Here is a 57,671-nt window from a genome sequence, read left to right as displayed (position 1 = left end):
TAGGTAATCGGCAGTAATTGTTTTATAGAAAGGAGAAAGCAGGCCCCGTTTGAGTTTCTCTAAATGGAATAATCTATTTAGCTAGTTACGTAATAGACTGAATCATTCGTTTTTTTCAATGCATTTATTTTTATCCAAAAAAGGACGTGGAAAAATGAAAACATTTAAAAAATGGTTTTTTTTTGCTTGCGGCTATGTTTGTAGGAATGTTTTATGGCATTGCTGTACATGCTGAAGAAGCAATTGACCAAATCGTTGCACCAACAGGATTTAAAGCTATTTTGGTTTTAGTTCCATTGGTCTTGGTTTTAGTTCTTTTATTTAGAAAGGTAGATATGATCATTGCTGGACTAGTTGCTGGTATACTAGCAATGATCATCGGAGGGATCAGTTTAGCAGAAGCCAATACGCAACTGCTGGAAGCTGTGCCAACGATGTTGAGTATCACTGTCCCCATCATCAATTCTGCTGTGGCAATGGCTGTTTTCAAAGCGGGAAGCTATACGGCAGCTTTGACTTTGGCTAAACGAGGAACAAAAGGCAAGGTAGAATATGTTTCTGCATTTATTGTCATTTTGCTTGCAGCAGCTACTTATATGTCTGGAATTGGCGGCGGCAGTGCAATGGTGATCGCACCACTGGCCTTTGCAGCAGTGGGAGTGGTTCCAGAATTGATTGCAGCCATGTCGCTAGCGGCAGCTGTTTCATTTACAACTTCTCCTGCCTCCTTAGAATCAAGTATTGTTTCCAAACTGGGCGGCTTTAGCGTTTCTTCTTATGTTGTTGAGATGCGTCCTTTTTGGTTGTTGTTTGTCGTGTTAGCTATCGCTTTGGCTTTTTGGGGAACGAAGCGCCGTCACATCGGCTTTAAAGCTTCTGCAGAAAATGAATATGAAACAAAAAGTAATGGCGAGTTGTTCAAAATCACATTACCAGCGATTTTCTTGCTTTTTGCAGTTATATTCGGCCCGCTAGTCAATGAGTTGATTGGTTTTGTTTTCTTCACACCGCTTGTTTATATGGTGATCACATTAGCATTGATTTACTTATGTACTGATTTTTCAATGAATCAATCGGTGGAAGCAATGGTAGATGGATCAACGTATATTCTGACTCGTCTTTTTCAAGTGGGAATCTTCTTGGCATTCATCAATATCATTGCGCAAACAGGAACGTTTGCCGTCATTGCTGGGGTAGCTCAAAATGCACCGGAATTTGTTGTAGTACCTGTGGCGATTTTAACCGGAGTCTTGATTGGCATTCCTGCCGGAGCGTATGTGGGCTCAGTGTTGACACTTGTTTTGCCAGTCGCCGTTTCCCTAGGATTCCCACCGATTGCTTTAGGTTTTGTCACAATGGGCGTGGGCTTAGGCAGTCAAATGAGTTTCGTCAACATCACGATGCAAGCATTATCTTCAGGATTCCAAATCCCCATTTTGGATGTGGTCAAAGGAAATGTGAAATGGCTAAGTCTTGCTTCAATTATATTGTTGTTCATTGGTTTGATTTTTGGGTAAGTAAGAGGGAGGAAAAGAAATGGATCTACTAATTAAACAAGCAAGAATCGAGGATGGAGAAGAGTTAAAAGACGTTGGCATTACTGCTGGCAAAATCGTCGAGATCGCACCATCCATCGAAACAGTTACAAATGAGACCATCGAAGCCAATGGACGAGTGCTGATTCCCGGTCTTGTAGAAAGCCATATTCATTTGGATAAAGCATTGATCGCTGACCGTGAACCCAACAATTCCGGCACACTGCAAGAAGCTATCGCGGTTACTGCAAAATTAAAGCCAACTTTCACAGAGGAAGACATATACCAACGGGCAAAACAAGCACTTGAGATGCTGATCGTTCATGGTACGACAGCTGTGCGGACTCATGCAGAGTTTGATCCAGCCCAAGGATTTACGGGTTTTGATACAATCATGCGATTAAAAGAAGAATACAAGGATTTGATTGATATGCAAGTTGTCGCATTTCCCCAAGAAGGAATCTTCAAGGCGCCTGGTACTGATAAGATGATGATCGAAGCAATGGAAAAAGGTGCCGACGTTGTAGGGGGGATTCCTTATAATGACGCACCAGCCAATGAGCATATTGATTTGGTTTTTTCGATTGCCAAATAGTTTGATAAAGACATTGATCTCCATCAAGATTTCGCCGATGAAGCGGATGAGACATCAATTGTTTATCTGTGTGAGAAGACCATTAAAGAAGGCTATCACGGGCGTGTCTCCGTAGGTCATTTGACCGCGTTGCATGCGATGCCGCCTGAAAAATTAGCAGAAGTCATCTCATTGATGGCGGAAGCACAAATCAATGTCATGCCATTGCCTGCCACCGATCTTCATTTAGGGGCGAGAAACGATCCTTATAATGTGCGTCGTGCAGTCACTCCGATTCGCAAATTAAGAGATGGTGGTGTAAATATCTGCTTAGGAAGCAACAACATCCGCAATGCCTTCACACCTTATGGGAATGGGGACTTGATTCAGATTGCGATGCTAGCTGTTCCAGTTGCCCACTTAGGTGGGGCTGCCGACTTGCCGACGGTTTTACCGATGATCACTACCAACACGGCGAAAGCGTTGAAACTAGCTGATTATGGATTAGCTGTTGGTAAAAAAGCCGATCTTGTATTGTTAGATACAAAGTCGAAAAGCAATGCATTGATTGATATTCCCGAACGGGTTTATGTGATCAAGAACGGTCGTGTAACGGTTAAAATCGAGAAAACGATCGAAATCTTACGTTAAGGACCATGGAAAGATATTCTTTAGTGGAAAGAGGCGGAAATCAGTTCACTGACACAAAGGATATACCCTAGCTAGAGTTTGTTTTTTGATTCAAGGGGACAAAAACGACTGATTGCTGATCCATTGAAGTGGAATAGCAACATTTTAAACACAACACCTGCTCTTTTTTCTGATAGGAGAGCAGGTGTTGTGTTTTTTGGGGGAAAAAATGAATAACAAAATCAGCTGCAGTGACTGAATATTTCCTTCCTTTAGATACCATTACTTCACAATATATAGTATTTTTTAATCTTTTTCTTACACTCTGTTCACTATATATTGTATTTACTTTTTTTAAAGATTAGGTAAAATGGATCTTGAAGTTTGGAAGGAGCGCTGTTTTTGTCATAATCGTTTAGCAGGGATTTGTGTCGAAGTGAGGCAAACAAGCATAAAGAATCCGCCATTACGACTCTGAGAAACGCACGAGTTTAGACGACAACCTGTTAGCAGAAGAGTGCCCGTTATTGGAAAAAGGACCTTCAATCTTGTAATACGTGCTGGATTTGATACACTAGAGAGGTTGCCACTGAGACATTAGTCGCGAGAAATCTTTTGTTATCAAAGAGAAATCAGTAAACAAGGTCTTTTATGAGTATTTTGCTGCTAACCAAATGCCATGTAAAGATACGCCTACGTTTTGAATCAGCTTCAGTGTTAGGTTTATCAGTGAGGCAAAAAGCGAGACAAGGATGGCTCAACGATATTTTAGTAAGAAGGATGGATGCATGTGTTATTGATAGCAGGAACGATTGGAGCAGGTAAAAGTAGTTTGACCGATTTTTTATCGAAGGAAATGGCTTCAAAACCATTTTATGAAAATGTTGAGGACAACGATGTGTTACCATTGTTCTACTCAAATCCAGAAAGATATGCTTTTTTGTTGCAAATCTTTTTTTTGAATAAAAGTTTTCTTGCAATGCGGGAAGCCTTGTCTCACGATGACAATGTGATCGACCGTTCGATTTATGAAGACAGCATGATGTTTCATTTGAATGCAGATCTTGGAAGGATCTCACCAATGGAAGTCGAGCAATACGACAATTTATTGAACACGATGCTGCGTGAGTTGGAAGACTCCGCCCCAATGAAACAACCAGACTTGATGATCCACATCAAAGTTTCTTTGGAGACTATGATCGATCGGATCGGTAAGCGAGGACGTTCGTATGAACAGGTGGCAAATGATCCAAGTTTGTATGATTACTACAAATTGTTGAACGAACGGTATGATGCTTGGTATGAAAATTTTGATGTCTGTCCGAAAATGCAGATCGATGGGGATGAACTAGATTTTGTAGCAGACCCTCAAAACTTGAACAAAATTATGAAAATGATCGAAACAAAGCTAGCCGAGATACGTACAGGAAAAGAGAAAGGAATCTATCAAACCCAGCGGGCTGTTGTAAAAGGCGATTTCTCAGAAAAGTGATTGTTCCAAAGAGTCTTCCCCTTCACAAGGGAAAAATAAAATCAAAAGAGGGTGCCTGTTTTCAAAAAAACATGCTAAAATCATATCGGTACTGAATGGCTGCCATTGTTGAAGCAGAGAGGGGAAAGGCAATTGAATGTAGAGAAATTTATTGCAGCACGAAAGGCTGCTGGGATGTCACAAAAAGAACTTTCAGAGGGTATTTGCACACAAGCAACTCTGAGCAGGTTTGAAAATAATGGACAAGTCCCTTCCTTGAAAATATTGATCAAGTTATGCAATCGAATCAATCTGCCTTTAGTGGATCTTTTTTCTTCAATCAATGTGGTGAATTCACAACTAGATGAACAACTAGAAAAAGCTGAATTTTCGCTGATTACCAGTGAATTTGAACAATTGGCTCAAATTTTGGGGAAAATCGATCCCAAAACGATCAAAGACGCCGATTTAAGAGCTCGTTATTATTATCTTAAAGGATTCGAGATGGTTTTTAACCAGGCGCCGTTCACGGATGTCTTGTTCCATTTTGATCAATTGCTGATGTCAAAGACGACCGACACAGTATTTCAACTGCTGGCCTACACGGGGATCGGCATCGCTTATGCGCGTGAAGCTGAGTTGGAAAAAGCGGAAGTATATTTCGATAAAGTATTTAGCGAAATTTATACGTATCCCATCCAAACAACGGAAGACATCTGGCGCGTTTTGAATATCGTTTTCCATTGCGGGGTTTTTTACGCGCAAACGAATGATCTTGAAACCAGCAACGCACTATTAAATTATGCGATCGCCATTTGCTCAGAGAATCATTTGACCTATTATCTGGCCCGTGCAGCTGCACAGTTGGCCAAAAATGCCCAAGCTGCCGGCGAACCAGCTTCTGTCATTCTAGAATTGATACAAGATGCACTTGCGTTTGCAAAAATCAACAAAAATCGGCTGTTGATCAATGAGTTAAATCAGATGAAAAAACAGCTATAATGATGCATGACTAAAGCAAATGAAAATGAGTCGTTATTTTTGATCCGTTTTATAGGGAACAACCTTTGATCTAGCAACGAAAGATCGAAGGTTGTTCTTTTTTTTATATAAGATTAGCGCGGCTTTGTATATAAAAAAATATATAATAATATTGACAAAAATGTTTTAAAGGAGTATTCTCTGATTGTGAAAATAATAACAAAAATGATGGTTCGCTAGCGAGTCGTTTGATTTTTGGAATCAAAGAAGGGATACAAATGGGTGAAGACTTTTTTCGAGAAGAAACAAGGGTCATTCATAGAATGGGTACAACCATCACATTACAAGTTGCCCATAACGATCCAATGTGGTTACTATCAGAATTAGAACGCCTGCTGCATGAATATGAAACACGATTTAGCGCAAACGATCCCCACTCAGAATTGATGGCGGTGAATCACGCAGCTGGTCAACATCCTGTGGTCGTCGATCCAGAACTTTATGAGCTGATCAAAATCGGCAAATATCATAGTTGTGCAGCAGACAGTCACTTGAATATTGCGATTGGTCCTCTTGTCCAAAGATGGCGGATCGGATTTACGGATGCAAAAGTCCTCACACCCTCAGAAGTAACTGCACTATTGCCATTGACAGACCCGCAACAAATTCGTCTGAATGAGGAAGAGCAAAGTGTCTTCTTGGAAAAACAGGGAATGCTGCTAGACCTCGGTTCATTAGCTAAGGGCTACATTGCTGATAAATTACGAATGTACTGTCATCAGAACCATGCTGTTTATGCTTTGATCAATTTAGGCGGTAATATCGTGACCTATGGCGCGTCTCCTAAACATCAGGATGGTTTTTGGCGTATCGGTATCAGAGACCCCCAAGGAACAAGGCAGCAATCATTGGAGATCATCAAAGTCAAGAATGCCTCTCTTGTGACTTCTGGTATCTATGAACGCTATTTACAGCAAGGAGCATCCGTTTATCATCACATCATTGATCCAAAAACAGGCTTTCCAACCAAAAGTGACTTAGCGAGTCTGACCATTGTTTCTAAGTCATCGTTGGAAGGAGAAATCTGGACAACTCGTTTATTTGGTAAACCGATCGTTCAAGTGGTGGATCAATTGAAAGCTCAGACCGGAATCGAAGGAATCCTTGTCACAAGGGAGAATCGGGTCTGCCACACGTCAGGGATCAAAGAAAATTATTTTGGAAAGGAAGAATAAAAAATGAAATTTATAGGCTTAGTAGGAACCAACTCATCACGATCAACGAATCGCGATTTGTTAAACTTCATGAAAAACTTTTTTGCTAGTGAAGCGGAGATCGAACTTGTCGAAATCGCCGGTCTTCCCTTATTCAATAAGCCGGAAGACCATGAGTTGCCGGAAGCAGTCAGAAGGATTGCAGAAAAAATTGAAGCTGCTGATGGCGTGATCATCAGTACCCCAGAATATGACCACGCCGTTCCAGCTTCGCTGATCAATGCCTTGAATTGGCTTTCTTATGGTATTTTTCCTTTTGTTGATAAGCCCGTTATGATCACAGGGGCGTCGTATGGCACACTAGGGTCTTCCAGAGCCCAGGCTCATTTGCGGCAGATTTTAGATTCACCGGAATTAAAAGCACGGATCATGCCAAGTTCAGAATTTCTTTTGGGGCACTCATTACAAGCTTTTGATGAACAAGGACGCCTGAAAGATGAAGAGCAAGTAACAAAATTGCGGGAACTATTCAGTGATTTTCTCTTGTTTGTGACGATCACAAGTCAGTTACAACATGCCCATCAAGCCAATAAACGTGAAGCAGAAAATTTTTCTTGGGAAACCATTTAATTGCGATAGGAGATAGAAAAGATGAAATTAATCGGTATCGTCGGATCAACAGCAGAAGTTTCAACCAATCGAAAATTATTAACATTCATCAAAAAACAATTCACCGAACTTTTTACTTTGGAACTGGTCGAAATCAAAGATTTGCCATTATTCAATCAAGATGATGATCAAACGAACAGTCCAGAGATCCAGCAACTAAATCGAAAAATCATTTTAGCCGATGGCGTAATCATTGCTACACCAGAGCACAATCATACAGTACCAGCAGGCCTGAAAAGTGTCTTGGAATGGCTTTCATTTAAGATTCATCCTCTTGAAAATAAGCCAGTAATGGTCGTGGGTGCTTCGTATTATGATCAAGGAACTTCCAGATCACAGTTGCATTTGCGTCAAATCTTGGATGCCCCAGGAGTCAATGCACTTGTGATGCCGGGGAATGAGTTTTTACTAGGAAAGTCAAAAGAAGCTTTTGATGAAGATGGGAATCTGATCGATCAACGAACAATTGATTTTTTAGGCAGCACGTTAGCAAGCTTCGTCAAATTTATTAACGTAGTCTCTGCATTAGCTGGACCTAAACAATTGCCACCAGAAGATTTACATGCGACTGGGAAGATCGCTACAACGGTGGAAGGCGTTGATATGTCTGATGATCAATGGCTTGAGAAAGCTGCAGAAGCAGTAGGGGCCGTTTCTGGAAATACTTATGTACAGTTAAATCGTGGATTATTGACCGTCGATCAAATCAATTACTTTTTAGATTCAATGCCGATGGAGTTGACCTTTGCGGATAGCAATAATCAATTCTTGTATTATAACTTGCGTCAAGAAGCCCATGAAATGTTGGCAGCTCGTGTTCCCGGTCAGGTGGGCAATCCATTAGCAAACTGTCACCCTGAAAAATCATATAAAAATGTGGAATGGGTGATCCAACAATTGCGCAGCGGCGCTACAGATGCTGTTCGGGTTCATGTACCAAAACAGGTTCCAGAGAAATACATCGTCCACAATTACCAAGCCATGCATGATGAAAATGGCGAATATGCAGGTATCAACGAGTATATTCTAGATTTCAAACCAATCATTGAATGGTATCTGCAACAAACCGGTCAAAAATTGGTGGGAAACGAAGATGCTGTCTCTAGCGCTTCTGTTCACGAGAACTCAGATGCTGTTACCAGTGCTTCTGTCCACGAAGATAACGCAGAGTCAGCTACGACAACTGGTGCGCCAGAGGCTGTCGTAGTCGATGCTGTTTCTAGTGCATCTGTAAAATAAAAGAGGACTAAATTTTTCCTATCCTAAAGGAGATAGAGGAATAAAATAATTCGATCAAAACTAACTGAGTGCAACTTCTTGTTTGCTCCAGAATAGTTTTGATCTTTTTTATATCACTTGAACCGTATAATTGACGGCAATGAGAGAGCACTGTCTTTTCTGATAGATTAACTGAGATCAAGTGATTCACGAAACTTTCTTGAAAAGTTTGCATATTTTGATTTTCATTCCTATAATTGTTAGGGAGGCCGTTGCCTCTCTGCTAGAAAGTCGCTGCTTGTTTTTCCATTGTTAAAAATCTTTCATCTTCTATAGCTTGCTTCATCAGTTATGCCGTGTTTTTCATTGAAGATCTTGTTTTCTTCTGATCATTTACATACTAATTTTTTCCCAAACAACCACTTATAAAAGATGTCGCTCCCAATAGGGGCTAGAGGAGGAATGTCATGAATTTAACTACCAAACTATTACGTCCATTGGGCTCTGGCATCGCAATGGGCGTTCCTTTGATTACTGGGATTCTTTCCAAAGACCCCATGATTTGTTCTGTTGGAGCCATGGGAGCTTTTTCTTATTTGGCTTTTCAGCACCGTTCCTTCAGTTACAATATAAAAGCAATCCTGATCCACGGTTTTGCATTGTTGAGTGCTTTTATTTTAGGGGCGATTACTTCATTGATTCCTTGGAGTGCACCGTTTATTATCGGCTGCTTATCCTTCACGGCTTTTTTACTTTCCAAAATCTACCGCTTGCCAAAACCAGATTATTTCTTTGTACTGATGCTCTACGCAACGGGATTCAATTTTCACCATCAAACACAGAATGTGACAGATGCTTTACTGGCGATTCTTCATCAAAGCTCCTATCTTCTTTATGGAATCGTAGGTTCTCTGGCGGCTGGGTTGCTGATCTCCGCTGCAGAAAGGCTGCCTTTTCATTTACCCAAAGATCGCTTTCAGCAGCTTTCTCTCAAAGATAAGTATTATGTCGCTCTTTACCACCAACCGGAAATGATCCTAAAAGCGATGCATTTTTCGATGATTTTATTTATTGCTACTTATAGTGGATATCTGTTGAGAGCAAGCAATGGTTATTGGATCTTGATTTCTGCAGCCGCGGTACTCGCTGGCGAACATATGGAAAACATCAAAAAAAGAACAATCGGTCGTGTGCTAGGAGGAATAGTTGGGCTCTTATTAGGTTTCTTACTCATGGCACTGGATTTACCATTAGAAGCAAAAGCTGCTATTTTGATTGTATTGAATGTATTGACGGAATATTTCATGCCTGTCAATTATACGATCGCCAACTTTTTTACCAATCCGCAAGTGCTGCTTTTGATGACTATCGGCAGTAGTTTTGTACCACTCCATCTGATTCCTTGGCGTTTCTCGGGAACATTGATCGGTAGTTTATTGGCTATGGGATTGATTTTTCTCATGGATTTTGCGTTAAAGCAAATCCAGCAAAGCATGATCTATCGCAAAGAATGATTGCTTGTTGAATAATGCTAGCTGACTTTAGAAATTAGTGCTGTCTGGCTTTCTATCTGCCAGGATTTGCTTTATCATAAAGAGAGAATGACAGAGCACAAAGCGAGGGGAGCAGATGCAGGAGATTTTTGAGAAGTATCAGCGATTGCTAGCAATCGCTGATGCTGGGATCTATTATGGCAAGGATATTTATGATCAAGAGCGTTATGTCGAAATGAAAGAAATTCTAGTGGAATTGATGAGCCGATCGACGAAAGAAACAACCGATACGCTTAAACTTGTGCTAGATGCCAATGAAGGGTATCCAACACCAAAAGTAGATGTTCGAGCATTGATTCGCCAGGATAACAAAGTCTTATTAGTGGAAGACATTCATACAAAAGAGTGGTCTTTACCGGGTGGCTATGCAGAAGTCGGTTTCTCACCCAAAGAAAACGTTATAAAAGAAGTGTTGGAAGAGACAGGATTAGTTGTTGAAGTTGACAAACTTTGTGCAGTATTTGATACTAATCTGCGCAAAGACATTCCACAATTGTTTCAATATTATAAATTAGTTTTTGCCTGTTCGATCAAAGAAGGTTCTTTTGTGACGAACAGTGAAACCTCTGCCAGTGGCTTCTTTACGTTGGAAGAGTTGCCGCCGTTGTCAATGAAACGAACGACAGCAGAACAATTAAAGATTTTGATTGAGGAAGAGCAAAATTTTGTGGATTGATCATTCACAAAAACAGTTTAACCAATAGGTCAGCAAAAGAAATCCTGATAGGATCTTTCTGTCAGGTAGGATTGGCTTTTCTGCGGAAAAGATGATCGTTCTTTGGCTGCCTATTTTTGTTTCTGACAGTACAGACTTTTTTTTGTTTTTACTATTCAAGTGGTACAATCGAAGCATAACGAGTATGAGGCACTGTGTATGGGAAATAAGCGGTTTTAGCATCTTAAATGAAAATGAAAATAGTTCTGAAATTTTTAGAAAAGTTTATTTACTTAGAGGAAAAGTTGGTATATCATTGATTTCGTTGTTTTAATAAGGATTCAGAGGGAAAATAATCGCGCCTATCTGAATAATGGAGGATTCAAAAAATGAAAAATGTGCTTCACTCTTATTTTGGGCTTGATGAGCTCAACACGACCATCAAGCGGGAACTCTTGGCTGGATTCACGACATTTATTTCAATGGCCTATATTCTTTTTGTCAATCCAACGGTCCTTGGTGCTTCTGGTATGGATGAGGGAGCGGTCTTTACAGCCACAGCATTAGCAAGTGCCCTCGGATGTATTTTGATGGGAGTCTTGGCAAAATACCCGATTGCGACAGCTCCTGCGTTAGGAATCAACGCGTTCTTTTCTTATTCAGTCTGTATCGGGATGGGTGTGCCTTGGCAAACGGCACTAGCCGGTGTTTTTGTCGCTTCGCTGATTTTTATTGCAATCACGATTTTTAAACTTCGTGAAATGATCATTGATGCGATTCCTTCCGACTTGAAATATGCTATTTCTGGTGGGATAGGCTTGTTCATTGCTTTCCTTGGTCTTAGTGAAGGTGGGATCATTGTTTCCGACGATTCAACGTTAGTTGCCTTAGGATCATTGAGTGTAGGTACGACATGGTTAACGATCTTTGGCTTGGTCATTACGGCTGTGTTGATGGTTCGTCGAGTACCTGGCGGGATTTTCATTGGGATGGCAGCGACGACCATTCTTGGTTTAGTGACAGGTTTGATCCACGCACCAAGTTCGATCGTTTCGGCAGCACCTAGTATGTCGTCGACTTTTTTAGTCGCATTGAAGCATGTCGGTGACATCAACACATTGCAAATGTGGGTCGTTGTCCTAACATTCTTACTAGTCACTTTCTTTGATACTGCCGGTACGTTAGTTGGTTTAGCCAATCAAGCAGGTTTCATGAAAGACAATAAGATGCCTCGAGTGGGGAAAGCATTAGCGTCAGATTCGACAGCAATGTTGGCAGGATCATTACTAGGAACTTCTCCAGTAGGCGCATATGTGGAATCTTCAGCAGGGATCGCTGTCGGCGGTCGTTCTGGACTAACAGCTGTGACCACAGGTATTTTCTTTTTATTTGGTCTATTCTTTTCTCCGCTTTTATCAGTAGTAACCTCTCAGGTTACAGCACCAGCATTGATTGTTGTCGGAGTACTGATGGCACAATCACTAAAAGAAATTAAATGGCATGAAATGGAAATCGCGATTCCTTCTTTTCTGATTTTATTAGGCATGCCTTTGACTTATAGTATTTCTGACGGGATCGCGCTAGGTTTCATTTTCTATCCAATCACAATGATTGCGGCCAAACGTGGTAAAGAAGTTTCACCGATCATGTATGTGTTATTCTTTGTCTTTATTGGTTTTATGTGGATCTTGAACGTTTGATCACGAGAAATAAACGGATGCTTGCTACTCATGAAAGAGCTAGCAAGCATCTTTTTTTGTGGCTTCCTATCTTTTGATGAAGTGAATGGCATCCGAAAGAGAATCAGTGCTTATTTTTGTTTCAGTTCTTGGTATAATAAAAGAAAAAGCAAAGTAGGGTGACTATGGTAACGGTAACGATTAAAGATATCGCTGAAAAAGCAGGCGTTGCGAAAAGCACCGTTTCCCGCTATTTGAATAATGGCTATGTTAGCGAGCAAACACGTAAAAAAATTGATGCAATTATTGAAGAGACCGGCTATCGGCCCAATACGTTTGCCCGCAGTTTAAAAGCACAAGACACAAAACTGTTGGGAGTGATCATTCCTAGGCTGGATTCTCCTTCCACCAACAGTGTGTTAGAAGGGATCGATGAAACAGCTCGAAAGAATGGGTATCAATTGTTAATCACGAATTCTAATCAAAATGAACAACGCGAATTAGAAAATATTGAGATGCTGGTCAAGCAAAAGGTTGCTGGTATCATTATGCTTGCTAGAGAGATCACGAGTGAGCTAGCACAAGTCTTGCAGCAATTGACCGTTCCTGTACTGATGTTGGGTCAACACTTACAAGGAGTCCATTCGATTGTCCATGATGATTATCGTGCGGGAGAGAAACTGGCAGAGTATGCAATTGAACTCGGCCATCGGTCTTTTTTGTTTATCGGAGTGACTGAAAAAGACGAAGCAGTAGGGATCTTGAGAAAAAAAGGCTTTACGGATGTGGTCGCTCAAATGGAAGGGACCAAATTATCTTTCATCGAAACGTCTTTTTCCAGAAGTGAAACCTATCAAAAAGCTCGCTTATTTCTAAAAGAGAATCAAGCGACCTACTTAGCCTGTGCCACAGACAACATTGCTGTTGCCGTATTGAAAGCCGCACATGAGTTAGGCTTGCGAGTGCCGGAGGATTTCTCCCTTAGCGGCTTCGGTGGATATGATTCGACGGATTATGTCTTTCCGACGATCACGACCACTCACTATCCTTACCACCAGTTAGGTGTCGATGCGGTGGAAACGATCCAGAAGTTGATCCAAAAAGTTCAAGTGCCAGAATTGATCAAGTTACCGAATCAACTGGTGATCAAACAATCAACGATTCCCATAGAACAAATACCATAATGATTCGTGAAAGGGACTGTGCCATAAGTCTCCGACAAGTAACACTATCCGAACCTTAACTATTATTGCTCCTGCGGTGCAGTGGCTCCTCGTCGCAAAAGTCCGAGGAATCTATCGTAATAGCATATGATTCGGTTTAACTTGTTGGATGATGACTTTGTCACAGTCTCTATTATTGCTCCTGCGGTGCAGTGGCTCCTCGTCGCAAAAGTCCGAGGAATCTATCGCAACAGCATATGATTTGGTTTAACTTGTTGGATGATGACTTTGTCGCAGTCTTTTTTTGATAAAACGGGTTGATTTTGCAAACGGTTTCTGTTATCCTTTTTGTAGAACCGGTTCCATAAAATAAGGTGAGTTGAAATGGAGGAAAATTAAAATGAAAGATCAGAAAATCATTGATCAGTTGCTCCAAGCAGTGGGTGGTAAGGAAAACGTTAAAAATTATGAGCATTGTGCCACTCGACTACGCATTATTTTGAAAAATGATGTTTTGCTAGACAAAAAGAAGGCAGAAAACATTTCTGAAAGCAAAGGTTATTTCTTTAATACAGGACAGCATCAGTTTATTTTTGGGACTGGAAAAGTAAATGAAGTTTATGAGGCTTTTGCTCAAACAATGGGTAAAGATGGTGAGCAGCAGACAGCCTTTAAAGAAGATGTTTATTCCAATCTGACGCCTGTTCAGAAAGTTGTTCGTACTCTTTCTGATGTGTTGGTGCCATTGATTCCGGCATTAGTTACAACTGGACTTTTGATGGGGATCCGTGGTCTGCTAGTTGAATTAGGGGTTCCTTTTAGTGCGGACTGGTATGCGCTCTTTGAAATGCTGACAGATACAGCCTTTGCTTTCTTACCTGTATTGATTGCTTATAGTGCCACCAAAAAATTTGGCGGTAATCCGATCATCGGGATCGTTGTTGGTTTGATGATGGTAGCACCTCAGTTACCCAATGCTTGGGCAGTTGCTAGTGGCGATGCACAGCCGCTACATTTATTCGGTCTTTCTATTTCAGGGTACCAAGGTTCGATTTTCCCCGCAATTATTGTTGGTTGGCTTGTTTCCAAATTAGAAAAAGGATTTAGAAAATTTGTTCCACAAATGATGGATTTAGTCGTCACCCCATTTCTGACTATCGTAGTGACGCTGACATTAGTTTTATTTGCATTAGGTCCCATTTTGCAAGTTGCAGAAAAAGCAGTGATCAACGGCATTGTTTACCTCGTACAAGCGCCTTTTGGTATTGGCTATATCTTATATGCAGCGGTTCAGCAATTGATTGTTATCACCGGTTTGCATCATTCATTGAGCATCATCGAACTTGGTTTATTAAATACTTCAGGAGAGAATGTCTTGCAAGTTCTAGGAACAGCGAGTATGGCAGGACAATTTGGGGCAGCAATCGCAGCTGCTTTTCTTTACCGAAACAAAGTCAAACGCTCGAATGCCATTAGTGCGGCTGTACCAACCTTGTTTGGGATCACGGAACCATTATTGTTTGGGATCAATCTTCGGTCCTTGCGTATTTTTGCTTCTGGCATGGTTGGGGGGGCCATCGGCGGCTTGATGACGTATGTTTTTCAATTGGCAGCAACAGGAATGGGCATTACATTTATTCCTGGTTTGTTGTTGTATACAGGAGATTTCGGCGCCATGTTGAAATACATTGCAGTGATCCTCATTGCGTTTAGTGTGGGCTTTGCCTGCGTCCAACTGCAGCGGAGAAAGATTTCCGATGAATTGAATGAAGAAACAACGATTGAGGATGACCTTCAAACGTTAAGCGCAACCGAGAATTAATGGAAAAATTGTAGAGAAGAAAGTGGTGGATGGATTTGTGTGCAAAAGAAGCCTGGCAAGAGCTGGAACAACAATCGGAACTAAAAGCAAAGATCGCTCAGGATAACTGGCGACTGTACTTTCATTTAATGCCGGAAACTGGGTGGATGAATGATCCCAATGGGCTTTGTCAGTTTAATGGGGTTTATCATTTCTACCATCAATATGTTCCTCAAAATCCTGCAGGAAAAGAAGCACCCCATTGGGGACATAAAACGTCAACCAATTTGGTAGACTTCAAAGAAGAAGCAATTTTTCTCTCACCAGAACATTCGTATGATCGAAATGGTGTATTTTCTGGCAGTGCGATTGTAAAGGATGATCAGATCCATTTCTTTTATACAGGAAATGTGAAAAACGAAGGGGACCATGATTATACTTTTAGTGGCAGAGAACAAAATACGGTCCATGTGATTAGTGATGGTTATTCGATTGAAAAACAAGAAGTAGTGATCCCGCATGAAGCATATCCTGCAGGGTTTACCGATCATATCCGTGATCCAAAAGTATTTGAAAAAGAGGGCCGTTACTATATGATCTTAGGGGCTCGAACTCGGGAAAGTGAAGGAAAGATTTTGATTTATCAGTCAGAGGATCTTTCACAATGGACCTATCAAGGGATATTTTTAGGGGATGATTATTCCCTTGGTTATATGTGGGAATGTCCCGATTTCTTTCAACTTGACGGACAAGATATTTTACTTTTTTCACCACAGGGAGTAGATCCGCAAGCTTATGCTTTCAATAATTTATACCAGTCTGGCTACTTATTAGGGGAAGTAGATTGGAAAAATTTGAAATTTAAGCCAACATCGGATTTCGTGGAATTGGATCGAGGGTTTGATTTTTATGCTCCGCAAACGTTCTTGGATCAAAAAGGGCGCAGATTGTTATGGGGCTGGATGGGATTAGGGGACACAAGTCCTGAATACTCGAATCCCACTGTTACTCGAGGATGGCAGCATGCGGCGACATTGCCGCGAGAACTGAGCTTCAATGGGCAACGATTGATCCAACAACCATTGCCAGAATATCAAAAATTACGTGGAAAGCCTTTCTTCTGGAACGTCGAGTTAAAGGATAGCGTTACTGCTCCAAAATTAGCTGGAGAGGTCTACGAACTGCAGGTAGAGCTAACCCAACAGACAAAAAAACTGCAGCTTCTCTTGCGCCAAGACACGATTCTCTCTTATGATGGTCATATTTTTACTCTTTCTCATGGGCCTTCCGGCTATGGACGCAAAAAAAGAAGCATTCAACTATCAGAATTACGACAGATCCAACTGTTTATGGACACTTCATCGATGGAAGTGTTCATAAACAATGGGGAGTATACCTTTACTTCCAGACTTTATCCGCAAAAAGAGCAAGACCAAATCGTCTTCTCAGGGACTGGCAGTTTGGCTATTCAACTGTGGCCATTCTCAAATTAGCAAATAGCATGCGCAATCAGCAAAGAAGCGTGATAGAAGGAAAAGAGCGTGTCTATTCGCGTTGCATCGATCGAATCAATTGCTTAAGGTTTGCTTCATTGATGCGATAACCCCTAGATTCACGATAGACACAATCGTTTTCTTTGAATGTTTTTAACGTGTAGGTCAAGTGCCGATAACTGACACCAAGGTATTCTGCTGTTTCTGTGAGTTTTTCTTGATAAATTCCCGCTACAGCTACTTCCAAGAGCAACAGCGCCAAGCGATAATTCAATTGGTAAGTCTGATTGATGGAGAAATGTTCCATCCGTCTAATTAATTTATCGCCGATATATTGACTGATCATTTTGACAAAATCAATGTCTTGCATCAATACTTGCTTGGCATGATCGATAGGAAGCGCTAAGCAAACAGTTGGACCGATCGCTAAAACTTCTTTGGTCGTTTTTTCAGCGGACACTAAGGTCAGATCTCCAATGAAATCACCGGAATGCAAAAATTGTAAAATCGATCGCTTGCCATTGGCTTGAGACTTGATAATCTTTGCTTTTCCTTCAAGGATCACGTACAAGTGAGTCAGTGTCCCGGCTTCTTCTTGTATGATCTCGTTGTGAGAAAACTCGTAAACAGAGGACTGTTCTAATGTTCCAGTGGAAAAAGGCAAGTCGAATTGATGAAACTTTTTGGCAACAGGATAAAGGGTTCGTTTCATTTTTTCTCTCTTTCTAGGAGAAATCTCCTACTTGTTTTTCTTAGCATACCACATAATGGAGGAGGAGCAAATGAAAGGAGATCTTATATGAAACGAACCCTCTTTTGGTCACTGTTTTTCTATGGTATCAGCGCATTAGGGATCAGCTTGACAATCAAAGCAGCTGTTGGTATAAGCAGCTTTAATTCATTGAATGTCTCACTATCCACAATCACAGGTATCAAGGTCGGAACCATTACGACAGCCATCAATCTGCTTTTCTTAGTCACTTGTTGGTTTCTGGACCACAGTCAAAAAAGCCGTTATCGGAAATGGATCAACTATTTGATTATGATGGCAGCATTGCTTTTCTTTGGCAATTTAGTCAATGGTATTTTATATGGCTTACTGCCAAAACTGACAGTGCCAAACTATTTGGCACAAGTCACATGTTTTATCATTGGGACATTGATTTCAGGACTCGCTACGGGACAAGTGTTGCGACTCAATCACTTGAAATTTCCTATTGAAAATTTTTGTCAGCTGATGGCTGATAGAAGTCGCTTTTCCTTCAAACAATATCGGTATAGTGTTGATGTGCTGTGTGTCATAATTTCAATCGGCCTTTCTACAGCTTTTTCATTTCCTTTGGTTGTGAGGGAAGGAACGGCCATTAGCTTATTCTTGTTATCTGGTGCTATCTCTTGGTCGCGAGAACGGTCATTTCTGTTCTTCCTAAAAAACCAATCAGTCAATGACATTGTTCAGTAAAAAAATGTCTGATTAACATTCATTCTTTCGGATGAATGTTTTTTTGATTCCTTTTTATAGTGTATAATTGTAGTGTGAATAAAAAAATGCTGAGAATAATCTAAAAACTACCCAAAGAGAATCATGAGAAAGAACGGAACGAGAAGAATCCTGATAGAGGTTAATTGTGAAGCGAAGCACCATGCAATTCTAGTGAAACTACTCAAAAAGGGGTGAAGACTTGAAGAAACTGCTTTTTCTTTTGGCTTTTGTTATCTGGAAAGGAATAGCCATACATGGAATTCCTTCTTCCTATGCGAAATTTTTAATGGGCTATCATGAGTTGGGCGCCAAGCTAGTGTTGCTTTGTTTCTTTGTTATCCTTTTTTATAGGGATTTGTTGGATCGTTTAAAAGAACTGAAGGTTCTCTCATTGATAAAAATAGGCTTACTGACATTTGTAGCGATTCTTTTAACAACGGTTATCTTCAACCAGATTATCTTTCCAGGTGAACAATCAATGACTTTTTATTATCCATCGTCTCAGAGAACCGTTCCTTTACTATTGGGGGCATTAGTAGTAGGCCCATTGTTCGAAGAAATGTTCTATCGCTATACGCTAATTTATACTGGTAGAAAAAGATGGCTGAGAATTGTTACGACATTGTGCAGTCTTTTGTTGTTTTCGTGGGCCCATATTGTTAATGCTAATGGTAATATTTTTTTGTTATACCCTTACTTTATTATTGGATTTTGGCTGACAATCGTCTATTTGCGCAACAAAAATCCATGGGAGTCTGTGTTTGCTCATATCGCTTATAATTCCTTGGTTGTCTTGCTAGCGATAATCGGATGATCTGCTAGCGTTGATTTTGCTGATTAAATGCGGCTACGCGTTCTGCGTTGATCCGCATGATCTCTTCTCCAGAGATATTTTGGTCATTGATGATAAGATCGAAGTCGGGATTTTTTGGTTTGTACTGATTGACGCCAAAGGCTACACTATTGGCAGGAATGTCTTTGGTAATAATGGCGCCTGCTCCAATCACAGTATTTTCACCGATGATGACTGGGCCAAGAATTTTGGCACCATCTGCAACGACTACATTTTCTGCTAAAATAGGTGTGCCCAGATTTTCCCAGGCATTCTTTTTCCGGTTAAACCGCTGATTTGAACCAATCGTTACATTCTGGAAAATCACAACATTGGCGCAAAGTTTCGCAGCAATGATCGTACAGCCGCGAGCATGGTGAGCAAAGCGGACACTTTTGTCCATCTCACCACAACGAATCTCGCAGCCATAACGATATTCTAATAATTCAGCTGCTTTCTTTCGTTCTTCTTTTTCTTCAGAAAAACAGTTGATTTGGATTAATTCTTCAAAAGTCATCGTTTCCATAATTTCACTCTCATTCATAGTTGTTTTTTATAGCTATAAAGACCGAATCTTTCATCAGGAGAAGGCTTACCAACGACAGTTTAGCGGATAGTTTTCCCCATCATATAAGATCATGATAGACCGCTGTTTTCGTGGCGCTCGGTGATTCATCTAATTCCTGAATCGAAATACCAACGTGTGTCAATTCTTCCCATTCGGTGAGCGTAGGAAGACGCCCCTTACAATAAAGGTTGTTTTCTGCAAAAACTAAAGGCAAGCACGCGAGATCTTCTTGCTCTAGAAGTTCCAATACAAGTGGGTGAGTAATGAAAGGCAGAATGCTTTCAGTCAAAACAGAAGAATGAATCACCAAGGATTCACCATGAAGTTGTTTATAGGCGCTGTGCCAAGACTCCGATTGAGGTAAATAGTCATAAAATTGTGTCTCTTCTGGCTTTTGCAGTAAATAAAGATCAATTTTGGGCATGGTATATTTTCTCCCTTTCTTATGTAGTGAAACGAACAGATAAAGTAGTTTTCATCGCTCACAACCCTTTAGTGAATGATACTCGGTGACCGAGCATCCGTCAAATAATGGCTGGATAAAAAACACTCGAATCTATCACAGCACTGGCTTTGATGGATTCGAGTATTGGTTTTGTGTAATAAGTGATCAGGAATTAGTTCGCTAAGAAACTAAAATCAGTCAATTCATCATAAGTGTAAGCTTGATCAATTTGTCCTTTGTCTTTAGTCCAAGCCACGATTTTGTCTAGTTGGTCCTGTGGGACTTTGGCAGCATAAGGATAGTCTTCTTTTTGGCTATCTAAGTAAGTACTCATGGCATCTGGGAACTGATAGTCGGCTAAGATATCAGCATATTCAGAAGCTTTGTGGCTGTTCATATAATCGATGGCTTGATCGTAAGCTTGATAAAATGCGGCAACATCTTGTGGTCGATCTTTTACCACATCAGTCATAAATTGCAAGGTACCACCTTTGATGCCAGCTTCTTTGGAACTGCCCAAAACAATTGCACCTTGAGCGGCTAACATACTCGCTTGCGGTTCTGTGTAGACAGCACCATCAACTTGATCGCTTAATAGTGCCTCAGAACGAGCCGCAAAAGAAGCAATGTCAACGATTTGATAAGTAAAATCATTTTCAGCAGCAAACTGGTCCATGATGTATTCTAAAATGAAGTTCGGTACAAGGGTAATCTTTTTATCAGCCAATCTTTTCATTTCAGAGATGCCTGAATTTGGCGAAGCTAAGACTTTAAAGTCTTCTAGAATGTCCGAAGTGATTGTCATGTCAATGCCATTTTGCTTAAACGTCGCTTCTGTCATCACATCACTGATAGTTGCGTCCAATTCTTTGGCTTGTACGGCAACATTGCGATCATTTGGAGAAGTAAAAGATTTGATTTCTACATTTAGACCTAAATCTTTAAAATAGCCTTCTTCTTTGGCCAGAATAATTGGAATCGCAGATTCTGCTGGTAAAATCCCCACATTCAACGTTTGATCGGTCACTTCAGCAGTTGTCGCAGAGGTGTCAGTTGTCTTAGTTTCTGAAGTGGAATCTGAATTGTTTCCGCAAGCAGCAACTCCTAAAGCCAATAATGATAAGCAAGTAAATAAAATCGTTTTTTTCATTTTTCGTTCCTCTTTCTTATTTATTCCTTGAAGGGATGTTCTTAATGGGTCTTTTTGAATAATTGTTCAAAAGATGTCTTATCCAATGAGAAGGGAATAATGTCTCTTCGTAGTTCCATGCGTGGGGTTTCTAGGGTGTTGAACCCTGGAATCGTCGTGAATGACAAGACAAAACCTTTCGCTTCTAGTGTTTTGATCGTCTGTTGATCATAGAAACCAAAGGGATAAGCAAAAACATCTTGTATCGCTACAGTTTGATTGCAGCAATCTAAATCAGCCGCAAATTTTTCAGCCGGTTCCCACATTGAGCGGCCCATCATTCCTTTTCGTTCATGGAAGTGAGTCGTATGATTGGCGTATTCAAAAACATCACTCATTTCGTTCAATTCCGAGCGACTGAGTGTTTTGGAAACAGCCGGCTTATAAGGGCTCGGTTCAGCAAACAACCAACCGCTGACAACAAAAGCGGTCGCTTTGAAGCCGGCCTCTTTCAATAACGGGTAGGCATATTCCCTCATGGATTGGTAGCAATCATCAAACGTCAACAAAACCGCTTTTTCTGGTAAAGCTTTCTTTTGAAGATAGTAGTCTTTGACTTCCTCCAAAGTAAGGGTATGATATTTTTCTGCTTTCAAAAAGTCGATTTGTTGTTTAAAATGAGAACAGCTATTGAATAACGGCAGTGGAAGAGCATCTTGATAGCCATCGGCAACTTCGATTGGTCGTGGTTGCTCACTTAACTCATTGTCTGGTCGTATTTCATGAAACACAAGTGTGCGGAACATCAAATGCATCCCTTTCTATTTTTTTTCGCAACAATCAGTATAGCATAGAATGTGAAAGAGGGAACAACTATTTTTTAGAAAGAAGGAGCCAATTTATGGCGATTCATTTAGAATCAGTCGCATTTTCATTTCAAGATCGCTTAATCTTTAACAATCTAGATTTAACCTTAGATAAGGGCCATACATACGTCGTCTTGGGAAAATCAGGGGTTGGTAAAAGCACACTGCTCTCATTGTTGAAAGGGTGGCAGCTGCCGCAATCAGGTCATATCGATTATGGCGATAACCATCCTTCTGAGATCGAATTGGTTTTTCAAGACTTACGTCTGTTTCCGTGGCAGACAGTTTATCAAGCGGTAGAAATGCCTCTTCAAATCAAAAAAGTCCCCAAAAACCAAAGAGAAAAGTTAGTCGAAACGTGCTTACAAGCGTTAGAACTAGATTCTTTCAAAGCGCGTTTCCCTAGTCAACTGAGTGGCGGCCAAAGACAGCGAGTGGCAATGGCAAGAGGATTAGTGACCAGTCCAGCATTTTTACTGTTAGATGAGCCGACATCGTCTTTGGATCAGGAAACCAAAGAACGTACGCAAAATCTGATTTTATCTGAGCAACAACGACTTGCGAACGGTTTAGTCGTAGTGACCCATGATACAGAAGAAGCTGCTTACCTTGGCGAGACGATCCTATTGGTTCAAGAACATCGAATACATCAGATCAAAAACCCAGTTTTCCACCAAGCTAACCGCCGTGAGACGATGGACTTTTATGCTTTTTCATTGGCATTGAAAAAGAAGATGAGAGGAGAAGTCAGATGAAAGCCGGACGTTCTTTTTTGTGGGGGGCAATGTCGTTTTTATTGTTATGGTGGGGAATCAGCTTGTTAGCGGATAACCGTTCGCTGCCGGACCCTTATCAAACTTTCCAACGATTTTGGCAATTGCGTGCAGAATTAGGGTTACATGCAGGGGCCAGTATGATTCGTGTCCTGATCTCACTGTTTTTTGCGTTGCTGATCGGTATACCTTTAGGGATTTTTCTCGGAAGAACAAAAATAGCAGCAATCGTTGATCCTCTGCTCTATTTCTTATATCCGATTCCAAAGGTCGCTTTTCTACCAGTTTTCATGATCTTTTTTGGTTTAGGGAATGTTTCAAAGGTGATCCTGATTTTTTCGGTGATCGTGATTCAAGTTGTGGTTTCGATTCGAGATGGGGTAAAAGAAATCCCAGCAACTTACTTTCAAGTGATGCAAAATTACACGCAAAACCCGCTGCATCAGATCCGTTTCTTGATTTTGCCAGCAATCCTGCCGGCATTGTTTGCCAGCATGCGGGTAAGTATTGGTATCTCGCTTGCCTCCTTGTTCTTTGCGGAAAACTATAATACGACTTATGGCGTCGGGTACTTGATTTTGAGTGCTTGGTCTAAAATGGATTATGAGCAAATGCTGTCAGGCATTGTTGTGATTGCATTGATGGGCTTTTTCTTCTTTGGTGTGGTGGATGGATTAGAAAAATGGGTGTGTCGCTATCGCAGCTGATTATTTTCCATCACTAAATCAAGAGTTTCATCTTGCTATTAAAGAATCATTCGCTCGCAGAGGTCGAGAAGTGGTTCTTTTCTTTTTGTGCCAAGTGAGGGGAGATAAATTTGGAAATGATCGTGTAATTGTGAGCAATTTCGTATATAATATATGCAGTTGATTGAGAATTATTCTCAGTAGAAGGAAGGATAAGAATGAAAGAAGCAGATTTCTCAAAAAATCTCTTTGATTTAGTGTCGGAACATCCGGAAATCAAAGATATTATGAGCAAACTTGGCTTTACTGCCATCAATAAACCCGGCATGCTCCAAACTGCCGGTCGCTATATGACGATTCCTAAAGGCGCACAAATGAAAAAGATACCTTTGGAAAAAATCATTCAATCTTTTGAAAATCAAGGTTTTCTTGTGAAAGGAGTCGACAAATGAGAACGAAGGAACAACGGCAAGAACGAATCGTCGAAATTTTGAGCTTGCTTCATCAAGGCGGTTCTTTTGAAGAAGCCAAACGCTTATTCAATGAAGAATTTGACGGCGTAGATGTCACTGAGATCACCTCGGCAGAAAAAGCATTGATTCAAAGCGGTTTAGACCCTTCGGAGATCCAACGTCTATGCAATATTCATGCGGCTGTATTTAAGGGATCGATCAACGAGATCCATCATTCAAATGAAGAATATGGACAACCTGGTCATCCAGTCCATACCCTCAAGCTAGAAAACCAAGTCCTGCAATCGTTATTGACGGACGAAATCGACGGATTGCTCAAGAAAATCAAAAGGGGGGACTGGTCACAAAAAGGACGTCTGCAATCAGCACTGCAGGATCTGTTACAGATCGACAAACATTATGCAAGAAAAGAAACGCTGATCTTTTCATATATGGAGAAGTATGGCATCTCTGCTCCGCCGAAAGTCATGTGGGGAGTCGACGATGATATTCGCGAGATGATCAAAGAGTTGAACCAGTATTTGGCAACTGACAAAGCAGCATATAATCCTCTAGCTGAAAAATGGCAGGCAGTAAAATCTGAAATTGAAGAAATGATTTTTAAAGAAGAAGAAATCATGGTTCCTATGACATTGGATGTCTTCAGTTTAGCGGATTGGCAACGGATCGCGGAAGATAGCTTTGACATTGGGTTTGCTTATATTCCTGAACCATTGCCTTGGAAACCAAGCCAAGAGTCACTGGAGAAAGAATTGGAACGGGAGCCAGCTCGTCAATTGGCCATCAAACAGGCCCAAGAAACCACAGCTGGTATTGCCGCGGGACTTGGGTTTGAAGAATTTGCTGAACCGCCAGTGACAACGACTGCTCCCACGAACCAAACCGTTGAATTTCCCACCGGTTCCTTGCAGCTGGAACAGTTGATTGCTATGTTCCAAACATTGCCAGTCGATTTGACGTTTGTGGACAATGAAGATCGGGTACGTTTTTATTCTGAAGGGAAGAGTCGAGTCTTCCCCCGGACAAATTCAGTGATTGGTCGAGAAGTAGTGAATTGCCACCCACCTAAAAGTATGCACATCGTTCAAAAAATCTTAGACGATTTTCGGTCAGACAAAAGAGAAACAGCTGATTTCTGGATTGACATGCGGGGACGAAAAATCTATATTCGCTATTTTGCGTTGAAAAATCCAACGGGGAAATATCTAGGCTGTCTGGAAGTCACGCAAGACATCACAGAGATCCAAAAGATCGAAGGACAAAGTCGGTTACTGGATGAGGAGTAGGAATGGAGTATTTACTCAACAAAACACATGCAAGCAGAAAAAAATGATAAAAACGCTTGCACGAAAATCAAATAAATAGTATAGTATAAACAATCAAATGGGTAGTTACTGATAATGCAGGCTATACCTTCGTACGTGTGTATGGATCCTACACATGTATTGAGGTATAGTCTTTTTTCATTTTAAGGAGGTGAGAAACGTCTTGAAGATCAAAAAGATTCTAAATAATAATGCGGTTTTGGTCGGAAAAGATGGCAAAGATTTTATTTGGATCGGCACCGGGCTGGGCTTTAAAATGAAACCGGGACAAGCAGCAGACGAGACGAAAATAGAGAAAGTATTTGTATTGCATAAAAACAAAGCTTCTGAACGTTTTTTGACATTAATGGAATCAATCCCGGCAAAGTACGTTTCCTTAGCTGATGATATTATTCGATTAGCTAAAAATGATCTAGAGCATGAGTTAAGTGAAACATTATATGTATCCTTAACCGATCATTTATATCATTTGATTAAATTACACAAACAGGGAATGAGTATTTATAACCGCCTTTCATGGGAAATTAAGAAGTTTTATCCCAAAGAATTTGAGATAGGGAAAAAAGCACTATTTTTAATTAATGAAAAAACGGGTATCCAGTTCGAAGAAGAAGAAGCAGGGAATATTGCAATGCATTTGATCAATGCTCAGCTGACAGATGAGATCGATCAACCTGAAGATGTCCAGCTAATTGCAAAGAAAATTAGAGATATTATTTCACTTATTCGTCTATCTAATAAAATTCAAATCAATGAAGATTCGCTTGCGTTTGATCGCTTTATCACTCATTTGCGCTTTTTCTTCCAACGATTGACTACCCGGACTAAGATGAATAAGCAAAATCCATTGCTGGAGCACATTCAGAGTCAATACCCAGCAGCTTACAAAACGATGATTTTGGTTGAGCAGTATCTGAAAGTCTCTCTAAGTGATGATGAAAAGTTATACTTATCGCTACACATTCAAAAATTAATAGAGAACGAATAGAGGTTGTTACTGGTAAAGCAGGCAAGACTGATAATTATTCCTTTGTTGGGAATAATTATTTGTCTTGCCTTTTTGATTATGAATAAGGGGATGAATAAAATGGCATACAAAGATTTAGTTGAGGAAATATTGAAAAATGTGGGTGGAAAAGAAAATATTGCCGGTCTCACTCACTGTATTACTCGTTTACGTTTCAATTTAAAAGATGAATCAATTGCAGATACTGGAGCATTGAAAAAAACGAAAGGTGTAGTTACAGTAGTACAAAGTGGTGGACAATATCAAGTAGTCATCGGAAACCACGTACCAGAAGTTTATCAAGAGTTTATTGACTATGCTGGGTTATCAAACGAAGCCTCGGAAGAAAAAAAGGAGAAGAAAGGACCTTTGGATGCTTTTATAGATATTATTTCTGGTATTTTCACACCTGTATTAGGGTTACTGGCAGCTACTGGAATGATCAAAGGATTAAACGTTCTCTTTGTTTCTCTTGGTTGGATTGAAAATACTTCTGGAACCTATGCCATCTTGCAAGCCGCTGGTGACTGCTTCTTCTATTTCTTTCCAATTTTTCTTGGTTATACCGCAGCAAAGAAATTTGGTCTGAAGCAATTTGTTGGTATGGCTATCGGTGCGGCAATGGTCTATCCGGCCTTGTCAGGGTTAACTGCTAATACAGAACCTCTTTATACCTTATTTAATGGTACGATTTTTGAGTCACCTGTTTATGTAACTTTTTTGGGTATACCAGTTATTCTGATGAGTTATAGTTCTAGCGTTATCCCAATTGTGATTGCAACTTTCTTTGGAGCGAAATTGGAGAAAGTGATTACCAAATTAATTCCGAGCGTTTTACGTAGCTTTTTAGTGCCATTTCTAACAGTTTTATTGATGGTTCCTTTAACATTTATCGTGATTGGCCCAATAGCCACATGGATTGGAAATATTTTAGGGGCTGCTGTGTTAAGTATTTATCAGTTTAGCCCGATTGTTGCTGGTATAGCGGTGGGTGCAATCTGGCAAGTTCTTGTCATGTTTGGTCTTCACTGGGGGATTATCCCGATTGCTATCAACAATATTGGTGTATTAGGATACGATCCTGTAATGGTTTTAGGACAAGCAACTCCATTTGCTACTGCTGGAGCAGTATTAGCGGTTATCATTAAATCCAAAAATAATTCTGTTCGTGCGATCGGTATACCCGCTTTTATTTCTAGTCTTTTCGGTGTCTCTGAACCCTCCCTTTACGGGGTAACGTTACCCCGTAAGAAACCATTCATTGCAACTTTGATTTCTTCTTCCATAGGTGGTCTGATCATGGGGTTCTTTGGGACAAAATCATTTATCATGGGAGGAATGGGCGTTTTTAGTCTTCCAAATTATATTAGTCCTAGTGATGGAATTGGCAGTGGTTTTTATGGCTATGCACTTGCAATTAGTGTGGCATTTGCACTATCGTTTGTTTTAACTATTACATTCATGTATGATCCTACTGAAGATCGAGAAGAAGCTGAATCAGAGGAAGAGCAAGAGATAGCAATAGATAATTATTTAATGACGGAAACAAAGATTGAGATGCCTATTAAAGGAGATTTACTGACATTGGCTGATGTTGAAGATGAAGCTTTTTCTTCTGGGTTATTAGGAAAAGGTGTAGCGATTGTTCCAAGCAATGGAGAGATCTATGCGCCATTCGATGCTACTGTAGAAACATTGTTCCCAACGAATCATGCGATCGGTTTAAAATCTACGAATGGCATTGAATTGTTGATTCATGTCGGAATGGATACTGTTAACTTAAAAGGCGATTTCTTTACTTCCTACGTAAAACAAGGACAGCAAGTAAGGAAAGGCGAGCTGTTGATTCGATTTGATAAAGAAAAAATTCAATCCAAAGGCTACTCGATCATCACACCGGTTGTTGTAACAAATACTGATACTTATTTGGATGTTATCCCAGATATTGTTAATGAAGTCATTCAAGTGATTCATTAAGTTGTGTTCTATATGATACGATAGTAAAGAAGGGAAGGGAAAATATGCGCGCTATCATGCTAATGTTTGATACGTTGTCAAAAGATTTTCTGTCAAATTATGGAAATGATTGGATCCAAACACCAAATTTCGATCGCTTAAGGGAAAAAACGGTTACTTTCGATAATTTTTATGGGGGAAGTATGCCTTGTATGCCAGCACGTCGTGAACTTCATACAGGAAGATATAACTTTATGCATCGCATGTGGGGGCAATTGGAGCCTTTTGATCATTCCATTTTTGATGTGCTACAACAAAATGGCATCTACTGTCACCTAGTGACCGACCATTCTCACTATTTTGAGGATGGAGGGGCAACCTATCATAATCGCTATTCTACTTGGGAGGGGTTTCGCGGGCAGGAAGGTGATCGCTGGGTACCTAGGAAATTTGCTGAAGGCCATGCAGAAATAAATCCTTTGAATAAGCAAGGCATTTCAGTTGAACAGCATTTTGCGAACCGCACAAGACAAGTTGATGAAAATGAGATGTCGAGTGTTCAAACAATTCAAGCTGGACTTGATTTCTTGGAAGAATATAAAAAAGAAGATAATTGGTTTTTGCAAATAGAATGCTTTGACCCTCATGAACCCTTTTTTGTTCCAGAAAAATATCGTAAACTTTATGAGGACTGTCCAAATGAGTCACCTTATTTTTGGCCAAAGTATGGTCGGGTTACAGATGACATTTCTTCCGATGATTTAATTGAATTACAAAACGAATATGCTGCATTGATAGCAATGTGTGACCATCATCTCGGAAAAGTCATTGATTTTCTAGAGACGAATCAAATGTGGCAGGATACGTTGGTGATTATTAATACGGATCATGGTTTTCTTCTTGGTGAGCATGATTGGTTAGGAAAGAATGTTGCTCCTATGTATGAAGAAATTATCCATTTGCCATTTTTTATCAGTTACCCAAATGCTGAAGTGGATACCCATACTTCTGTTTTAAGCCAAACGATCGATATTCCTGCAACTTTATTAGATTATTTTGGTATTGCGAATGAATTGGATATGGATGGTAAATCATTATTGCCAGCTCTAAAGTCTAAGGAGACTGTTTTACATGATGAAATCATTTTTGGAACAAATGGCGGTCATGTCAATATTTATGATGGGAAGTACGTGTATATGCGTGCGTCTGTTGATCCTTCCAACGGCCCAATCACTATCCAAACATTGAATTACGCCATGTTAAGGGGGTTCATCAATAAGGAAGCATTAGATACCATGAAGCAAAGAAAGGGAAATCGCTTCACAAATCAGTATCCTTATACAGAAATTGAAGTCTCCACATACATTGATTCTTATTCAGTTGGCCATTTGCTATTTGACTTGGAGGAGGATCCGCAACAGTTGACTCCACTGGATAATCCTGACGTTGAAGAAAGGATGATCCAGAAATTAATAAAAATCATGGATCGAATTGAAGTGCCAGAAAGTGAATATATTCGTTTGGGATTAAGAAATTAAATAAATTAGCAACTTCAAAAAGTTATTTAGAATCGAGGCTTCTACCATGAAACATATTTCAGTATTGATTAAACCCGCATCTTCCCTCTGCAATCTTCGCTGCAGCTACTGCTTTTATGCCAATGTCAGTTCCTTGAGGGAAGTCCGTTCGTTTGGCAAAATGAAAGAAGAAGTGACAGAGAAAATGATCAAAAATATTTATGCAGACTTAGAAGACGGTGATCAATTGACATTAGCGTTTCAAGGTGGAGAGCCAACGATGGCGGGCCTCAATTATTTTCGAAAAGTGACCCAACTAGTGGATCAACAGCAAAAGCAGGTACAGGTCCATTATGCGATTCAAACGAACGGGACCATGATCAATGAAAAATGGTGTGCTTTTTTGAAAGAACATGATTTTTTGGTCGGTCTCTCGATCGATGGCCATCCGCTCTACCATGATCTGCACCGGGTCGATCCGAAAGGAAGAGGAACTTTTCAGCGAGTGCTGCAAACAAAACAGCTGTTTGACCACTTTGAGATTGACTACAATGTGCTTTGTGTCCTGACCAATCCATTGGCTAAAGAGGCTAAGAAAGTCTTTCGCTTTCTAAAAGAACAAAAAATCGATTTTGTCCAGTTTATTCCTTGTTTAGATGATTTAGATGCGAAAGAAAGAAATAGTTATGCCCTCACACCAAAACGTTTTGCGGGATTTTACCACCAGCTTTTGCAGTTATGGCTGCAAGAATTAGCGGAGGGGCATTATGTGAGTATCAAGCTTTTTGATGATCTTTTGAATCTATTGGTCAAGCAACAAGTCACCGCCTGCGGGATCTTAGGAAACTGTCAAGTGCAATATGTCATTGAAGCAGATGGCAGTGTTTATCCTTGTGATTTCTATGTGTTAGATGACTATCGAATGGGGTATGTTCAAGAACAGACCTTGCGTCAGTTATTTGAACAGGACATTGCAAAAACGTTTGTGTGTCAACGGCCCGAAATGCCAAAGAAATGTCTGAGTTGCCCGTTTCAAAAAATGTGTCGTGGCGGCTGCAAACGCATGAAAGATGCCATCTATGTGGATGGGGACTATTGCGGTCATCAGCAACTCTTGCAGGAATTTGTGCCGCAGATCAATCGGATTTTAGGTTTGTTACAGGGGGTAAGTGTGTGATTGGGTTCATTTATTTTATAGTGATCGTGTTGGCGAATACGGTTGGTGCCGTTTCAGGCATGGGGGGCGGCGTTCTGATCAAACCCATTTTTGATTTTATCGGCGCCCATTCTGTTGCGGCCATCTCGTTTTATTCTGCCGTAGCAGTCTTTACTATGTCGCTGGTTTCTACCGCAAGACAGTTGGCTAGCGGACATAAGATCAATTGGCAAATCGTCCTTTGGGTTTCAGGAGGCGCCATCTTAGGCGGTATCTTGGGCAATGTCGCTTTTGATCAGCTGTTGCTGTTTTTCCAGAATGAAGACCAAGTACAGATGGTGCAGATCTTTTTGACCGTCGTGACGTTGTTGTTTGCATTCTTTTATACCAAATATGACTGGCCCGGATTCCAACTGAAAAAAAACTTCTGGTATTGCTTCTGTGGTTTAGTCCTTGGTTTTCTAGCCAGTCTTCTAGGAATCGGCGGCGGACCGATCAATGTTTCTTTGCTGATGCTGATGTTTGCTTTGCCAATCAAAGAAGCGACAGTCTATTCGATTTGTACGATTTTTTTCTCTCAATTGGCGAAAATCGTGACGATTGCTGGGACCACTGGATTTGGCCTCTATGACTTAAAGATTTTGTGGTTTGTGATCCCAGCCGCGATTGTTGGTGGTTTGTTAGGGGCAAAAGTCAGCACTGTCCTCTCACCACAAAAAGTGACGCTGGTCTTCCAGACAGTCATCCTCTTGGTGCTAACCATCAATCTTTATAACGGCTATCAATTATTATAGAAAGAAGGCAGATGGGATGATCAAGATTCCTGCTGGAACGTATCGAATTGGCACGGATACAAAAGCTGGCTTTGAAGAGGACCAAGAAGGTCCCAAGATCCAAGTTGAGATGGCCTCTTTTGAAATCGATGAAACAACTGTTACCAATCAGATGTTTGAAGCATTTATTGCGGCAACAGGCTATGTGACGGAAGCAGAACAGTTTGGCTGGTCGTTTGTCTTTCATTATTTTCTTTCCGAAAAGACGAAACAGAGGAGCCAACTGATCCCCAATATGAGTTGGTGGTATGCGGTTGCGAGAGCAGACTGGCGACATCCTGAAGGTCCGGACTCATCGATTGAGCAACGGATGGATCATCCAGTCGTCCAAGTCTCGCGAAATGATGCGTTGGCATTTTGCCGCTGGGCAGATAAGCGGCTGCCAACAGAAGCTGAATGGGAGATTGCCGCGAAAGGTGGTACAGAGAATGACTTTTATCCATGGGGGACAGATTTTTTAGCTGGAGAAGACTATCACTGCAACATCTGGCAAGGCGCGTTTCCCAAAGCAAATACGAAGGCAGACGGCTTTGCGAGTACTGCACCTGCTCGGTTTTATGAGCCGAATGGCTATGGACTTTATCAAGTCATTGGCAATGTGTGGGAATGGTGCAGCAATCCCGCAAGGATACCATTGGAACAATTTCGTTCATGGGACAGCCATTTTTTTGAGCAACGATTTCAGCAGGTGGATGATGCCATGTATGCGACACGGGGAGGGTCGTTCTTGTGTCATGAATCTTACTGCAAACGTTATCGGATCGCAGCCCGCAATGGAAACTCCGGGATGTCTGCGGCCAATAATTTAGGCTTTCGCTGTGCCAAAAGCTAGGCGTATCTGTGAATAATAATAAAAAAACTATCTAAAAAATCTTGATTGTCTCATTGCTTTTTTTAGCAAGTCGTCCTTTGATAGGAACAATCAGTGATCGCTTAGATAGTTTTTTGTTTAATTGCTGTCTTAATAAATGATGGAAGTAGGGCCTGTGTTGACCGATTAATCCCATTGAGAAAGATAATTTCCTGAAAGATCATAAACCAGATTCAGTGCAGTATGTCCCCGAATATCATCGACACCGACCGTCCAAGTCCATTTGCCTTGAGAACCATTTAAGATCACGATACTAACTCCGGGATAATAATGGTCTAATTTCGCAACCCGTTTTTCCGTTTCTTTGATAACCTTGGGAATAACGCCCCAATCGATTTCATTATAAGCAATGGTCTCTTGAATAGGTAACTCGATCGTATCACTGTCTTTCTGCCATTTTTGTAAAAGATTTGTCGAATAATACCAGTATTCATCTTGTAGTTTAGTGGTAGGGTTGATGATTCGCGCGACTGCATAGACGCCGCTTTTCAAAGGAATGTTCCGAATGTGATAGCTATAACTGATGAGCTGAACCTCTTGATCATTCAGCGCTTTTTTGTCGGTTAATTCAGCCATGATCGCGGAAGCAGAGGCTTCTTCTCTAAAAAAATTTCGGTCGAAGGGTAGCAAGGTTGTTAAAGCACCAAATGCTAACAAGATGCTAGGGAGAATGACCAATGTGCCGATCCAATAGAACAAAGCCCTTTTTCTTTTTCTGATACCAAAAAATAATGCCAAGACTATCATTAGTGCTATAACGAAGTACCAGAGTAGCGGAAGATAGCCGATCACTTGGTCGCGAGTTTCTACAACTGTGTACTCATCCAGTCCAAACCAGTTTTCGGCAATATTGATGTTCGTCAGTACAACGATCCCTAAGATTCCTGCAATGATGAGCAGGAGGATGAAATAAAAAAGCAGAGAAGGGAGAAGCTTGGAGTTACGTTTTTTATCAGTCATGGGTCACTTCCTTTGTCGGTTCATTGTGAATGAGCTGCTATTCCTAGTCCAGCCAAAATCTATTTATCTAAATTATTTTATTCGCTGTTGACACTAATTATACAACAAATAAAAAAAGAGACAAAAGGCAATGCAAACAAAAAGATCTGATCCATAGAAAGTAGAGCAACTATGGATCAGATCATTCGTTTCTTGCTTTTTATTTATCAATGATTATCGGTTCACATTGTCTTGACGAGCAATACCAACAAAGAACTTCAAGCAATAAATCGCGCAGATACCGACAATTACGTAAATGATTTTAGCGAATAATGTAGTTGATCCGCCCGCAATTGTTGCAACCAAGTCAAATTCAAATAGTCCAACCAATAACCAGTTTAGGCCGCCAACGATAAGTAGCGCTAAAGCTATACTGTCTAATACTTTCATTTTAGAATTCTCCTTTCTTTGTGCATATTTATAGTATATAGCATGTGTTTTGTTTTGGGAAAAATACTGCTTGAAGAAAATCGTCACTGTTTATTCGCCATCATCGGATACTTCGATATTCTTTTCTTTCTCTCCATTTTGTTTCCGTTCATTGTAAATAAATACATGACGGACGATCTTCAACAATGGTCGGATCGTTAAGAAGATTGCTCCTATCAGATAGGCGATAGTTCCATAGATCGCAGGCAGATCTGTCAAGGACACGATACTTCCGAAAATATAAAATAAACCAGTCAAAATATCATTCGTTAGGGAAATCAGCAGATACCGGTTTTTGAAATAGACATGAAAACGGCGTCCTTTAATAATGACGTCTTCGTCTTTACCAAGTTCGATCTGATGTTCATTTCGTTTGATTTTTGGCACTGAGGGCGATCATCCTTTCTTTGCGTTAATTTGGCTTTAATACCACTTTGATGTTGTTATCTTCTTTTTTGTCAAAAATGTCATAAGCCGCAGCGGCTTCTTCTAAAGGCATGGTATGAGTGATGATCGGTGTTGGGTCGATCTCCTCTTTTTGGATCATTTCATAAATTTTTGGCATTAAGTGGATAACGGGTGCTTGTCCATGTTTCACTGCCACATTGCGCATGAAAAACTCTTGTAAAGGGTAGGACGATGCTGGAGTCATATAGACACCAGTAATTTGCACGGTACCAAATTTTTTGACCGCTTTCGCCGCCATTTGGATCGGTGAAATCGTACCACTTTGCAAGCTGACCAAATTTTTGGCTTTTTCTTTGACGGGTTCTAAACCATCCATACCGACGCAATCGATGATGACATCGGCGCCGCCTTTTGTTAATTCATACAAATCATCAGCGCTTGTCGCAAGGTCATCCAATTGGAAGGTCTCTACCTGATTGTAGCTTTGCGCCTTTTCCAGTCGATGGGCAACTGGATCGACCGCAATCACTCGTTTCGCACCAGCCATAACGGCGAACTTTTGGGCAAAAAGTCCTACAGGTCCTGAGCCAAGAATAATGACGGTATCGCCTTGTTTGACACCCGCATTTTGGACACTCCAGTAGGCAGTTGGCAAAATGTCTGATAGAAAAAGCACTTTTTCATCCGGGATCGCGGTATCTGGAACGACAAACGAAGTGAAATCAGCAAAGGGAACCCGTAAGAATTCTGCTTGTCCACCCCAATGATTGCCATTCAGCTTACCAAAGCCAAAGAGGCCACCATAAAGTTGATCAGAAGAGTTATCACATTGGCTCTCCATCTCATTTTGACAAAAATGACAATGTCCACAGCCAATATTAAAAGGGATGACAACACGGTCCCCTTTCTTCAATTTTTGAACTTGACTGCCGACTTCTTCAACGATCCCCATTGGTTCATGACCAACAACGTACCCTTCTTCTAGTACTGCACCACCGTGATGATACAAATGAAGATCAGAGCCGCAGATCGCTGTTGCTGTAATTCGAATAATCGCATCTGTTGGTTCAATGATCGTCGGATCACTCACATTTCGAACTTCCATTTTTTCTTTTCCTTGCCATGTTACTGCACGCATACTTGTTCCTCCTTTTATGAGATGTGACGGGAAAGGTTCCTGGTCGTGTGATTGACTGCCATTTCTTCTTTTGGGATGACAAAAAATTCGTGTTCTTAATAATTGTGCCGGGAAAAAATGCTTTTGACAAAAGAAACGCTCATGGTTTACCAGCCGAATTTTTTGCGATCGGCAAGACAGTTGAAAACAGAATAGTTGATTTAACTAAACAAGCGTGACACTATAAAGGTGGATCGAAAACAGGATCGATGGGCTCACCCATCGAAGCGTATCCCCAATGAGGACTCACATAAAAGTAGAAAAGAGGAGAAAAACATGGATATTACGATTCGTGGAAAAGCATCTTGTGTGAATTGCAAGGAAAATTATGATGGCAAATTGATTGTTCATCTGCAAGAAGATGTAGATGGGAAGCTGAAAACAGTTCCGCCTCTAGAAGAAAACGAGTTACACTCAGATGAAATCGCTATTCATTATGATTATGGTGAAGTAAAAGATGCGATCGAAGGCACCTTTGTCTGTCCTGCATGTCAGACAACAAATGATGTCCGCATCGAGATACCGCAAGAATTACTGCATAATAACTAAAAAAGAAACGCCAGTGGTTGGCGTTTCTTTTTTAGTTATCTGTCCGATCAACCACTTCGACATTGAAGTCTTGCAAGATTTTCAATCCAGAAGACTCATGGTTTCTACCTGAAACTAGCTGTTGATTAATGAGAAAATCGGCTTCTGGAAAAGCACTCTGAATCTCGATCGTATTAGACAACACGCAGATGTTGGTTTCTACTCCGGTCACTTCGATATGTTTTTGTTCATTTTTATCATTGAAAAGTTGCTCCTTGATTTCCAAGAGAACTTCAGGTGGGATACTAAAGTAATATTTTTTTATTACTTTTTCATTCGGCAACGGTTGCAGTTCAGGAACGATCTGTAACGCTTCTTGTTCTTCATCAGGAGTATCTTTACAATCAATCGGGATATCTCTTGTAAAAAGGATATATTCACCTTCTGCACGAGCTTGTTGAAGCCGTTTTGCGATTCGCGTGATCAAAGCAGGGCTGTCAGAAATAAATGATTGACTATTTTCATCACGAATCTGATTCTGCATATCAATAACAACTAACATTGACGATTCCTTCTTTCTTTTTTTCATAAAACGTAGTTTTATTTTCATTGTTCTTTCTTAAGTGATAAAAAAATGAAAAAAGAGAACAATAGCTTAAGAAAAATCCTCTAAAACTATCATGCCTGAAAATAAATAAGATTTCAAAGAAAACGCTCCAAAAAATCTCCGGCTATGAAATTCGTTATTTTTTTTGATAAAAAAACAATGCTTATTGTTTGCTCATTACTAAGAGTCATGATACTTTAAAATTACAACATTATAAAATAATGATAAAAATGAAAGCAGGGATAAAAGATGAAAAAGGCACTATCAATAGGGTTGTTGCTGTTTTCGACCGCATTGGTGACAGCGGCTTGCGGCAGTAATTCGGAAGACAAAAATACTGACGCATCGGGAAAACAGACAAGTGATGGGAAAATAACATTAGATTTTTGGTCTTTTTGGGGATCGGGGGCTCGCCAAGAAGTCATCGAAGAGATCATCGACGATTTTAATCAGTCACAAGATGAAATCGAAGTGAAATATAGTTACCAGCCTTGGGGAGATATTTGGACGAAGTCTCTCTCGGCAATCACTGCAGGAAATCCACCGGATGTTATTGTTCAAGACATCAATTCAGTCGCGCAGCGTGCAGAAGCACAGCAAGCAACGAACTTGAGCGAGTACGTTAAAGATGGCATGTCTGATGAATTTTATCCTCAATTATGGGATACGGTAGAATATGAAGGAGACCCTTATGCAATTCCTTTCAATACCGATACCCAAGTGATTTTTTATAACAAACAAATTTTCAAAGAAGCAGGGATCAGTGAAGATCAGTTACCCCAAACATGGGACGAACTTGAAACTGTTGCACACAAATTAGATGTCAAAAAAGGCGATGATTTTGAGCGTATCGGATTCTATCCTTTGTGGAACCTTGGCGCGGATGTTTGGGCATTGAACGCTGATAACGGTGTTAGTTGGTTTGACAAAGATGAAAAGGTTTCGATTGACACAGAAAATAAAGTGGAGGCTCTGGATTGGATTCTTGATTGGCAAGATTATTATGGGCAAGATACGATCAATCGTTTAGAAGCTGAGTTTGGCTCCGGTGTAGCTGATCCATTTATTTCTGGTTTGGTGGCCATGCGGGCACAGAATATCAATTATTACTCTAGCTTGATGGAAAATGCGCCAGATGACTTTGATTTTGGCGTCATCCAGATTCCAGAAAAAGAAAAAGGTTCTGGTCACTGGTCATGGGGAGGCGGCTTTGTCTTAGAAGTTCCTCAAGGAGCCAAAAATCCCGAAGCGTCCTACAAGTTTATCGAGTATCTTTCAACCCCAGAAGTTCAAGAAAAATTTGGTGAAAAGAGCTTTGATATTATGGCTAACCGAACAGCAAATGAAAATCTTGTCAAAAATGATCATTTAGATGAAAAAGGTCAAATGATCTATCAAATGGCGGATGAGAATTTTGCTAATACAGTAATCACTCCGGTACCATTGGATGCACCAGATTTCAGCAGTTTAGTCAATGAACAAATTGATCAAATTCTGCTAGGGAATAAAAAACCAGCAGAAGGATTAGCAGATGCTCAAAAAGCAGTGGAAGATCTTGTAGAACAAAATAAATAATAGATTGAGATAGGGAGTTGCGGCTAGCCGCATTCCCTTTTCTATCGTTACTGTTCTCATTGCATCATTGCTATTTTGCTGAAAAAAGATGGCAGAAAACACTTTACTAAAGGAGGGGAATTATGAAAAAGAAACGATCGAGAAGCAAAAGACAAGATGCCCTCTGGGGATATTTGTTTGTAGCGCCGTTTTTGATTGGTTTCATGGTGTTCATGCTGGGCCCTATGTTATTCTCGTTTATCGGCAGCTTTACGGATTATAATCTAACGTCAAAAATGAATTTTATTGGTTTTGGAAACTTCAAACGAATGTTTACGCAAGATGCACTTTTTTGGAAATCACTTTATAATACAATTTATTTTGTACTCTTTAATGTCCCACTGACGACCTTGTTCAGTGTCTTTCTAGCTACATTATTGAATCAAAAGATTAGAGGAATCAGCTTTTTTCGGACGACTTTTTATTTGCCGGCGATTTTATCCGGTGTGGCAGTATATGTGTTATGGATGCAACTGCTGTCGCCTTCCGCTGGTTTGATTAATACTTTTTTAAGCTGGTTCAACATCAAAGGTCCGGCCTGGCTGTTTGATCCTGAATGGACCAAACCGGCATTGATCCTAATGAAAATTTGGAGCTCTGGGGGGGCGATGCTGCTGTACTTGGCGACATTGCAGAACATCCCCGGAACGCTTTATGAATCAGCAGAGATCGATGGTGCTGGTATGTGGGCTAAGTTTAAACATATTACGATTCCATTGATTACACCAATTATTTTTTATGATGTCATTACGTCGACAATCGGTTCTTTCCAAATCTTCCAAGAAGCCTATGTTATGACGAAAAACGGCACTGGTGGACCTGCCAATTCGCTCTTGTTCTATAATCTCCATATGTGGAACAAAGCGTTTGTAGCTTTTGATATGGGGTATGCAATGGCGATGTCGATGATCCTTTTCTTAATCGTATTAGTCTTAACATTTATCAATCTGAAATTAGCTCCTCGTTGGGTCCACTATGCAGGAGGACAAAACTGATGGCTTCAACAAAGTACACTATCTCAGGAGGGCTGACTGTATGCAGATGTACAAAATAAAGAGCAATTCTCAACAGCAGCGGATCAAAAAGTTAACGAGTTATTTAGTGATGACTGTAATTGGCATCGTTCTGATTATTCCGTTGCTGTGGATGGTATTCACCTCATTAAAGCCAATGGAAGAGATCGTCCGTTATCCACCAACGTTTTTTCCAGAAGAAATCAATTTCTCAAATTATCTTGATACGATCAATGCGTTTCCTTTTTGGCAATATGCAAAGAACACCTTGTTTATCACGGTGTTAGTTGTGTTCGGCAACGTGCTTTCAAACTCATTTATCGCTTATGGATTTGCCAAGTTAGATTTTCCAGGGAAAAACCTGATTTTTTCTCTGGTCCTTTCAACAATGATGATTCCAGGATTTGTGACAATGATTCCACAATACGTGCTGTTTTCTAAAATCGGCTGGGTAGGGACGTATCTGCCGCTGATCATTCCCTCATTTTTTGGGAATGCCTTCAATATCTTTCTGATGCGGCAATTTTACTTGTCAATCAACAATGAACTGATTGAAGCGGCAAAAATGGATGGCGCCAATCATCTATATATCTGGAGCCATCTGATGATTCCTTTAACCAAACCTGCACTGATCACGATTGCCATCAATTCATTCAATGGTGCTTGGAATGACTTCTTAGGACCATTGCTGTATATTCAAAATCAAGAAAAATATACACTCCAAATCGGTTTGCAAGTTTTCCAAAATCAATCAACGACACAGTGGAACTATTTGATGGCGGGTGCAACACTGGTCTTATTACCAACGATCCTATTATTCTTTTTTGCACAACGCTACTTTATTGAGGGAATGGATCTGACGGGAGGAACCAAAGGATGAGAAAGATAGAGCCGCAGCGTTTATTCAATGGTCTGATTACTTGGATCAATTGGATGCCCAAATTGATTCTTCTACAATTTTTGTGGTTGGTTTGCTCAATGCCTTTTTTTACAGTGGCAACAGCGACAAGAAGTATGATTGCGGCGATTAAGCAGATCAAAGACACTCAAGAGAGGGCAGAACAAGAGAAAACGACGACGATTTTCTTTACGAAATTTTCTGAGCTGTGGCAACTGAATAAAAAGAAAGATATTGTATTCAGCTTTTATAGTCTTTTTCTTTTGATTGATCATTCCATTCTTAGTCGATTTCCACAACCGCTTTTTCAAGTCATGGCCACGATGCTGATCGTGATCTTCATGATCTGTAGCTTGATTTTTTTCTATCAGACGCTTTTAATGGGCGAAAAGAAGCAGCAAGTCAGCTTCTTTTATGCTTTTTATCAAGCCGGTCGCTCACCTAAACGAGTGTTGCTCCATCTTTTTTGGACGATTACGCTATTGTTGTTTTTTGGCTTCTTCGGTCCGGCGTACCTATTTTTGGTGGGAATGAGTGGTTGTTGTTTGATTCAGTTAATTATCTGTCCTGCTTCGATTACTTCAATCCAGATCTCTCATTAAAAAGAGTAGACATAAGTTGAGACAAAACGATACGATACCCTGCATGATGGGGACCGCCGTTTTGGGAACTTATGACTACTCTTTTTAACTGCATTGATTAGGAGCTAATCCATTAAATAAGCAATTGTAGCGGTACCGACCGCTTTGGCTGCAATCAAGAGACAGTCTTCATTCATCATGAAATCAGGACTGTGGTGAGGATGATTGAGATGATCTTCTGTCATACAACCGATATAAAAGAAAAGACTAGGTCGTTCTTGTGCATAGTAGGCGAAGTCTTCAGAGGGATCTTGAGGACCGCAATCAAAGATCTCCTTCACTTCAGGTAAGTGAGCTTCTTTGAGGGAATCAATCACTTGTATTGTAAAAGCTGGATCATTATAAAGAACCGGATAATTGTCATCATATTCAAGACTGGTTTCGACCGCAAAAGTTTGTGCTAGACCATCTGCCATTCGCTGGATCTGTTGGTGAATCGTTTGACGTGTGGTTTCTTTCATCACACGAACATCTCCCTTTAGGGTCACAGTCTCTTTGATTGCATTAAAGGAACCACTCCCGTCAAAAGAACCGATCGTTAGACTTGCTGTGTCAAAAGGATCGATCCGACGAGAAACGATCGTCTGTAGTTGAGTAACGAAATAACTGCCTGCTACGATGGCATCATTTGCTAGTTGCGGCATGGAAGCATGACCACCTTTGCCACGAATGGTCAAAGTGAAATTTGCCCGTCCAGTTTGGGTTTCGCCAGAGTGGTAGCCAATCTTGCCTGTTTCCATTGAAGACATCACGTGGACGCCAAGTACATGATCAATATCTGTTAAACAACCGTCGGCAATCATGCCTTTGGCACCGCCAGGAGATACTTCTTCAGCTGGTTGGTGGATGATGCGGATGCTTCCTTTTAACTGGTCTTTTAAGGTAATCAAATTCTTAGCCAAAACCATTAAATAGGCTGTATGCCCATCATGACCACAAGCATGCATCACACCAGGAACCTGAGATCGAAAAGGCAGCTGATTGTCTTCTTCTACAGCCAGAGCATCAAAGTCGGCCCGTAAAGCCAGCCGTTTTCCAGGTTGTTCACCGATGATATCAACGATCAGTCCATAGCCGTCGCCACATTCTGTGATTTGGCAGTCTAGTTTTTCATAGTAGGCTTTGATATAAGCGGCGGTTGCTTTTTCCTGAAATGAAAGCTCTGGGTGTTGATGTAAGTGCCGCCGAATCGCAATCATTTCCCCTTCGTCTTTTTCCAATTGCTGCATAAGTGTTGTTGTGATATTCATCTGAATCCCTCCTATTTCTACTTTTATCATACACGAAGCAACTATTTTTCTGCACGCGATAACCTAACCTGTTTTCTTGCGTAACAAGTAGGGATTGACAAAATCGCTGTTTCTCTCTATTCTTAAAAAGAGATTTAGTAAACAGTAAACAACGGGGTGGCAGAATGGCAAGTATGAGGGATATTGCAAAATTGGCAGGGGTTTCCGTCGCAAGTGTGTCGCGAATCTTAAACAATGATGAAACATTTAGTATCAACGAAAATACCCGCAAACGGGTGATCGAGATCGCCAACCAGCTAAATTATTCAAAAGACAAGAGCTTGTCGAGTTCGCGAGAAGCTGGCGATAAAAATACGATAGCAATCATTACACGTCATAACAGTGAATCGGAGCGTAATGATCCTTATTTTATGATGATTCGTAATGGAATAGAGAAAGAGGCAGCCAAATGGCGTTTAAAAACGGTTCGTGTCTTCTCGATGCGAGACCAAGACAAAGATCTGACTCAACTGGCAAAGTATGGTGCTGTCATCATCATTGGGGAAATGACGCAAGAGGCATTGCAAGAAATCAGCCGGTACAATCAACATATTATTTTGGTAGATAATTATAGTGAAAACGACGCCTATGATTGCATACAAACTGATTTTGCTCGAAAGACCCATCAAATTTTGGATATCTTAAAAGCAAAAGGACATGAGAACATAGCATTTATTGGTGGTGTTTCCAGTCGGGTAACGATCACAGGAGAAGTCGTTTATGATGAACAAGAAATTCGTGCAGAGAATTACAAAAATTGGATGCTGATGAACAAGCTGGAAGAATACAGTCATGTTTTTCAAGGAAAATGGTCTCCAGAGACTGGATTAGCTTTTGGCAGAAAAATCGCCGAGATGACCCCGCGGCCGACAGCCATCATCGTTGCTAGTGATCCCATGGCAGTGGGGGTCTATAAAGCATTAAATGAACACGGATTGAAGATCCCAGAAGATATATCAGTGGTTAGTTTTGATGATATTCAAATGGCCCAGTTTATGACACCAGCGCTTTCTTCAGTCAAAATGAAAGCGGAAGAAATGGGGCAAATGAGTGTAGAGCTGGCGAAAAACAAATTATTGGGCGTTCGAACAATGCCAGTCCGAGTGATTTGTAAAAGTGAATTGATATTAAGAGAATCGATTGCCGATAAAAAAAGATCATGAAAAATGATCTTTTTTTATTTTAGAGTTGTGTAAACATTAACTAAACGATTATACTGATTGTAGTAAACGTTTACAGACAAATTAAAGGAGATTAGTTATGAAATTTATTGATAAATTAGCAGAGAAGATGGTTCCTTTTGCCCAAATCATTGCCAATAATAAGTATTTATTGAGTCTGCGTGATGGCTTTATGGTTGCTTTTCCCGCGACAATGTTTGCTTCAATCATGATCATTATTCAAAATTTACCCGCTACCTTTGGCTTATCTGAGAAACTGCCCGCAGGACTGATGACCTTTTTGAATGATTTCTTTGGTCCTATCGGGAACGCAACCATGAGTATCACAGCGATTTTTGTTGTTTTCGGGATCGGCTATCAATTGGCAGGAAAATATGGCCAGCCAAAACTTTTTGCCGGAGCAATCTCATTGTCCTCTTTCTTAATGCTTTTGCCCTACGGTTCTTCCGATGACCTGGGAACAGTGATTCCCCTTTCAAAATTAGGTGCGGAAGGGATGTTCGTTGGGATCATCACAGCGATTATCGCTACACAAATTTATTGCAAGATCAGTGCTTCTGGGTTAACGATCAAAATGCCTGAATCGGTTCCGCCGATGATCGCTGAGTCTTTCCTTGCTATCATTCCAGGTGCTGCGCCATTGTTTTTATTTAATTTGATCCGTTACTTGTTTACATTCACGTCATGGGGCAATGCGGTCGACTTTGTCTACGAAATCTTACAGAAACCATTAATGGGCTTGGGGGGCACGTTGCCTGCAGTCTTGATTGCCGTTTTATTTACTCAATTCTTCTGGTGGTTTGGGATCCATGGCACACTGGTTGTTAACGCCGTGATTGATCCGATCATGAATGCATTGGCGATTGAAAACTACGAAGCCTATAAAGCAGGTGCAGAACAACTGCCTCATATCATCAATACAACCTTCATGGGCGTTTTTGTAAACCAAGGAATGCAATTAGGGATCTCGATTACGATGGCATTTTTTATTGCTCGTTCGATTCGGATGAAGAAGCTGATGAAGACAGTCATTGCACCATCTGTTTTCAATGTGTCAGAGCCAATGACATTTGGGTTGCCGATCGTATTGAACCCGATTGCTTTTGTTCCGTGGATTTTGGCCCCGCTTGCTAGTACGACGATTTCTTATTTTGCAATCGCTGCTGGTCTTGTGCCTCGCCCAATCGGAGCAACGGTAGTCTGGACGACACCGGTCTTCTTATCTGGCTGGCTGGGAACTGGCTCTGTAGCAGGTGCCATTCTACAATTGGTAACTGTTGCTGTGATGACATTGATTTGGGTGCCATTCCTAATCGTGATGGACCGTGGCTATTTGAAAGAAGAAAAAGAAGAGCTAGCCAAAGAAGCGCTCGCACAAACTGGCCCTGCCATCGACGAAAGAATCAAAGAAAGCTAAGCTTAGTATTCCGTTCTGTCAGCATGGCAACAGAAAAAATGGAGGATCGAAGATGCGAACAGATACATTGACCTATACTTATCAGATGCGTACAACGCCGGAACGATTCTATCAAGTGATGATCGTGCAACAAGCGGCATTCTTTCGCTCAAAAGGAGCAGAAGAACCTTTCGGCGAGAACAGTCAAATTGATTTGATGATTCGCACAAAATCAGCGGCCACGCTGGTGCCAGCGGTGATGAAAGTCAAAAAAATCGCGCAAGATGAGGTTGCTTTGATAACAGCCTATGAACAAGGGGAAATCTGTCAAAGGTATCGCTTTGTTCCTAGTGGAGCAGAAAAGATTGAGGTTACGTATTCGGAACAGAATTCTTTTGATCGTTCCCGCAATACGTATAGTTTCATGCTGGCAGCATTATTCTATAAGTTCTTTTTTAACAAAGGGGTCAAAAAACGCATGCAGTATTTGGAAACTGCATGCCAGAAATATAATGAAATAGACGAGAATAAAGTTGAAATTAGAGGAAAAAAATGATTGAGATAATAACCGATACGATTTTTCATTTATACAATGAAAAGATTAGTTATGTGATGCATGTTTTACCAAATCGACAATTAGGTCATCTGTACTTTGGTCCATCTTTGGGGCATTTGAGTGCCAATGACATGGACTATTTAACCAAAAAAGAAAATAAATCTGCCGGCACGGTCAAATTTTTTGAAAATGATGGCCTGTTTACGTTAGCAGATCGCTTTCAAGAGTTGCCAACCTATGGTTCTTCTGACTTTCGAGAAGGAGCCGTTACTATTTTTGCAGAAGACGTGCCTTTGTATGTGGATTTTAAAGTCGCAGAAGTCGAAACTTTCGCAGGAAAGGAACGAGAGCTGGCCAAACCGGCGAGTTTTGCCGAAAAAACAGAAAGCCAAAGCCTGCGAATAATGTTGATCGATGAGCAGCGGCAATTGAAAATGGAAATCACCTACACTATTTTTGCTGGTTTAGGTACGATTGCGCGCAATCAGCGGATCACCAATCTTGGCGCTGAGAAAAAACAACTTTCTTCGTTGATGAGCGGGGTACTGGAATTAAGAAATCAGCAATTTGAATTTGTTCACCTTTCTGGTGCTTGGCTAAAGGAACGCCAAATCAAAGCCACACCATTGACGCAAGGAACCTTTCGAGTGGGGTCTTTAAAAGGGGCCTCTGGGCATCAGCACAATCCCTTCGTGGCACTGAAGGCTGCTAATGCCACCAATGATCAGGGACGTGTCTATGGAGCAAACCTGATTTATTCAGGGAATTTTCTCGCTCAAGTCGAGATGGATGAGTGGGACAATGTCCGCTTAATGCTGGGGATTCATCCCGAACAGTTTTCTTGGACATTGCAGCAAGATGCAGTCTTTGAAGCCCCAGAATGCATTTTGACATTTACCGATGAAGGGTTGAATGGGTTAGGGCAAGAGTCTGCTGCGTTTATTGAAAAGCACGTGATTGCCCCTTATTGGCAAAAACGGCCGCGGCCGATTGTCTTCAATAATTGGGAAGCAACTTATTTTGATTTTGACCAAGAGAAATTAGTAGCATTAGCAGCAGAAAGTCAGGCATTAGGAATGGAATGCTTCGTCTTAGATGATGGCTGGTTTGGTAAAAGAGACAACGATCGCAGTTCTTTAGGAGATTGGGTGCCAGATCCAGCGAAATTTCCTAATGGCATCGGTCATTTTGCAAAACAAATACACGATCTAGGGTTGCAGTTAGGCGTTTGGTTTGAACCGGAAATGGTCTCTCCTGACAGCCAGCTTTATCAAAAACATCCCGATTGGGTGGTCCGACATCCTTATGAACGCATCTCTGTGGGACGCGGCCAGTATGTCTTAGATTTTGCCAATCCGGCAGTCGTGGAGGCGATCTTTGCTGCGATCAAAAAAGTCATCGTCGAAACGGATCTTGATTATATCAAGTGGGACATGAATCGGAATATCACAGAAGCTTATTCACCTTATTTAGCAGATGAAGGGATTCCCCAAACAGAATTCTTTCATCGCTATATTTTAGGGGTCTATGCCCTTTATCAGAAAATATTAACAGAATTTCCGGAGATTTTGATCGAAGGCTGTGCTGGCGGCGGCGGTCGTTATGATTTAGGGATCTTGTTTTACAGTCCTCAGATTTGGCCGAGTGACGACAGCGATGCCGTGGAACGACTACAAATTCAAACCGGCACATTACTTGGCTATCCGATGTCTTCATTCAGCAATCATGTCTCCGCTTGTCCCAATCATCAAGTGGGGCGCAATACGTCACTGGCATTTCGGCAATCGGTGGCTATGTTTGGCCCATTAGGCTACGAGCTGGATCTTTTCAGTTTATCAGCAGCTGAAAAACAAGCAATCAAAGAACAAATCATTTTCTATAAAGCTCATCGACAACTTCTGACTTATGGCGCCTTCTATCGGATGACCGATTTGAGCCAAAAAAATGAAATTGTATGGGGAGTCTCTCATCAAGAGGAAGCACTGATTGCCTATTTTCGGATTCTTGCTGAAGCAAATCCTGCAGCGGAAGCTTTTATACCGGTACCGTTCATTGATCCGGATCGAAGCTATCTGCTGGAGAATGAGCAGTTGTCTGGCAAGGTTCTGAAGCAAATTGGACTGCGCAAACCGTACTTATTCAATGCTGCCAATCACCAAACGGCGCAAGTAACAGGAGATTTCCAGTCATTTGTTTATCAAATCAAAGCAATCAAAAAGGAGTAAAAAGATGACGAATTATTTCTTTGATCAGCGGTTCCTGCATGGTGGGGACTATAATCCCGATCAGTGGCTTGATTATCCGGAAATCCTAAAGAAGGATTTGGCGTATATGCAAAAAGCCCACGTCAATACGGTCACACTTGGGGTGTTTGCTTGGAGTGCTTTGGAGCCAACAGAAGGGGTCTATCAGTTTGACTGGCTTGATGAACAGTTTGATGCGATCCATGCTATGGGGGGCAATGTCATTTTGGCTACCCCCAGCGGTGGTCGTCCCCAGTGGTTGAGTCAGAAATATCCGGAAGTCAATCGCACCAATGCGTATGGACAAAAACATACTCATGGCTTTCGCCATAATCATTGCTATTCTTCACCAATCTATCGCGAAAAAGTGCGGCAGATCAACACAAAATTAGCTGAACGCTATGGCGACCATCCGGCACTAGCCATGTGGCACATTTCCAATGAGTATTCAGGGGAATGTTTTTGCGAATACTGCCAAGAAAAATGGCGTGACTGGTTAAAGAAAAAGTACAAAAACCTAGAAGCATTGAATCATGCGTGGTGGATGAGTTTCTGGGGCAATCGCTATTCCGATTGGGAACAAGTCTTGCCACCATCACCTTTAGGAGAACATAAAGTTCATGGGATGGATCTGGATTGGAAACGATTCGTCACTGATCAGACCATTGATTTTTATTTGAATGAGATTGTCCCTATTCGGGAACGAACCCCTGATATCCCGGTAACGACGAATTTTATGGCGGAAGGACATGCCACACAGGATTTTATTCCTCTGGAAGGAATCGACTATGGCAAGTTTTCTCAGTATGTGGATGTGGTTAGTTGGGATAGTTATCCCGATTGGAACAATCGCTTTGAAGCAATCGCTACAACCGCTATGAAGTCTGCCTATGTCCATGATCAGTATTGGTCTTTGAAGAAACAACCCTTTTTAGTTATGGAATGTACCCCAAGTTATGTCAATTGGCACCAATACAACAAATCGAAGCGCCCCGGGGTCCATGTTTTAAGTAGTATGCAGCAGTTAGCTCATGGGTCAGATAGTACCTTGTATTTCCAGTGGCGCCAATCTCGTGGCAATTCGGAGAAATTTCATGGCGCCGTTGTCAGTCATGATGATTCCACAAACAATCGAGTGTTTAAAGAAGTTGCTGAATATGGCGCTCGTCTCGAAAAAATCAGTGAAATCAAAGGAACCACTCGCAAGAAAGAAGTGGCGATTCTCTTTGACTGGGAAAGCAATTGGGCGTTGAAGCGCGGGGGAGGATTCGGCCGTCCTACGAGACGTTATCCCCAAACGTTGCAAGAGCATTATCAGGTTTTCTGGGAACAAGACATTCCGGTTGATATTCTGACTCCTGAGCAGGATTTTTCTGATTATCAATTAGTCATTGCGCCAATGCTATATATGATGACAGAAAAAACGATGCTAAAATTAACGAGCTATGTTGAAAAGGGTGGAATACTAGTATCCAGCTATTTCACAGGAATGGTCAATGAAACAGATTTGCTTTATATTGGCGGATTGCCTCAACCATTAAAGGCGCTCTTTGGCATTGAGGTATTAGAGCTTGAAACACTTTTAGAAGACGAACACAATCAGATTGATTTTCAAGATCAGCGATTTGTCACCAAAGACTATTCAGCAATCATTGACGTGTTGGATGCAGAAGTTTTAAGCCGTTATCAGACAGATTTCTATCAAGGCACGCCTGCGGTTACGAAGAAGCCATTCGGTGCAGGGTCTTCGTATTATTTGGCTGCCCGAACGAACAGTGATTTCTTAGCTGCTTTTTATCAAAAGTTGATTGAAAAATTGGGATTGAGAAGAACAGCGATTGCTGAAGCACTTCCTGAGGTGTCGATTCAAACGCGAGTTGGGACGCAACGAGACTATTCATTTATTATGAATTTTTCAGAGGAAGAACAGCAACTAGTATTGAAGCAGCCAGTAACCGATCTGGAAACCAATGAACATCTAGTGGGGGCAATCACGTTGGCACCCTATGAAGTCAGGATCGTATATCACCCCTCTGAAGTACACTAAGAAAAAAGGACCATTCGTTACGCCAATCAGCGCAACGAATGGTCCTTCATAAATTTAGGCAATGCTTCACTGATCTGTGTCGGCAAGACAACATAGTTCTCGGCAGCTAAATGTTCGCCAATCAAACTGTGGAGATAAACCGCTGCGTGGACCGTTTCTTCGGTTCGATCAAATTGTGCCAAAAAACTGGTAATGATCCCGGCTAAGGTATCCCCGGTGCCGCCAGTGGCCATAGCTGGCGTTCCTAATGGGTTTTCGACGATTTCTGTGCCATAAATCTGGGTGCGATGGCTTTTTAAGACCACGATACTGGCTAATTTTTTTTGGAAGGCTGCGTTTTTCTCCGGTGTTTGCTCACTGATCTCAATGCCGCTTAATCGTTGCCACTCCATTTGATGAGGGGTAAATACGACTTGACTGGGGTAAGGAAAAGTCAATGGGTATTTCGCAGCTAAATTGATCGCTGACCCATCAACAACTAGCCATTGATGGCTTTTTTGTGCAGCGACGACTGTTTGCAATAGATTGAAACTGGTTTTGCCTTCCCCCATGCCTGGGCCAATCAATAGGACATCCGCAGATTCAGTGACCGTGCTGATAAGCTCAGTCTGGTCCCAGGAGACGAACATCGCTTCTGGCAGTCGCGCATGTAGCGCCGTACGATTGACAGGATCGGAGATCACCGTGGTTAGTCCAGTTCCGCCATAAACACTGGCTTGTGCCGCCATCAAGATTGCGCCTCCGTACTGCTGGTTACCGCCAATCACTACGGCACGGCCAAAGGTCCCTTTGTGACTTTCGACGGGGCGTTTGCGAATCACTGCTGCTAAAATAGTTTGCTCCAGTTGCTTCATACAATGACTCCTTTTCTGCTTCTTTCACTGGGCTCATTTTCTAGAATAAACCTATTGCTTTTATTATACTCGTTTTATGAAAGATATCGTCTGAAAATACACAATTTTTTTTCCTTTTTTCAGCTAAGAGTGTTATCATAAAAGGCGAGAAAAGAATTGGAGGGAATCGTATGACAATCGATTGGAAAAAAGAAGTCGAAGCGCGTAAAGACGATTTGCTAAATGACTTGATTGATCTTTTGAAAGTAAAAAGTGAACGAGAAGATGACAAGGTAACGGCAGATGCTCCGTTTGGACCTGGACCTCGTGATGCCTTGCTGCACATGTTGGCTTATGGGGAACGTGATGGTTTCGCTGTGAAAAATGTCGATAACTATGCTGGACATATCGAATTTGGTGAAGGAGACGAAACATTAGGGATCTTCGGCCACATGGATGTTGTCCCTGCTGGTGACGGTTGGGCGACAGATCCCTACGATCCTGTGATCAAAGACAATAAAATTTATGCTCGCGGATCTTCCGATGATAAAGGTCCTTCAATGGCTGCTTATTACGGAATGAAGATCATTAAAGAGTTGGGCTTGCCATTATCTAAAAAAATCCGCTTTGTCGTAGGATCTGATGAAGAAAGCGGCTGGGGTGATATGGATTACTATTTCGAGCATGAAGAAAAACCTGATTTTGGTTTCTCTCCCGATGCGGAATTCCCAATCATCAATGGCGAAAAAGGGAATGTAACATTAGGGCTTCATTTCCAAGGAAATAACGAAGGTGCTTATCAACTGCAACAATTCACTGCTGGTTTGCGGGAAAACATGGTACCAGGAACTGCGGTTGCAAAATTGACTGCCCCGTCTACAGAAGCTGCATTAGAAATGGAAAAAGCTTTTTTTGATTATGTCGAAGGTCAACCAGTGACTGGCACCATCGAAACAGAAAATGAAGAAGTTACCATTGAACTAGTCGGTAAAGGCGCCCATGGTGCAAGTCCTCAGTCTGGGATCAATGCGGGAACTTTCTTGGCAGTCTTTTTAGACAACTTTGCCTTTGGCGGCGGCGCAAGACAATTTATCCATACGGCGGCAGCTTATGTCCATGAAGATTTTTATGGTGAAAAATTAGGCGTGGCGCATGAAGATGAAAAAATGGGTAAACTAACCATGAATGCTGGTTTGTTTGCTTTTAAAGCTAATCAATCAGGTGTTCAAGCAGACAACTTTATTGCCTTGAATTTCCGCTACCCTCAAGGGGTAACTGCAGAAGGTCTGGAAATCGGCATTGAAAAAACCGTTGGCATGGAAGGCGCAACAGTGACTCGGAACGAGCGCAACATGGAGCCTCACTATGTGCCAATTGATGATCCATTGGTGAAAACATTGCTTGAAGTTTATGAAGAACATACTGGTCAAAAAGGCTATGAACAAATCATTGGCGGTGGCACTTATGGCCGTTTATTAAAACGTGGTGTCGCATATGGGGCAATGTTCCCAGGCTACACAGATACGATGCACCAAGCAAACGAATTTATGAGCTTGGATGATCTATTCAACGCGGCAGTGATTTATGCAGATGCCATCTACCGTTTGGCAAAATAAAACAACTCGAAACACCTCATGAAGAACTTCTTCATGAGGTGTTTTTTTGATGGAGATAGTCTAGCGACCGGTAACAAGGAGCAGGTGCTTGTTTTCGTAGTTACTGTGTCAAAAAGCCTTGCCTTTTCAAAAATTTTTCTACGTCCGGACGGCGAGATTCTTGGAAAAAGCCAGTCATTTTGGTTTGCCAATCCGTTTTTTGTTGATTGCTTCCCCGATGGGCATAGTAGTCCGCGGTAGTTTCATTGTAGCGAGCAACGAGGTCTTCGGTCAGTGGCTGATAGTGGTCGACACTTAACACAGCGGATTGCGGTAAGCGAACTTTCGGCTCATTTTTCGTTGCGGGATAACCGATAGTCAACCCAAACAATGGCAGTGTATACGGGGGCAGCTCCGTGAGTTCAGCGATACGGAACAAGTCATTCCGGATTCCGCCAATGTAACAGATTCCCAGACCTTGGGTTTCTGCAAAGGCTGCCATATTTTGAGCAGCAATCGTGGTATCTACCACAGCAACTAGAAGGGCTTCCATATTCGACAACCCATCACTAGGCAAATTTGCTTGCTGCAACAATTGATGGTGTTTATATAAATCTGCTACGAACAGATAAAAGACACCCGTCTGTGTGATATAGTGGGGAGCACCGGCGATTTTCTCGATTTCTGCCAATCTTTTAGGATCTTTGATCTCGATGATTGAATAGGCTTGAACGAAATTTGAACTTGAACCGCTTTGTGCTACTTTGACAAGTTGTTGCTTCATTTCTGCTGATAAAGACTTTTTTTGGAAGTCTCTAACCGATGTGTGACTTGTAAAAAAATCAATGGTTTCCATTATTGTTCCTCCTCTGTCACGCTTGTTACGCTGTAGATTAGTGTAACAGAAAAAAGAAGCTTTTTTCAAAAAAATATATCTGAGAAAAGACAAATTTGTGCATAAAGGTTGCTATCTTCAAAAAATTTCGTTATGATGATTCTACATTCTGATAAACCCTTAGGGGAGTAACCAGTGGCTTCGGCTGCGATAATATCAACAGTAAGTAAACTGGCGACAGTTTTCTGGTATTATATGAAATGGTGAGACCTAAGACAAGCATCCACTTGTCTTAGGTCTCTTTTTTTCTAAAAAAGGACTCATGCAAGGGATAGCAACTATGAAGGAGAGAAATCATTGGCAAAAGAAATGTATCAAAAAGAAATCACAGAGGTTATGAACGAGGTAAACAGCAGTCCATCTGGATTGTCCCAGCAAGAAGCGGCAAAGCGCTTAGAAAATGGCTTGAATCAGCTGAAAGAAGCTCCCAAAAAATCAAGTTTGATACTCTTTTTAGAAACCTTCAAAGATGCGATGGTGATCGTTTTGCTGATCGTGGCTATCGTTCAGATGATCATGGGCGCCCATGTTGAATCGATTGTCATTTTTGCTGTTTTGCTACTGAATTCGGTTGTTAGTGTCATCCAAACGAAAAAAGCAGAAGGATCGTTAGATGCATTGAAAAGCCTCTCGGCACCCAATGCAAATGTTATCCGAGATGGAAAGGAACAAACGGTACCGGCAAAAGAATTGGTAGTGGGTGATATCGTTATTCTAGAAGCAGGGGACTATGTACCTGCTGATGGCCGTCTGATTGAAGAAGGGGCATTGAAAGTCGATGAAGGAATGCTGACCGGTGAATCGACACCTGCTGAAAAAGAACTTGGGGTTATTGACCGCACAGCGCCTATTGGAGACCGCGATAACATGGTCTTTAGTGGAACGATCGTGACTTACGGCCGTGGCCGTTTCATTGTGACTGCCACAGGAAATGTGACAGAAATCGGGCAAGTCGCTGGTTTATTAGAAAACACAGTGGAACACAAGACGCCATTACAACGCGGGCTGGATCGCTTCAGCAAAAAATTGAGCTTGGCGATCCTCGTTCTTTCCTTGATTATTTTAGGTGTCCAAGTTGCTCGGCTATTTTTAGGTGATGGGTCTGGCGATATGACCGCCGATCTAGTCAACGCTTTTATGTTTGCAGTCGCTGTTGCGGTGGCTGCTATTCCTGAAGCACTCCAATCGATCGTTACGATTGTTTTATCGATCGGTACCAAACAAATGGCTCGTCAACATGCGATCATTCGTAAGTTGCCGGCAGTTGAAACACTAGGTTCTACTAGTATCGTTTGTACAGATAAAACAGGAACATTGACCCAAAATAAAATGACGGTCGTTGATTTTTATTTGCCCAATGGACAGACGGGTGAATTTTCTGAGAATCCTGCTGAATGGACATTGCCTGAACGTCGCTTGATCGAGATCAGTGTGCTTGCAAATGATGCGGCAATCAGTCCCGAAGGAGCTAAACTAGGAGATCCCACAGAGATTGCCTTTCTTGATTATACAGAAAAATTGAATCAACCGTATCGTGAGATTCGTCAACAATACCCGCGATTACAAGAATTGCCTTTTGATTCCGATCGGAAATTGATGTCCACATTGCATACCATTGATTCGGAACAACTCCTTTTGACAAAAGGGGGACCGGATATTGTGATCGGAAGAAGTACAAAGGTTCTTATCAATGACGAAATCGTTCCACTGACTGAGGAAATCAAACATCAGTTGCAGCATCAAAATGAAGAATTCTCTAAACGCGCGCTGCGGGTTTTGGCTTTTGCTTATCGACCGCTGACAGTGTCTGAAGACGAAGAACTGCATTTAGGTCTCGAAGAAGAGCTGATCTTTGTTGGTTTGATGGCGATGATTGATCCCCCTCGAAAGGAAGTCAAGCAAGCCGTGGCAGACGCGAAATCGGCTGGCATCAAAACAGTGATGATCACTGGTGACCACAAAACGACGGCTGTGGCCATTGCGCAGGAGATCGGGATTGCGCAAGAAGGTGACTTAGCATTGACCGGTACAGAGCTTGATGCACTGTCGGAAGAAGAACTGACGAATCAATTGGAGAAAATCACTGTCTACGCCCGCGTCTCTCCTGAGAATAAAATCCGCATTGTGCGAGCATGGCAAGATAAAGGGAAAATCTCTGCTATGACCGGTGATGGCGTAAATGATGCACCAGCATTGAAGCAAGCGGATATCGGGATTGCGATGGGGACCGGAACGGACGTTGCAAAAGATGCAGCAGCAATGGTCTTGACAGATGACAACTTTGCTTCAATTATTCGAGCGGTAGAAGTTGGCCGCAATGTGTTTGATAATATCAAAAAGGCGATTTCTTATCTTTTTGCTGGTAACCTCGGCGCGATTATCGCCATTGTGTTTGCTTTAGTAATGGGCTGGGACAATCCATTTACAGCCTTGCAATTGCTGTTTATCAACTTAGTGAATGATTCGCTTCCTGCTATCGCTTTAGGGATGGAAAAAGCGGAACCAACTATCATGCAAAGAGAACCTAGAAATCCTGATGCTGGCATCTTTTCTGGTAAAACGCTGATCTCAGTTACTTATCGTGGGATCTTGATTGCGGCAGTGGTGATTATAGCGCAATGGATCGGGATGAATCAATCGCCGGAGTTAGGTGTTGCAATGGCATTCTCAACTTTGATCTGGAGCCGTACATTACAAACATTGCCTGCTCGTTCCAATACAGAGACTGCTTGGCAAGCTGGATTGTTTGCGAATAAAATGGTTTGGCTGGCGATCGTGGTTTGTGGTCTGCTTTATAGTGTGACATTGCTACCTGGAATTCGGGAAGTCTTTGCGATTCCAGAAACCTTTACAATGAACCATGTTGGGTTAAGCATAGCTATGGCAACTGGTGCTGTCTTGATGATGGAAATCACAAAACTGATTATTTTAGCGGTACAATCTCGAGGGAACAACACGAACTCATGATACTCGCGGGAGTGTTTTCGCTAATCAGATGAACAAAATAAGAACCGAAGGCGCAGCATGCAGCACTGCGTATTCGGTTCTTTTTCTTGCTTTCATTTAATGGACTTGATTGATTTTCTTTAATTGACTGATTTGCTGGGCGACATGAAGAATCAGCTGTTGTTGGCCGTCTATTGGTTTCCCACCGTAAAGATAATCTTCATAGGTTGCCGTCAGTTGGATAAAACTCCCGTGGAAAATAGGATAAACAGCTTCCAATCGGCTGGCATACTCACTAAGAGGTTCCGAATCAGCATGGAAAAGAACTTTTGCTGCTTGTTTCATCAAGACAGGATAGGCGGTTGGTAATGGTTCGGAGCGAAAGCGAGCAATCAACCAGATGCGAATTCGGAAAAAGTAGCGGCGCAAAAGATACAGTAATCCCAAGAAAACAAAGCATGCGATACCTTGCAGAAAATAACGGATCCATTGCCATGTTTCAGGTGAGAAAAGGTGTTCTTCTGCTGGCGCAACAGTTGCCGTCATTGTTGTGGAACTGCTGGTCTCACTACTGCTGCTGGTAGAAGACTCGCGACTAGAACTGCTCGTTTCAGGTAATACTTCAGAAGAGACAGTTGTTGTTTGCAATTCGGGACGATCAGGATTTTGAAAGTTCGGCGTCGGCTCAAACGGTACCCAGCCAAAACCGGCAAAATAGACTTCCGCCCACGAATGCGCGTTGCGGTTTCTCACGGTAAATGTTGTCAGACCATTTTCAGTTTGAGCATCTCCTGGCGAAAAACCCTTGACCCAGCGCGCCGGAATATCGAGCGTTCGTAATAATACCACCATCGCAGTCGAGAAATTATCACAATAGCCAACTTTTGATTCAAACAAAAATTGATCGACATAGTCTTGTTCTTCTGCTGGATAGACGGCATCCGTTTTTGAATAACGGAATTCAATTGAATTTTTCAAGTGATTTTCAATGGCTGTGACTTGTTCAAAGATGGTACTTTGATCTTCTGTGATTGAGCGCGCAAGCTGCCGAATCCGTGCAGGAAGGTTCTCTGGTAATTGTGTATAGTCAACAGGAGTATCTGGCTGTTGCAGCGGCAAGGATTGCAATGTTTCAGCGGCATAGTCCGCTGGCTGCCAAGCCAGTGAAACTTCAATCTGTTGTTGCGGCTCAATTAGATCGACTCGTTGAACCGCATCATCCACAATAAAACCAGAGGCTCCTTCTTCAATAGTGAGGTGATTGCTTCCATAAGGTAATGGCAAATAATCTCCCTGATTCTGCAAATAAAGCTGGACTGTTTCTTCTTTAAGATAATCTTGTTGATAATTATCATCTGCAATCCGCAGGGAATCAGGCACTGTTCGCAGATCTTCTTCCCGTATCGTGTTGATCCAACCCTTGCCAGAATAAAAATCTTTGCTTTCTACTCGCCAATAATGGCGGGTATCTTGTTGGGCTGTAAATAACACGGTATCATCGTCTAATAAGGGACCGCCTAATTGCCGATCATTTTCGCTAAAGCCTGTACGGGACCCGCTAGGTGCACCATGTTCTTCGATAAACTGATAAAAGCCGCGTTGATTCGCTTGTGTGCGTATACCAGTGGTAGCTGCTACCAAGCGATCGCGAATCGCGGTTCTTGGCAGCAGTGTTGCTCCAACCAACAGCAACGAACATAGCAGGGTGAGCCCCAGCCAGAACGACCATTCTCGTACTGTTTTCAGCTGTTGGGTTTTGATCAGGCTGCAAAGAACTCCGCAAAAACACACCCCCAACAAATGCCACGTTAGATTGAAATC

The 57,671-nt window shown here is 41.4% G+C and carries 50 protein-coding genes and 1 pseudogene (1 of these 51 only partly in view); 37 read left to right on the top strand and 14 right to left on the bottom strand.

From position 1 onward, the window contains the following. Positions 1-194 precede the first annotated feature (194 nt). The 13 genes and pseudogenes from HED61_RS13965 (at position 195) to HED61_RS13905 (ending at position 16,636) form a co-directional block, all read left to right on the top strand. Complete coding sequence (locus HED61_RS13965) at positions 195-1,517, top strand: citrate transporter (protein ID WP_219644891.1); 1,323 nt, start codon at positions 195-197, stop codon at positions 1,515-1,517. Between the two features lie 19 nt (positions 1,518-1,536). Beyond that, positions 1,537-2,760, top strand: a pseudogene (locus HED61_RS13960) (amidohydrolase family protein). A 763-nt stretch (positions 2,761-3,523) separates the two neighbouring features. Next, positions 3,524-4,231 (top strand): deoxynucleoside kinase, encoded by a 708-nt coding sequence (locus HED61_RS13955; RefSeq protein ID WP_060814549.1) that lies wholly within the window; start codon positions 3,524-3,526, stop codon positions 4,229-4,231. A 132-nt stretch (positions 4,232-4,363) separates the two neighbouring features. After that, positions 4,364-5,212 carry a helix-turn-helix domain-containing protein gene (locus HED61_RS13950; protein WP_156247973.1) on the top strand — a complete coding sequence of 283 codons (849 nt, stop codon included), beginning with the start codon at positions 4,364-4,366 and terminating at the stop codon, positions 5,210-5,212. Between the two features lie 257 nt (positions 5,213-5,469). Further along, entirely contained in the window at positions 5,470-6,426 is a 957-nt protein-coding gene (locus HED61_RS13945; RefSeq protein WP_219644893.1) for an FAD:protein FMN transferase, read from the top strand. A gap of 3 nt (positions 6,427-6,429) precedes the next feature. Then, the gene (locus HED61_RS13940; protein WP_021150173.1) at positions 6,430-7,035 is read left to right on the top strand and encodes an NADPH-dependent FMN reductase; all 606 of its coding nucleotides are present in this window, start codon (positions 6,430-6,432) and stop codon (positions 7,033-7,035) included. 21 nt (positions 7,036-7,056) lie between these two features. Beyond that, positions 7,057-8,313 carry an NAD(P)H-dependent oxidoreductase gene (locus tag HED61_RS13935; protein WP_005470786.1) on the top strand — a complete coding sequence of 419 codons (1,257 nt, stop codon included), beginning with the start codon at positions 7,057-7,059 and terminating at the stop codon, positions 8,311-8,313. 446 nt (positions 8,314-8,759) lie between these two features. Further along, complete coding sequence (locus HED61_RS13930; protein ID WP_081131527.1) at positions 8,760-9,806, top strand: FUSC family protein; 1,047 nt, start codon at positions 8,760-8,762, stop codon at positions 9,804-9,806. 115 nt (positions 9,807-9,921) lie between these two features. Then, positions 9,922-10,521 carry an NUDIX hydrolase N-terminal domain-containing protein gene (locus HED61_RS13925; RefSeq protein WP_081131526.1) on the top strand — a complete coding sequence of 200 codons (600 nt, stop codon included), beginning with the start codon at positions 9,922-9,924 and terminating at the stop codon, positions 10,519-10,521. A gap of 368 nt (positions 10,522-10,889) precedes the next feature. Further along, positions 10,890-12,200, top strand: a complete 1,311-nt coding sequence (locus HED61_RS13920; RefSeq protein WP_060814017.1) for an NCS2 family permease — start codon at positions 10,890-10,892, stop codon at positions 12,198-12,200. Between the two features lie 164 nt (positions 12,201-12,364). Next, positions 12,365-13,363, top strand: a complete 999-nt coding sequence (locus tag HED61_RS13915) for a LacI family DNA-binding transcriptional regulator (RefSeq protein ID WP_138371083.1) — start codon at positions 12,365-12,367, stop codon at positions 13,361-13,363. Between the two features lie 379 nt (positions 13,364-13,742). Continuing rightward, positions 13,743-15,164, top strand: coding sequence for a PTS transporter subunit EIIC (locus HED61_RS13910; protein WP_219644895.1), 1,422 nt, complete (start codon positions 13,743-13,745; stop codon positions 15,162-15,164). A gap of 29 nt (positions 15,165-15,193) precedes the next feature. Continuing rightward, the gene (locus HED61_RS13905; RefSeq protein WP_219644897.1) at positions 15,194-16,636 is read left to right on the top strand and encodes a glycoside hydrolase family 32 protein; all 1,443 of its coding nucleotides are present in this window, start codon (positions 15,194-15,196) and stop codon (positions 16,634-16,636) included. Positions 16,637-16,688: 52 nt separating this feature from the next. On the opposite strand, the gene HED61_RS13900 is transcribed toward HED61_RS13905, so the two are convergent. Continuing rightward, positions 16,689-17,348: a cyclic nucleotide-binding domain-containing protein gene (locus HED61_RS13900; protein ID WP_170081251.1), complete on the bottom strand. Its 660-nt coding sequence runs from the start codon at positions 17,346-17,348 to the stop codon at positions 16,689-16,691. An 87-nt stretch (positions 17,349-17,435) separates the two neighbouring features. On the opposite strand from HED61_RS13900, the gene HED61_RS13895 reads away from it, so the two are divergent. Together HED61_RS13895 and HED61_RS13890 are read left to right on the top strand one after the other, a co-directional pair. Next, positions 17,436-18,098, top strand: coding sequence for a YczE/YyaS/YitT family protein (locus tag HED61_RS13895; protein WP_219644899.1), 663 nt, complete (start codon positions 17,436-17,438; stop codon positions 18,096-18,098). A gap of 220 nt (positions 18,099-18,318) precedes the next feature. After that, complete coding sequence (locus tag HED61_RS13890; protein WP_219644901.1) at positions 18,319-18,933, top strand: CPBP family intramembrane glutamic endopeptidase; 615 nt, start codon at positions 18,319-18,321, stop codon at positions 18,931-18,933. A gap of 4 nt (positions 18,934-18,937) precedes the next feature. On the opposite strand, the gene HED61_RS13885 is transcribed toward HED61_RS13890, so the two are convergent. The 4 genes from HED61_RS13885 to HED61_RS13870 form a co-directional block, all read right to left on the bottom strand. Further along, positions 18,938-19,477, bottom strand: coding sequence for an LbetaH domain-containing protein (locus HED61_RS13885; protein WP_113849419.1), 540 nt, complete (start codon positions 19,475-19,477; stop codon positions 18,938-18,940). Positions 19,478-19,577: 100 nt separating this feature from the next. Beyond that, the gene (locus HED61_RS13880) at positions 19,578-19,943 is read right to left on the bottom strand and encodes an arsenic metallochaperone ArsD family protein (protein ID WP_003125889.1); all 366 of its coding nucleotides are present in this window, start codon (positions 19,941-19,943) and stop codon (positions 19,578-19,580) included. Positions 19,944-20,136: 193 nt separating this feature from the next. After that, complete coding sequence (locus HED61_RS13875; RefSeq protein WP_219644902.1) at positions 20,137-21,114, bottom strand: ABC transporter substrate-binding protein; 978 nt, start codon at positions 21,112-21,114, stop codon at positions 20,137-20,139. 41 nt (positions 21,115-21,155) lie between these two features. After that, a complete protein-coding gene (locus tag HED61_RS13870) occupies positions 21,156-21,899 on the bottom strand; it encodes a polysaccharide deacetylase family protein (protein ID WP_159151273.1) in 744 nt (247 codons plus the stop codon). A 95-nt stretch (positions 21,900-21,994) separates the two neighbouring features. Here HED61_RS13870 and HED61_RS13865 point away from each other — a divergent pair, with 95 nt between their 5' ends. The 10 genes from HED61_RS13865 to HED61_RS13820 all read left to right on the top strand — a co-directional run bounded on the left by HED61_RS13865 (position 21,995) and on the right by HED61_RS13820 (position 32,516). Then, entirely contained in the window at positions 21,995-22,714 is a 720-nt protein-coding gene (locus HED61_RS13865) for an ABC transporter ATP-binding protein (protein ID WP_171918076.1), read from the top strand. Further along, positions 22,711-23,439: an ABC transporter permease gene (locus HED61_RS13860; RefSeq protein WP_219644904.1), complete on the top strand. Its 729-nt coding sequence runs from the start codon at positions 22,711-22,713 to the stop codon at positions 23,437-23,439. The genes HED61_RS13865 and HED61_RS13860 overlap by 4 nt, the downstream gene beginning before the upstream one ends. A gap of 197 nt (positions 23,440-23,636) precedes the next feature. Then, positions 23,637-23,870, top strand: coding sequence for a DUF1858 domain-containing protein (locus tag HED61_RS13855; RefSeq protein WP_003125896.1), 234 nt, complete (start codon positions 23,637-23,639; stop codon positions 23,868-23,870). Beyond that, a complete protein-coding gene (locus tag HED61_RS13850; RefSeq protein WP_171918075.1) occupies positions 23,867-25,177 on the top strand; it encodes a DUF438 domain-containing protein in 1,311 nt (436 codons plus the stop codon). Before HED61_RS13855 ends, HED61_RS13850 begins: the two co-directional genes overlap by 4 nt. A gap of 202 nt (positions 25,178-25,379) precedes the next feature. Beyond that, positions 25,380-26,204, top strand: a complete 825-nt coding sequence (locus HED61_RS13845) for a PRD domain-containing protein (protein WP_156247963.1) — start codon at positions 25,380-25,382, stop codon at positions 26,202-26,204. 99 nt (positions 26,205-26,303) lie between these two features. Continuing rightward, positions 26,304-28,199, top strand: coding sequence for a beta-glucoside-specific PTS transporter subunit IIABC (locus HED61_RS13840; protein ID WP_170081255.1), 1,896 nt, complete (start codon positions 26,304-26,306; stop codon positions 28,197-28,199). Between the two features lie 44 nt (positions 28,200-28,243). After that, entirely contained in the window at positions 28,244-29,716 is a 1,473-nt protein-coding gene (locus HED61_RS13835; RefSeq protein WP_029486546.1) for a sulfatase-like hydrolase/transferase, read from the top strand. A 46-nt stretch (positions 29,717-29,762) separates the two neighbouring features. Further along, entirely contained in the window at positions 29,763-30,872 is a 1,110-nt protein-coding gene (locus tag HED61_RS13830; RefSeq protein ID WP_219644910.1) for a radical SAM/SPASM domain-containing protein, read from the top strand. Next, positions 30,869-31,645 carry a sulfite exporter TauE/SafE family protein gene (locus HED61_RS13825; RefSeq protein WP_219644912.1) on the top strand — a complete coding sequence of 259 codons (777 nt, stop codon included), beginning with the start codon at positions 30,869-30,871 and terminating at the stop codon, positions 31,643-31,645. The genes HED61_RS13830 and HED61_RS13825 overlap by 4 nt, the downstream gene beginning before the upstream one ends. Positions 31,646-31,661: 16 nt before the next feature. Next, positions 31,662-32,516 (top strand): formylglycine-generating enzyme family protein, encoded by an 855-nt coding sequence (locus tag HED61_RS13820; RefSeq protein WP_138372175.1) that lies wholly within the window; start codon positions 31,662-31,664, stop codon positions 32,514-32,516. Positions 32,517-32,681: 165 nt separating this feature from the next. Here HED61_RS13820 and HED61_RS13815 read toward each other — a convergent pair whose 3' ends face one another. The 4 genes from HED61_RS13815 to HED61_RS13800 form a co-directional block, all read right to left on the bottom strand. Then, a complete protein-coding gene (locus tag HED61_RS13815; protein WP_219644914.1) occupies positions 32,682-33,515 on the bottom strand; it encodes a hypothetical protein in 834 nt (277 codons plus the stop codon). Between the two features lie 213 nt (positions 33,516-33,728). Continuing rightward, complete coding sequence (locus HED61_RS13810) at positions 33,729-33,944, bottom strand: DUF378 domain-containing protein (protein WP_003125912.1); 216 nt, start codon at positions 33,942-33,944, stop codon at positions 33,729-33,731. 90 nt (positions 33,945-34,034) lie between these two features. Beyond that, positions 34,035-34,370 carry a YrhK family protein gene (locus HED61_RS13805; protein WP_003125913.1) on the bottom strand — a complete coding sequence of 112 codons (336 nt, stop codon included), beginning with the start codon at positions 34,368-34,370 and terminating at the stop codon, positions 34,035-34,037. Positions 34,371-34,395: 25 nt separating this feature from the next. Then, positions 34,396-35,529 (bottom strand): alcohol dehydrogenase catalytic domain-containing protein, encoded by a 1,134-nt coding sequence (locus HED61_RS13800; RefSeq protein ID WP_081131508.1) that lies wholly within the window; start codon positions 35,527-35,529, stop codon positions 34,396-34,398. A 315-nt stretch (positions 35,530-35,844) separates the two neighbouring features. Between HED61_RS13800 and HED61_RS13795 the strand changes: the two genes are divergently transcribed. Beyond that, positions 35,845-36,117 carry a hypothetical protein gene (locus tag HED61_RS13795; protein WP_005470826.1) on the top strand — a complete coding sequence of 91 codons (273 nt, stop codon included), beginning with the start codon at positions 35,845-35,847 and terminating at the stop codon, positions 36,115-36,117. Positions 36,118-36,148: 31 nt separating this feature from the next. On the opposite strand, the gene HED61_RS13790 is transcribed toward HED61_RS13795, so the two are convergent. After that, the gene (locus HED61_RS13790) at positions 36,149-36,658 is read right to left on the bottom strand and encodes an isochorismatase family cysteine hydrolase (protein ID WP_005470828.1); all 510 of its coding nucleotides are present in this window, start codon (positions 36,656-36,658) and stop codon (positions 36,149-36,151) included. 294 nt (positions 36,659-36,952) lie between these two features. Here HED61_RS13790 and HED61_RS13785 point away from each other — a divergent pair, with 294 nt between their 5' ends. The 4 genes from HED61_RS13785 to HED61_RS13770 all read left to right on the top strand — a co-directional run bounded on the left by HED61_RS13785 (position 36,953) and on the right by HED61_RS13770 (position 40,830). Beyond that, positions 36,953-38,278 (top strand): ABC transporter substrate-binding protein, encoded by a 1,326-nt coding sequence (locus HED61_RS13785; protein ID WP_060813992.1) that lies wholly within the window; start codon positions 36,953-36,955, stop codon positions 38,276-38,278. A gap of 122 nt (positions 38,279-38,400) precedes the next feature. Then, positions 38,401-39,312, top strand: a complete 912-nt coding sequence (locus tag HED61_RS13780; RefSeq protein ID WP_003125918.1) for a carbohydrate ABC transporter permease — start codon at positions 38,401-38,403, stop codon at positions 39,310-39,312. A gap of 40 nt (positions 39,313-39,352) precedes the next feature. After that, positions 39,353-40,210 (top strand): carbohydrate ABC transporter permease, encoded by an 858-nt coding sequence (locus HED61_RS13775; RefSeq protein WP_021150133.1) that lies wholly within the window; start codon positions 39,353-39,355, stop codon positions 40,208-40,210. After that, positions 40,207-40,830, top strand: a complete 624-nt coding sequence (locus HED61_RS13770) for a DUF624 domain-containing protein (RefSeq protein WP_081131503.1) — start codon at positions 40,207-40,209, stop codon at positions 40,828-40,830. Before HED61_RS13775 ends, HED61_RS13770 begins: the two co-directional genes overlap by 4 nt. Positions 40,831-40,934: 104 nt before the next feature. On the opposite strand, the gene HED61_RS13765 is transcribed toward HED61_RS13770, so the two are convergent. Next, positions 40,935-42,119, bottom strand: a complete 1,185-nt coding sequence (locus HED61_RS13765; protein ID WP_195957009.1) for an amidohydrolase — start codon at positions 42,117-42,119, stop codon at positions 40,935-40,937. Positions 42,120-42,283: 164 nt separating this feature from the next. Between HED61_RS13765 and HED61_RS13760 the strand changes: the two genes are divergently transcribed. The 5 genes from HED61_RS13760 (at position 42,284) to HED61_RS13740 (ending at position 49,581) form a co-directional block, all read left to right on the top strand. Then, positions 42,284-43,321, top strand: a complete 1,038-nt coding sequence (locus HED61_RS13760; RefSeq protein WP_103299445.1) for a LacI family DNA-binding transcriptional regulator — start codon at positions 42,284-42,286, stop codon at positions 43,319-43,321. A 97-nt stretch (positions 43,322-43,418) separates the two neighbouring features. After that, the gene (locus HED61_RS13755; RefSeq protein WP_003125924.1) at positions 43,419-44,756 is read left to right on the top strand and encodes a PTS sugar transporter subunit IIC; all 1,338 of its coding nucleotides are present in this window, start codon (positions 43,419-43,421) and stop codon (positions 44,754-44,756) included. Between the two features lie 52 nt (positions 44,757-44,808). After that, a complete protein-coding gene (locus tag HED61_RS13750; protein WP_219644916.1) occupies positions 44,809-45,291 on the top strand; it encodes a hypothetical protein in 483 nt (160 codons plus the stop codon). Beyond that, a complete protein-coding gene (locus HED61_RS13745) occupies positions 45,288-47,516 on the top strand; it encodes an alpha-galactosidase (protein WP_176333009.1) in 2,229 nt (742 codons plus the stop codon). Before HED61_RS13750 ends, HED61_RS13745 begins: the two co-directional genes overlap by 4 nt. Positions 47,517-47,520: 4 nt before the next feature. Continuing rightward, complete coding sequence (locus tag HED61_RS13740) at positions 47,521-49,581, top strand: beta-galactosidase (RefSeq protein WP_219644917.1); 2,061 nt, start codon at positions 47,521-47,523, stop codon at positions 49,579-49,581. A gap of 26 nt (positions 49,582-49,607) precedes the next feature. Here HED61_RS13740 and HED61_RS13735 read toward each other — a convergent pair whose 3' ends face one another. Further along, a complete protein-coding gene (locus HED61_RS13735; protein ID WP_219644919.1) occupies positions 49,608-50,435 on the bottom strand; it encodes an NAD(P)H-hydrate dehydratase in 828 nt (275 codons plus the stop codon). A 170-nt stretch (positions 50,436-50,605) separates the two neighbouring features. On the opposite strand from HED61_RS13735, the gene pepV reads away from it, so the two are divergent. Continuing rightward, complete coding sequence (pepV, locus tag HED61_RS13730) at positions 50,606-52,030, top strand: dipeptidase PepV (protein ID WP_005470858.1); 1,425 nt, start codon at positions 50,606-50,608, stop codon at positions 52,028-52,030. A gap of 100 nt (positions 52,031-52,130) precedes the next feature. Here pepV and HED61_RS13725 read toward each other — a convergent pair whose 3' ends face one another. Continuing rightward, entirely contained in the window at positions 52,131-52,865 is a 735-nt protein-coding gene (locus HED61_RS13725; RefSeq protein WP_171917416.1) for an NADPH-dependent oxidoreductase, read from the bottom strand. Positions 52,866-53,213: 348 nt separating this feature from the next. On the opposite strand from HED61_RS13725, the gene HED61_RS13720 reads away from it, so the two are divergent. Further along, positions 53,214-55,871, top strand: a complete 2,658-nt coding sequence (locus HED61_RS13720) for a cation-translocating P-type ATPase (protein WP_219645048.1) — start codon at positions 53,214-53,216, stop codon at positions 55,869-55,871. A 96-nt stretch (positions 55,872-55,967) separates the two neighbouring features. Here HED61_RS13720 and HED61_RS13715 read toward each other — a convergent pair whose 3' ends face one another. Beyond that, positions 55,968-57,671, bottom strand: partial view of a DUF4129 domain-containing transglutaminase family protein gene (locus HED61_RS13715; protein WP_219644921.1) — the 3' portion only. Its footprint extends 450 nt past the window's final position; 1,704 of the gene's 2,154 nt are visible here — the last part of the coding sequence; the start codon falls outside the window, past its right edge; the stop codon is at positions 55,968-55,970.

The sequence above is a fragment of the Enterococcus gallinarum genome, assembly GCF_021496385.1.
GTDB classification, from domain to species: Bacteria; Bacillota; Bacilli; order Lactobacillales; family Enterococcaceae; genus Enterococcus_D; species Enterococcus_D gallinarum.
This window is presented reverse-complemented; position numbering and strand designations above follow the sequence as displayed.

What these genes read in the sequence shown, in the direction of transcription:
- HED61_RS13965 (WP_219644891.1), top strand. Translation starts at nt 195, where the DNA reads ATGTTTGTAGGAATGTTTTATGGCATTGCTGTACATGCTGAAGAAGCA.
- HED61_RS13955 (WP_060814549.1), top strand. Translation starts at nt 3,524, where the DNA reads ATGCATGTGTTATTGATAGCAGGAACGATTGGAGCAGGTAAAAGTAGT.
- HED61_RS13945 (WP_219644893.1), top strand. Translation starts at nt 5,470, where the DNA reads ATGGGTGAAGACTTTTTTCGAGAAGAAACAAGGGTCATTCATAGAATG.
- HED61_RS13940 (WP_021150173.1), top strand. Translation starts at nt 6,430, where the DNA reads ATGAAATTTATAGGCTTAGTAGGAACCAACTCATCACGATCAACGAAT.
- HED61_RS13935 (WP_005470786.1), top strand. Translation starts at nt 7,057, where the DNA reads ATGAAATTAATCGGTATCGTCGGATCAACAGCAGAAGTTTCAACCAAT.
- HED61_RS13930 (WP_081131527.1), top strand. Translation starts at nt 8,760, where the DNA reads ATGAATTTAACTACCAAACTATTACGTCCATTGGGCTCTGGCATCGCA.
- HED61_RS13925 (WP_081131526.1), top strand. Translation starts at nt 9,922, where the DNA reads ATGCAGGAGATTTTTGAGAAGTATCAGCGATTGCTAGCAATCGCTGAT.
- HED61_RS13920 (WP_060814017.1), top strand. Translation starts at nt 10,890, where the DNA reads ATGAAAAATGTGCTTCACTCTTATTTTGGGCTTGATGAGCTCAACACG.
- HED61_RS13915 (WP_138371083.1), top strand. Translation starts at nt 12,365, where the DNA reads ATGGTAACGGTAACGATTAAAGATATCGCTGAAAAAGCAGGCGTTGCG.
- HED61_RS13910 (WP_219644895.1), top strand. Translation starts at nt 13,743, where the DNA reads ATGAAAGATCAGAAAATCATTGATCAGTTGCTCCAAGCAGTGGGTGGT.
- HED61_RS13905 (WP_219644897.1), top strand. Translation starts at nt 15,194, where the DNA reads ATGGATTTGTGTGCAAAAGAAGCCTGGCAAGAGCTGGAACAACAATCG.
- HED61_RS13900 (WP_170081251.1), bottom strand. Translation starts at nt 17,348, where the DNA reads ATGAAACGAACCCTTTATCCTGTTGCCAAAAAGTTTCATCAATTCGAC.
- HED61_RS13895 (WP_219644899.1), top strand. Translation starts at nt 17,436, where the DNA reads ATGAAACGAACCCTCTTTTGGTCACTGTTTTTCTATGGTATCAGCGCA.
- HED61_RS13885 (WP_113849419.1), bottom strand. Translation starts at nt 19,477, where the DNA reads ATGGAAACGATGACTTTTGAAGAATTAATCCAAATCAACTGTTTTTCT.
- HED61_RS13880 (WP_003125889.1), bottom strand. Translation starts at nt 19,943, where the DNA reads ATGCCCAAAATTGATCTTTATTTACTGCAAAAGCCAGAAGAGACACAA.
- HED61_RS13875 (WP_219644902.1), bottom strand. Translation starts at nt 21,114, where the DNA reads ATGAAAAAAACGATTTTATTTACTTGCTTATCATTATTGGCTTTAGGA.
- HED61_RS13870 (WP_159151273.1), bottom strand. Translation starts at nt 21,899, where the DNA reads ATGTTCCGCACACTTGTGTTTCATGAAATACGACCAGACAATGAGTTA.
- HED61_RS13865 (WP_171918076.1), top strand. Translation starts at nt 21,995, where the DNA reads ATGGCGATTCATTTAGAATCAGTCGCATTTTCATTTCAAGATCGCTTA.
- HED61_RS13860 (WP_219644904.1), top strand. Translation starts at nt 22,711, where the DNA reads ATGAAAGCCGGACGTTCTTTTTTGTGGGGGGCAATGTCGTTTTTATTG.
- HED61_RS13855 (WP_003125896.1), top strand. Translation starts at nt 23,637, where the DNA reads ATGAAAGAAGCAGATTTCTCAAAAAATCTCTTTGATTTAGTGTCGGAA.
- HED61_RS13850 (WP_171918075.1), top strand. Translation starts at nt 23,867, where the DNA reads ATGAGAACGAAGGAACAACGGCAAGAACGAATCGTCGAAATTTTGAGC.
- HED61_RS13840 (WP_170081255.1), top strand. Translation starts at nt 26,304, where the DNA reads ATGGCATACAAAGATTTAGTTGAGGAAATATTGAAAAATGTGGGTGGA.
- HED61_RS13835 (WP_029486546.1), top strand. Translation starts at nt 28,244, where the DNA reads ATGCGCGCTATCATGCTAATGTTTGATACGTTGTCAAAAGATTTTCTG.
- HED61_RS13830 (WP_219644910.1), top strand. Translation starts at nt 29,763, where the DNA reads ATGAAACATATTTCAGTATTGATTAAACCCGCATCTTCCCTCTGCAAT.
- HED61_RS13820 (WP_138372175.1), top strand. Translation starts at nt 31,662, where the DNA reads ATGATCAAGATTCCTGCTGGAACGTATCGAATTGGCACGGATACAAAA.
- HED61_RS13815 (WP_219644914.1), bottom strand. Translation starts at nt 33,515, where the DNA reads ATGACTGATAAAAAACGTAACTCCAAGCTTCTCCCTTCTCTGCTTTTT.
- HED61_RS13810 (WP_003125912.1), bottom strand. Translation starts at nt 33,944, where the DNA reads ATGAAAGTATTAGACAGTATAGCTTTAGCGCTACTTATCGTTGGCGGC.
- HED61_RS13800 (WP_081131508.1), bottom strand. Translation starts at nt 35,529, where the DNA reads ATGCGTGCAGTAACATGGCAAGGAAAAGAAAAAATGGAAGTTCGAAAT.
- HED61_RS13795 (WP_005470826.1), top strand. Translation starts at nt 35,845, where the DNA reads ATGGATATTACGATTCGTGGAAAAGCATCTTGTGTGAATTGCAAGGAA.
- HED61_RS13790 (WP_005470828.1), bottom strand. Translation starts at nt 36,658, where the DNA reads ATGTTAGTTGTTATTGATATGCAGAATCAGATTCGTGATGAAAATAGT.
- HED61_RS13785 (WP_060813992.1), top strand. Translation starts at nt 36,953, where the DNA reads ATGAAAAAGGCACTATCAATAGGGTTGTTGCTGTTTTCGACCGCATTG.
- HED61_RS13780 (WP_003125918.1), top strand. Translation starts at nt 38,401, where the DNA reads ATGAAAAAGAAACGATCGAGAAGCAAAAGACAAGATGCCCTCTGGGGA.
- HED61_RS13775 (WP_021150133.1), top strand. Translation starts at nt 39,353, where the DNA reads ATGCAGATGTACAAAATAAAGAGCAATTCTCAACAGCAGCGGATCAAA.
- HED61_RS13770 (WP_081131503.1), top strand. Translation starts at nt 40,207, where the DNA reads ATGAGAAAGATAGAGCCGCAGCGTTTATTCAATGGTCTGATTACTTGG.
- HED61_RS13765 (WP_195957009.1), bottom strand. Translation starts at nt 42,119, where the DNA reads ATGAATATCACAACAACACTTATGCAGCAATTGGAAAAAGACGAAGGG.
- HED61_RS13760 (WP_103299445.1), top strand. Translation starts at nt 42,284, where the DNA reads ATGGCAAGTATGAGGGATATTGCAAAATTGGCAGGGGTTTCCGTCGCA.
- HED61_RS13755 (WP_003125924.1), top strand. Translation starts at nt 43,419, where the DNA reads ATGAAATTTATTGATAAATTAGCAGAGAAGATGGTTCCTTTTGCCCAA.
- HED61_RS13750 (WP_219644916.1), top strand. Translation starts at nt 44,809, where the DNA reads ATGCGAACAGATACATTGACCTATACTTATCAGATGCGTACAACGCCG.
- HED61_RS13745 (WP_176333009.1), top strand. Translation starts at nt 45,288, where the DNA reads ATGATTGAGATAATAACCGATACGATTTTTCATTTATACAATGAAAAG.
- HED61_RS13740 (WP_219644917.1), top strand. Translation starts at nt 47,521, where the DNA reads ATGACGAATTATTTCTTTGATCAGCGGTTCCTGCATGGTGGGGACTAT.
- HED61_RS13735 (WP_219644919.1), bottom strand. Translation starts at nt 50,435, where the DNA reads ATGAAGCAACTGGAGCAAACTATTTTAGCAGCAGTGATTCGCAAACGC.
- pepV (WP_005470858.1), top strand. Translation starts at nt 50,606, where the DNA reads ATGACAATCGATTGGAAAAAAGAAGTCGAAGCGCGTAAAGACGATTTG.
- HED61_RS13725 (WP_171917416.1), bottom strand. Translation starts at nt 52,865, where the DNA reads ATGGAAACCATTGATTTTTTTACAAGTCACACATCGGTTAGAGACTTC.
- HED61_RS13720 (WP_219645048.1), top strand. Translation starts at nt 53,214, where the DNA reads ATGTATCAAAAAGAAATCACAGAGGTTATGAACGAGGTAAACAGCAGT.